Source organism: Novipirellula herctigrandis (assembly GCA_007859835.1).
GTDB lineage: Bacteria > Planctomycetota > Planctomycetia > Pirellulales > Pirellulaceae > Novipirellula_A > Novipirellula_A herctigrandis.
The window spans coordinates 3,856,451-3,906,072 of sequence record SJPJ01000001.1 but is presented as its reverse complement, the minus strand read 5'-3'; the positions used below and the strand labels follow the sequence as shown (position 1 = coordinate 3,906,072).

General features: G+C 53.2%; 31 protein-coding genes and 1 riboswitch (1 of these 32 cut by a window edge). Of the genes, 15 read left to right on the top strand and 16 right to left on the bottom strand.

All coding sequences use genetic code 11. The features are described 5' to 3' along the window. Positions 1-199: 199 nt before the first annotated feature. The gene (locus CA13_RS14250; protein ID WP_146397691.1) at positions 200-487 is read left to right on the top strand and encodes a hypothetical protein; all 288 of its coding nucleotides are present in this window, start codon (positions 200-202) and stop codon (positions 485-487) included. A gap of 234 nt (positions 488-721) precedes the next feature. Here CA13_RS14250 and CA13_RS14245 read toward each other — a convergent pair whose 3' ends face one another. The 3 genes from CA13_RS14245 to CA13_RS14235 all read right to left on the bottom strand — a co-directional run bounded on the left by CA13_RS14245 (position 722) and on the right by CA13_RS14235 (position 8,446). Then, entirely contained in the window at positions 722-2,077 is a 1,356-nt protein-coding gene (locus tag CA13_RS14245) for a tyrosine-type recombinase/integrase (protein ID WP_419194348.1), read from the bottom strand. 171 nt (positions 2,078-2,248) lie between these two features. Further along, positions 2,249-6,235 (bottom strand): ATP-dependent RNA helicase HrpA, encoded by a 3,987-nt coding sequence (gene hrpA / locus CA13_RS14240; RefSeq protein WP_146403657.1) that lies wholly within the window; start codon positions 6,233-6,235, stop codon positions 2,249-2,251. 270 nt (positions 6,236-6,505) lie between these two features. Beyond that, entirely contained in the window at positions 6,506-8,446 is a 1,941-nt protein-coding gene (locus tag CA13_RS14235; RefSeq protein WP_146397687.1) for an AAA domain-containing protein, read from the bottom strand. Between the two features lie 56 nt (positions 8,447-8,502). On the opposite strand from CA13_RS14235, the gene CA13_RS14230 reads away from it, so the two are divergent. After that, complete coding sequence (locus tag CA13_RS14230) at positions 8,503-8,799, top strand: DUF1294 domain-containing protein (RefSeq protein WP_146397685.1); 297 nt, start codon at positions 8,503-8,505, stop codon at positions 8,797-8,799. A 149-nt stretch (positions 8,800-8,948) separates the two neighbouring features. Here the strand turns inward: CA13_RS14230 and CA13_RS14225 are convergent, their stop codons facing one another. Beyond that, on the bottom strand, positions 8,949-10,988 hold the full coding sequence (locus CA13_RS14225; RefSeq protein ID WP_146397683.1) for a sigma-54-dependent Fis family transcriptional regulator: 2,040 nt from the start codon (positions 10,986-10,988) through the stop codon (positions 8,949-8,951). Positions 10,989-11,216: 228 nt separating this feature from the next. Here CA13_RS14225 and CA13_RS14220 point away from each other — a divergent pair, with 228 nt between their 5' ends. The 3 genes from CA13_RS14220 to CA13_RS14210 all read left to right on the top strand — a co-directional run bounded on the left by CA13_RS14220 (position 11,217) and on the right by CA13_RS14210 (position 13,366). Then, positions 11,217-12,029, top strand: coding sequence for an enoyl-ACP reductase FabI (locus tag CA13_RS14220; protein WP_146397681.1), 813 nt, complete (start codon positions 11,217-11,219; stop codon positions 12,027-12,029). A gap of 65 nt (positions 12,030-12,094) precedes the next feature. Then, positions 12,095-12,688, top strand: coding sequence for a thioredoxin family protein (locus tag CA13_RS14215; RefSeq protein ID WP_146397679.1), 594 nt, complete (start codon positions 12,095-12,097; stop codon positions 12,686-12,688). Then, complete coding sequence (locus CA13_RS14210; protein ID WP_146397677.1) at positions 12,689-13,366, top strand: ABC transporter ATP-binding protein; 678 nt, start codon at positions 12,689-12,691, stop codon at positions 13,364-13,366. It begins immediately after the preceding gene. 88 nt (positions 13,367-13,454) lie between these two features. Here the strand turns inward: CA13_RS14210 and CA13_RS14205 are convergent, their stop codons facing one another. The 5 genes from CA13_RS14205 to CA13_RS14185 form a co-directional block, all read right to left on the bottom strand. Then, positions 13,455-14,681 (bottom strand): nucleotide-binding protein, encoded by a 1,227-nt coding sequence (locus CA13_RS14205; protein ID WP_146397675.1) that lies wholly within the window; start codon positions 14,679-14,681, stop codon positions 13,455-13,457. A 98-nt stretch (positions 14,682-14,779) separates the two neighbouring features. Next, positions 14,780-16,405 (bottom strand): type II and III secretion system protein family protein, encoded by a 1,626-nt coding sequence (locus CA13_RS14200; RefSeq protein ID WP_146397673.1) that lies wholly within the window; start codon positions 16,403-16,405, stop codon positions 14,780-14,782. Positions 16,406-16,537: 132 nt separating this feature from the next. Further along, a complete protein-coding gene (gene cpaB, locus CA13_RS14195; protein WP_146397671.1) occupies positions 16,538-17,605 on the bottom strand; it encodes a Flp pilus assembly protein CpaB in 1,068 nt (355 codons plus the stop codon). A 305-nt stretch (positions 17,606-17,910) separates the two neighbouring features. Continuing rightward, on the bottom strand, positions 17,911-18,468 hold the full coding sequence (locus tag CA13_RS14190; protein WP_146397669.1) for an A24 family peptidase: 558 nt from the start codon (positions 18,466-18,468) through the stop codon (positions 17,911-17,913). Positions 18,469-18,823: 355 nt separating this feature from the next. Next, on the bottom strand, positions 18,824-19,006 hold the full coding sequence (locus tag CA13_RS14185) for a Flp family type IVb pilin (protein WP_146397668.1): 183 nt from the start codon (positions 19,004-19,006) through the stop codon (positions 18,824-18,826). Between the two features lie 184 nt (positions 19,007-19,190). Next, positions 19,191-19,321, bottom strand: a riboswitch (cyclic di-GMP riboswitch). Positions 19,322-19,668: 347 nt separating this feature from the next. On the opposite strand from CA13_RS14185, the gene CA13_RS14180 reads away from it, so the two are divergent. Then, positions 19,669-20,019 carry an Hpt domain-containing protein gene (locus tag CA13_RS14180; protein WP_146397666.1) on the top strand — a complete coding sequence of 117 codons (351 nt, stop codon included), beginning with the start codon at positions 19,669-19,671 and terminating at the stop codon, positions 20,017-20,019. An 86-nt stretch (positions 20,020-20,105) separates the two neighbouring features. Here CA13_RS14180 and CA13_RS14175 read toward each other — a convergent pair whose 3' ends face one another. Further along, the gene (locus tag CA13_RS14175) at positions 20,106-27,665 is read right to left on the bottom strand and encodes an isopeptide-forming domain-containing fimbrial protein (RefSeq protein ID WP_146397664.1); all 7,560 of its coding nucleotides are present in this window, start codon (positions 27,663-27,665) and stop codon (positions 20,106-20,108) included. Positions 27,666-27,709: 44 nt separating this feature from the next. Continuing rightward, a complete protein-coding gene (locus CA13_RS14170; RefSeq protein WP_419194347.1) occupies positions 27,710-28,960 on the bottom strand; it encodes a BBP7 family outer membrane beta-barrel protein in 1,251 nt (416 codons plus the stop codon). Positions 28,961-29,385: 425 nt separating this feature from the next. On the opposite strand from CA13_RS14170, the gene CA13_RS35160 reads away from it, so the two are divergent. Together CA13_RS35160 and CA13_RS14165 are read left to right on the top strand one after the other, a co-directional pair. Beyond that, complete coding sequence (locus CA13_RS35160) at positions 29,386-29,544, top strand: hypothetical protein (RefSeq protein ID WP_419194346.1); 159 nt, start codon at positions 29,386-29,388, stop codon at positions 29,542-29,544. 40 nt (positions 29,545-29,584) lie between these two features. Next, positions 29,585-32,476 (top strand): FG-GAP-like repeat-containing protein, encoded by a 2,892-nt coding sequence (locus tag CA13_RS14165; protein WP_419194345.1) that lies wholly within the window; start codon positions 29,585-29,587, stop codon positions 32,474-32,476. Here the strand turns inward: CA13_RS14165 and CA13_RS14160 are convergent. After that, on the bottom strand, positions 32,419-35,385 hold the full coding sequence (locus CA13_RS14160; protein ID WP_419194344.1) for a CRTAC1 family protein: 2,967 nt from the start codon (positions 35,383-35,385) through the stop codon (positions 32,419-32,421). The genes CA13_RS14165 and CA13_RS14160 overlap by 58 nt on opposite strands. Before the next feature lie 708 nt (positions 35,386-36,093). On the opposite strand from CA13_RS14160, the gene CA13_RS14155 reads away from it, so the two are divergent. From CA13_RS14155 to CA13_RS14140, 4 genes are all read left to right on the top strand, one after another. After that, a complete protein-coding gene (locus tag CA13_RS14155) occupies positions 36,094-39,165 on the top strand; it encodes an FG-GAP-like repeat-containing protein (RefSeq protein WP_419194343.1) in 3,072 nt (1,023 codons plus the stop codon). Positions 39,166-39,277: 112 nt separating this feature from the next. Beyond that, positions 39,278-40,447, top strand: a complete 1,170-nt coding sequence (locus tag CA13_RS14150; protein WP_146397653.1) for a DUF1559 domain-containing protein — start codon at positions 39,278-39,280, stop codon at positions 40,445-40,447. A gap of 306 nt (positions 40,448-40,753) precedes the next feature. Further along, positions 40,754-41,908: a YcjF family protein gene (locus CA13_RS14145; RefSeq protein ID WP_146397651.1), complete on the top strand. Its 1,155-nt coding sequence runs from the start codon at positions 40,754-40,756 to the stop codon at positions 41,906-41,908. Next, positions 41,905-43,458 (top strand): GTPase family protein, encoded by a 1,554-nt coding sequence (locus tag CA13_RS14140; protein ID WP_419194342.1) that lies wholly within the window; start codon positions 41,905-41,907, stop codon positions 43,456-43,458. Before CA13_RS14145 ends, CA13_RS14140 begins: the two co-directional genes overlap by 4 nt. 4 nt (positions 43,459-43,462) lie before the next feature. On the opposite strand, the gene CA13_RS14135 is transcribed toward CA13_RS14140, so the two are convergent. The 3 genes from CA13_RS14135 to CA13_RS14125 form a co-directional block, all read right to left on the bottom strand. Next, a complete protein-coding gene (locus CA13_RS14135; protein WP_419194341.1) occupies positions 43,463-44,944 on the bottom strand; it encodes a GumC domain-containing protein in 1,482 nt (493 codons plus the stop codon). A 174-nt stretch (positions 44,945-45,118) separates the two neighbouring features. Then, a complete protein-coding gene (locus tag CA13_RS14130; protein ID WP_419194340.1) occupies positions 45,119-45,361 on the bottom strand; it encodes a hypothetical protein in 243 nt (80 codons plus the stop codon). An 81-nt stretch (positions 45,362-45,442) separates the two neighbouring features. Further along, the gene (locus CA13_RS14125; RefSeq protein ID WP_146397647.1) at positions 45,443-45,850 is read right to left on the bottom strand and encodes an HU family DNA-binding protein; all 408 of its coding nucleotides are present in this window, start codon (positions 45,848-45,850) and stop codon (positions 45,443-45,445) included. 439 nt (positions 45,851-46,289) lie between these two features. On the opposite strand from CA13_RS14125, the gene CA13_RS35155 reads away from it, so the two are divergent. The 3 genes from CA13_RS35155 (at position 46,290) to CA13_RS14110 (ending at position 49,030) form a co-directional block, all read left to right on the top strand. Further along, on the top strand, positions 46,290-47,774 hold the full coding sequence (locus CA13_RS35155; RefSeq protein ID WP_419194339.1) for a TlpA disulfide reductase family protein: 1,485 nt from the start codon (positions 46,290-46,292) through the stop codon (positions 47,772-47,774). Positions 47,775-47,887: 113 nt separating this feature from the next. Beyond that, positions 47,888-48,496, top strand: coding sequence for a hypothetical protein (locus tag CA13_RS35150; RefSeq protein ID WP_419194338.1), 609 nt, complete (start codon positions 47,888-47,890; stop codon positions 48,494-48,496). A gap of 3 nt (positions 48,497-48,499) precedes the next feature. Beyond that, entirely contained in the window at positions 48,500-49,030 is a 531-nt protein-coding gene (locus CA13_RS14110) for a hypothetical protein (protein WP_146397645.1), read from the top strand. Between the two features lie 82 nt (positions 49,031-49,112). Here the strand turns inward: CA13_RS14110 and pheA are convergent, their stop codons facing one another. Beyond that, positions 49,113-49,622, bottom strand: the final stretch of a protein-coding gene (gene pheA / locus CA13_RS14105) for a prephenate dehydratase (RefSeq protein WP_146397643.1). 567 nt of this gene lie beyond the right edge of the window; 510 of the gene's 1,077 nt are visible here — the last part of the coding sequence; the start codon falls outside the window, past its right edge; the stop codon is at positions 49,113-49,115.

Below are 49,622 nucleotides of genomic sequence, written 5' to 3'. Positions count from 1 at the left end.
CCGGGTGATTGCGTTCGTGGCAGCGGGAAGTTGAGAACGTCTTCACTGGAGTTGGACTAGGTCGCCTAACGGAAGGTTTTGCCGACGCCGGTGATGACCGAAGCGAGCGACGTTGAATTACGAGCAGCTAATGATACGCCGCCGCCCGTGAATTACCAACGTAGGCGTGCCCGAAGGGCCCTTGCGGCAAAACCATGTTATGCGGCAACGTCAAAATGCCAACTCGACGCTCCAACGCCAAGCCAATACTGCAGCGGCCGTAACCGCGACGCCGGTGGACTACCGCCAAGTCGACACGCTCGAAACCGGAACCGACGAGACGCGCAACATCGACTTGACGATCGCAGCAAAACCGATCCAAAACCAAATAGCATCAAACGTGAGTAAGCCTCGACACAGCATCCCAGCAACCGCCCCGCTCACCAAATTCCAGCACGCGTTCACCCGACGTGGCACCCGTCCAACAAAGAGTTCTCAAGCCGCATAACATGTTTTTGGACGACAACCCCTGTTAGATTGGGGGGCTGTCGAAGTTTGTTAATCGCTTGATGGTATTGGATCTCGATGCTTCGCTCAACTGTTTTTGCGATAATTCTACCTATTAATCTTACTGGATAATCTGATTTGCCGTTCTAGAACCGTTGCGGCGCAATGACGCATTCCTGGGCCAAACCGGCCAAGTTCTTGCACTGGTAAGAAACTCACTTCGGGTTGTAGCGAACTAATCGGGTGAATCGCTGAGCACCTTTTGAGTGAGGTGGTATTGCAACGTCTCGTAAAATACCGGGTCACGAATCCGGGCTGCTTGCTGTGCGGGCAGCTTTTTCAGGATGGGTTGCCATGATTCGAGTGGCGGCAACTCGATGGTTAAGAATCCTGGACGTGCGACTCGGCAGCGGATGCCGGTTAGAAACTGGCGACCACTGGGGTTATTGATCTCAAGCGTGACCTGAATGTCAGCTGACCTTTCATCTGGGGCCGGCCGCGTGTGAATGCGTAACGAACCTACTGGATGTACGGTTTTCGGGTCGCCAATGATTTTTTGTTGGGCGTCTCGATCGACCATGTCTTGGTTGGCCGATGTCGGCAGCCGGTCCAGCGGACTGGGCATTTCCGTGCGACCTTTTGCAACTTTGACATAGATCGTGGTCGTTTCCAAGCGAACATGGCCCAGTACGGTTTGGATGCGGCGTATATCGCAACCGTCTTCGAAAGAGTGGGTTGCGAACGCATGTCGCAAGGAATGAGGCGTCGCCTTCTTTTTAATCCCTGCGACTTCACAAGCATTCTTCATTACGCGCTGGACCGTTCGCGGGCTGAGGTGTCGGCCGCTACGCCGGTCGCTCAGCGATTCACTGGGGAATAGAAATTCGTCACCCTGACGATCGTTTCCCAGTTCACCAAGCAGTTTTCGATAGCACTGCGGCAATCGCACATGACGATCCGCTCGGCCTTTTCCTTGACGGATGAAAATTTGGTTACGATCAAAATCGATGTCCTGCCAACGGACCTTCACCACTTCACTCACACGCATGCCTGTAGCGTACATCAGTCCGATTAGCAGGGTATCTCGCATCGAAGGCGCAGCTTCGAGCAATCTGCGGATCTCGTCCCGGCTCAGCACCACGACTCGCTGCTTCGGTTTTCGCGGTGTCGCAAGTCCAAGGGTGATGTCTCGAAAACAGAATTTGTCGAAAATAGTTCGGATCGCTGTCAACTGAACAGCGACATCCGACATGCTGTGTTCGCCATCGACAAGGTATTCCAAATAATCACGAACATACTCGCGGTCCATATCGCCTGGTCTGCCGCCGAACCATCGCAATAAGGATTTGATTGCACTGAGATAATTGCGAATCGTGCTACGAGTATATCCGCGAATCTTAAGCTCTCGATGGATCGATCGTACGAAACTTGATGGCGAGGGGTCAAGTAAATCGAGGTCCACCACCGCGATCGACGTAGCTAAATGGTCGATAACTCGATCACGGTCAATAAACCTCGGCGAGGGATGGCGATAAGGTTGGCCGTCGATATAGCGATGGATGGGCGACGTGGTGGTTTCGGAAAATGACATCGGCACTCGTTCCTCAATACGCACGTTGGAGGTGCGGGATTGAACATGGTTTCGCATCATCGTTGTGACGTGACAAGAACCAATGTCAAGAAACTTTTGCATATAGTGATGTTGTTCCCCTAATGCACTACCCACAGTGCTAGCATCCAACGCAGCGAGATTGAGGTAGGCCTAGCGTTTCGCGTCCGCTGTGATCCTCTTTTCACATCGCTGGGGGGATACTTTAATGGACGTGCCGAGCGGTTGTGCGAATATGCTGACACGTAGTTCTTCGAGCATCCAACGTACTTCGGACGTCATTTGCATATCTGCCTGTTGCTCGTTTTCAGGGAGCGAAGCGAGCCATTGTTTGGAAAGCGACTGTATCGTTTCGCTTCCTTCGCGATCACGGGCCGCGGCACCGCTTCGTACTTTATCGAGTCGGTAGGCGATTGCCGAGAAGTAACGTGGATAATGCCGCAGCCACGTCCATGGCGTTCGCGACAGAAATCCATCGATGGTGAGCCATTTGATCTGTTCGGCCACATCGCTGAGGATTCCTCCGAAACGGTTGCCTTTCATCGACTCGATTTCACGACGCGCCGAAAAGTAAGCGTCGGCCATCGCGGGTAGAACTTGGGCGACGCCCACGGCCGCTTCGGCGATCCGGCGTGCTCGTTCGCTTCGTCGCTTCTCGAACTCGGCTTTCGTTCGAACACTCGGTTGATTCTCGATGAACGCGATCCGAGCCAGCAGGTCCACCAACTGAGTTTCGATCGTACTGGCGGAAACGATTGGGCTGAGCTTGATTTTTGCCTGCTCCAACGACGGCAACCACCGAACTTGGCTTCGCAGTTCCTTTTTCTCCGCAATGGCGAATAGCCGCATCATTCCTTGTTCGTTGGCGGCTGCGGCGGAAACTTGATCGGCCATTAAACGCGTCGCCGCAACATTGCCGAGATCGACAATTGCAGGGTACTGAGCCACTTTCACTCCGCCACGATTGCGAATGACTTCCTTAGGCAATTGATCGATATCAAACGTCACCATCGATTCTCGCGACCATGACTCGTCGATCGGTTCGGGCTCCACTTGATCCATCGGTATGGCGGCTTGCCCAAGTTTTTCTTTTAGCGGTTGGACTTCGCGTCCGCTCGCGACGGGTTTGCCACTATCATCGACCACGGTGATCAAGAATTGCAGATGGTCGCCGAGTTTTTCGGATTGGAAATCGCTTCGTGTGATCGGCATTTCAGCGTGACGGGACAGGGCCTCGCACACGGCTTGCATGAACGGTACTTGGCCATAGAGATGACCTAGTTCGCGGCTAACCGCCCCAGCCACGTCTGCGGCCGGTACGAGGTTTCGCCGAATTCGTTTTGGCAGCGATTTGATCATCGCGATGAGTTTCGTTTCAAGGAGTCCCGGAACGAGCCATCCAAGCCGCTCGTCACTGATTTGAGGCAACGCCGCTTGGTGGATCTTCAACTCGATTCCATCGTGCTCGGATCCTGGTTCAAAGCGATAATCAAGCGGCAATCGAGAACGACCCACTTCCAATTCATCGGGGAAATCTTCCTTGGTGATCGCTTCACTGGTTGCTTCAATCAAATCCTCAGGACGCATGTAGCAGGTCGGAACGTCGCTTTGTTGTTGCGGTTCGATCGGTGGTGGAGATTGAAGCCATGTCGAAACGTCCGCAGCATCGCGGAGCTTCTTTGACCACGCAGGGACTTTGGTTTCACGATCGTATTTTTCCAGACTTGCCCGATCACAAACATGTTGAGGCAAATTTGATTGGTAGAATCGCTCGATCGAATACGGATCGACCACTAAGTCACGTCGGCGTGTTTTAGCCGCTAGTGACTCGATCGATTGTTGTAGGTTGCGATTGTGTCGAACCAATCGAGCGGTCGTTCGCAGTTGTTGCTCGACCAAGCCGTGCTCAATCAGTAAATCGCGAGCGGTTGTTGGATCAATCGGTGTGAGCGGAACACGGCGACCGACCACGACGGGCAATCCGAACAGTGATACCCGCTGGTAACAAAACGCGCCACTGGTTTTTGCACTCCAATGAGGGTCACTGTGAGATTTTTTAACCAGATGGCTACCGATTTTCTCGATCCATTCCGGCTGAATCCTGGCGACGGTGCGAGCATACTGTTTGGCGGTTTCGACAAATTCCGCCGCCACGATCCACTTGGGTTTACTGGCGATGACGCCACTGCCCGGCCATAGATAGAGACTTAATCCGCCCGCGCCGGTGTACTCGTTCTTGTCCTTCAGCATCGCCACGCTGGAAAGAAGTCCCGATAGCAACGCTTGATGGACTAGGTCGCCAATGTTTTCTTCGACGACTAACGACGGGTCATCGGCATAGCGAATCGCACCGATTTTTGTGCGTTTTCCTTTTCGGCTGCGGAGCGATGTCGCGGCCATCTCTTTGAGTTGGCGGTAAACGTCGGACCACTCTCGCATCCGGTTGGGCGATAGGAACTGTTGGCGCAAAACGCGGGTTAGTTTGCTGCGCGAATGATCCGAGCGAGCTTGGTCGTAATATCGCCACAGTTTCAAGTAGGATAGGAAATCACTTTGCAGATCCTTGAAAGCGGCGTGAGCTTCATCGGCGGCTTGTTGTTTTTCTTGTGGCCGATCACGCGGGTCTTGGATTTCTAGTGCTGCGGCGATCGGAAGCACTTCGGCCAACACGCCGAATTGGTCCGCAGCCAAGATCATGCGTCCCACTCGCGGATCGACCGGTAATCGGCCGAGCGTTTTCCCAAGCTCCGTTAGCTCATGTCGATCGTCGATAGCACTCAATTCGGTCAAGGTTCGCAAACCTTCGCGAATCGCTTCTGGGCGTGGCGGATCGAGTAGAGGAAATTGTTCGATCCGGCCCAAATTCAGCGTCTTGGTTTTCAAAATCACCGATGCCAAATTGGTGCGACGAATTTCGGGAGTCGTAAACGCGTCCCGGGAATCGTAATCATCCGCAGCATAGAGTCGGACACAAATACCGGGACCGATTCGACCACATCGGCCAGCGCGTTGATCGGCACTGGCGCGACTAATCGACTCGATTGGCAACCGTTGCACCTTGCTCCGCGGACTGTACCGACTAATCCGCGCGGTCCCCGAATCGATGACCGAGTGAATTCCGGGAACGGTCAATGAACTTTCGGCCACATTGGTGGCGAAGATAATTCGTCGTTTGCCCGCATCGGGATGGAAAATGCGTTGTTGTTCTTTGGTCGGCAAACGGGCATACAGTGGCAGTAAGTCGACTCGCCCGCTCATTCCCAAACGTTTGTAATGGCCGGCGACTCGGTGAGCCACCTCGCGAATGTCGCGTTCGGTCGGTAAGAAGACCAGCGTGTCACCTGCATGGCTTCGTGCGAGCGATTCGATTCCTGCGATCACGTGCTCGGCGAGATCATAGCTCCGGGTTTCGTCTTCGGTAATCTCTTCCCACGGCAAATACCGCATCTCGACCGGATACCCACGACCTTCAACGTTCACGATCGGTGCGGGGGACGTTTCGCTGCCAAAGTGCTCGGCAAATCGTTCGGCGTCGATCGTCGCCGAGGTGATGATGATTTTTAGGTCAGGACGTTTAGTTTGCAATCGTCGCAAGTAGCCCAACAGGAAATCGATATTCAATGATCGCTCATGGGCCTCATCAATGATGATGGCGTCATAGGCATCGAGAAAACGATCCGATTGCGTTTCAGCGAGTAAAATGCCGTCGGTCATCAGTTTGACGAGTGTATCGGGGCCGGTTTGATCGCCAAAACGAATTTGAAAACCAACTGCTCCGCCAACGGCACAGCCGAGTTCTTCGCCTAATCGAGTCGCGATACTGCGCGCGGCAAGGCGTCGTGGTTGAGTGTGCCCGATCATCCCAGAGCGACCTAGTCCGGCATCGAGAAGCATCTTCGGCAATTGTGTACTCTTGCCGCTGCCGGTTTCACCACAAACGATAATGACTTGGTGGTTGCGAACCAGATCCAGGATCGAGTCGCGATGAGCACTGATAGGCAGTTCGAGGGGATATTCAATCCTCACGCTCATCGCTTTACGCGATTGGTGCCGCTGGATCGACTCCGCCAACTGTTTTTCGAATTCCGCGTTTGGACGGTGCTTTTTCAAACGGCGCAGCCGAAACCGATCGACACGCATCGCATCATCGATCGACTTTTTTTCGGTCAGTAGCTCGCCGGACGGCGTCTTTGACGGCACCGTTGGTGGCTCGTTTGGCGAAGTCGATTGGGACGTGGGAGCGGGAGCGGGCGATAACGCGGGGCTGCTCGGTTTGGGGTGATTCGAACTCGAAATGGGAAGGCCTCGAACGACGCGGACTTGAAAAAGGTCATTCTAACGAAGTGAAAGATTTTTGTAGGTGGTGAGTCTGGCGCCTTGCACGACGAAAGGTTGGGCACTCACTTTTGCTTAGACGTCACCAAATTGCCATACCGATTTGTAGGCTTGGTGGTCTTCGAAGTACTTCAGCATGGACGCGTAAAAGTCGTTCGTTGCCAATGTTGCACTGTCGCCAATCATCACCAATTTCCGGCGTGCTCGGGTCATTGCTACGTTGGTTCGCCGCGTGTCGGCCAAGAAACCAATCTCGCCGATTTCGTTACTGCGGACCATCGTCAGTAGCACCACTTCTTTTTCTCGTCCTTGAAAACCGTCGACTGTATCAATTTCAAGATCGGGGAATTCGAGACGTGATCGTAGTAATCGGACCTGCGCGGCGTAGGGTGCGATGATAGCGATTTGATCAGGCTCGACTCCCACGTCCATCAGTTCGCGGACGATTTTGACGATGAAATTCGCTTCCTTTGGATTCAACTTGCTCGCACCATCGGGCTCTAGCTGCTCATCGAATTCGGCTCCGGCCGTATCGATATACTCGATCGGCTCGCTCGTGCTGTCACATCTCACCACATTTGGCAAGTCACAAAGACGATGCGACTTGACCGACGCGTCCGCCACCAAGCTGCCGTCATAAAACGTGTCGGATGAAAAGTCCATGATCGCTTCGTTCATCCGGTATTGAACGGTGAGTCGCCGAAAGATCGATTCGCCTTCACGTTGGATCAAATGCTGCATGAGCGAGTCGCGCATGCCGGCTTTGGCTGCTTCGTCGCTGAGCACCGTTGGTGGCAATTGGCAATGGTCGCCGGCAAAGATGATTCGATCGGCTCGCAAGACTGCTTGCCAAACGCTTGGCTGAGTGCATTGGCAGGCTTCGTCGACAACGACCAAATCAAAGTTACGGTCCCCAAGCAAATCGTCGTCGATCGTGGTGGTTGTGCAAACCACGTCCGCGGAATCAAGCACGCTTTGAATGATGGACCGTTCGAGCGAACGAATTTGGCCTCTCAATTTCCCCGCTTCGGAATAGACCTCTCGTTTTCGTCGATAGTCATCACGGCCACGAGGTTTCTTGGACGCTTCGCGCATTAGTTGTTCGAGTTCTCGCCGCATGTCGCGGATCACTCCGGTTGACGGATCCGCATCCACCAATTCATCAAGCGTGTGGCCTCGTAATGATTCGAAGACTCTCGCCGGATGGCCAACTCGCACAACGTTGGGCATGATCGCGACGAGTCGCTCGAGAAGGTTGTCGACGGCGGTGTTGCTCGGGGCGCAAGCTAGCACGCGATCCCCAGCGGCGACGGCTTGGTAGATCACCTCGGCAATGGTCGTCGTCTTGCCTGTTCCGGGTGGGCCGTGCAAGACGGCGGCGTCTTGGGCCGACAAGGCAAACCGAACCGCGTCCTGTTGCGGCGGGTTGAGGGCAGTAAAAAAATCGACTTTCGTAGGTTCGCGAAAACGTAGCGGTCGGAAACCAAGAAGTGCGTCGCGAAGACGACCGGTTCGTTTTTTGGACGATTCGGCTTTTTTCATCGCAGCCAATTGGCGACGACGAGTTGTTTCGTCGGGTGAAAGATCGATACGGAACAACGAACCACTCGGCCACTGCTCGGTAGCGACTTGGATAGTGTTGTGTTTCCGTCGACTGACCACGCCGGGCACGCCTTCATCGGACGGGTCACCCCAATCGGACACGACCACGGGCGAACCAACCTTTAGCCGATTCATGGGCAGCGGTTCGTGACTTGGTTTGACAAAATCAAGTAGCAAACGGCCCGCTAGACCCGTTTGATGGTCAGCCATTCGCAGCGAGACGATCGTTTCGCCAGATTTTTCGACATCACGTTGCGAACGAATTTGGCGGCGCAGCGCTAAGCGAGCACGTTCGGCTTCCCCTTCGAGGCTGAGCCAATGGGCGAGCACGGCAAAGTAGTCTTCTGGTGAGATACAATCTTGCAGTACCCTAATTCCGCCACCGAAACTAGCTGAACGAGAACGTGGCGACATGAACTGGCTCGAATGGGAAAGTCGGAAAAGGGAAAAGTCGAAAAAGGATCTTATTGATGACAGCAGTCAACATAGCAATCGTTTTCGCGATTTGGACAGGCCTTGCTAGTGCGATCACGGCGGTTTTGTATGCGTTTGACAAAAACGCGGCCAAGAAAGAGGTTCGTAGGGTGCCCGAGCGAACGTTGTTGGCGTGGTCCGCCGTCGGTGGTTGGCCAGGCGGATGGATCGCCGGTCGAATGCTTCGCCACAAAACACAGAAGCTTTCCTATCGCATAAAGTTCGCGATCTGTGTGTTATTCAACGTGGCGGTGGTATTCGCAGCGTGGCGGTGGTATTCGGAGCGTGGATGAAGAGGGGGGAGTCGTTGGCCGCAACCAGTGTGGTTGTCCTGTCCGAAGACGATTTGGGCGTTGGGCTGTTTGTGTTTCAGCGAAGGCGAAGTCCAACGCCGTCACGTCACCAGGGTTGGGATAAAGCATCACTCGGAGCGAGTGACACGTTAGTCCGAGCTGGCGGATCGGCGTGTGGTGGCGTTTTCTTCGCCTGAAGTGGGCATTCCCAGTTGACGCATTTTGCGATACAGATTCGATCGATGCAGTCCAAGTCGGCTCGCGGCTTCGGTCATGTTGCCACTACACGATTCGATCGCCCGGTTAATCTGCAGCACCTGGAACACTCGCGTTGCATCACATAGCGTTGGAGGGAGGTCGTTTAAGAATGCCGCGTCGTTCGCTTCACTGATTCGGCTTTCGGGTGATCGATTGAGCATCAAATCCGCGGCCGTAATAATGTTTTCCGTCGTCAAGTAGCTGACGCGTTCGATCGTATTACGAAGTTCGCGAATGTTGCCTGGCCACGGATGGGCCATCAGTGCTTGGCGAGCTGACGGGTGCAGTTCCGGCACCGGTCGCCCGATTTGGTGAGAAAAGTGGATCAAAAAATGCTCGGCCAATAGAAGAACGTCTTCTCCACGATTCGAAAGTGGCGGCAGTGTCAACGACACCACATTTAAACGGAAGTACAAATCTTCACGAAATCGCTTTTCTCTGATACGAGTTTCGAGCGGCTGATTGGTCGCTGCGATCACGCGAACGTCCACGGGAATCGTGTGTGATCCTCCGACGCGGACGACGACTTTGTCTTCCAAGACTCGCAGCAATTTCGCTTGCCCACCGGCGCTTAGGTCGCCGACTTCATCAAGAAATAGCGTTCCACCTTTGGCGAGTTCGAATTTGCCTGAACGAGTCTGTGAGGCGTCGGTGAACGAACCTTTTTCGTGGCCAAATAATTCGCTTTCGAGCAGCGATTCCACCAACGCGGCGCAGTTCACGGCGATGAATGGGCCATGACGCCGAGTGCTTTGGTAATGGATCTGTCGGGCGAGAACTTCTTTACCCGTACCATTGCTGCCTAAAATCAAAACGGTCAAATCGGTCGAGGCCACCTTCTTGGCACTTTGGCGAACGAGTTCCACGGATCGATGTTCACCCAAAAGCGGTGTGGCGGACGCCGCGTCGTTGACCAATCGATCTCGTGATTCGGTCAGCGATTGACGCGTTCGTTGGCTTTCGATGGCGACAGCGGCGTGGAGGGCCAAGTCAGACAAAACGGCCATGTCCAAATGGTCAAAACCTTTGCCGTGATGATTGATCGCTTCGAATACACCGATGGTTTCTTCGCGTTGTTGGTCGCCCCGCCGACTGATCATTGGGACGGCGACCAGTGAGCGAGTTTGGAAATCAAGCGATTGGTCGACGGTGCGATTGACTCGTCCCTCATCATCACTGCTGCTGGCATTCCATATTTTGGAATCGCCACTGCGGAGTACTTCACCGACGACTCCGACCGAATCGTCGACTTCCAGTGGCCGCCCTTCGACGCCCAGTGCGGGCCGACCAATCAGTTTTTTTCGCCGACGATCCCAAAGAAAGATACTGGCCCGTTCGCATCCCAATAGCTGAGTTGCGGTGCTAGCAATCCGTTCAAGCAGCGTCTCGTCGTCGGCGATTCGTTGCCATTGGGCTGCCGCGTGCAAAACCGATGTGAGTTGTTCGATTCGCCGCACGCTTCGGTCGTGGCTGTCAATGCGGTCAAGCGCCGCTGCCAACAATGCGACGGCCGAACGAACTTGATTGGCTGCTTGTGCGGACTTTTGGTTACTCGAATGAGAATCCAGCTTGAAAACCAACGCGGATGACGACGAGGTGATTGTCGAGCTGTCCGACTGCAATAGCTGGCTATCGAGCGGAGCGGCGAACCACCCTTCACTGCGTTTGGGGGAGCCATGGTCGACCGCTTCGCTAACCAAATCATCGGGGAAAGCCGTTTTTTCCCCGATCCAGCATTCGCGATCCCATTTCCCCAATCTTTGACTTACCAAGCCCCCGGTCTCGCTGCCGATGGAATGCAGGACGCCAGGAAGGGTGGAAATTAAAAATTCACTTCGGGAAAAATTCGATTGGAGCGTCTTGAGGATTTCTAGCGACAGATCATCAGAGTCAGCACGAGAAGATTCGGGTGGCTGAGCAGCAGGTGTCATGAAGGAAGCTCCTGAAAAACAATAGATATACAGTGTAACACCTGTTACGGTCGCACACCAATGAATGCCATTTGAAAACAGGCAAAGATTGAGGGTAAGGACGTCTCGAAAGGTGGTTGACCAGCTGAATTAAGGGAAATAGACGAACAGGGTGCTTTGGCGTTATCCTGTAGCCTGCGATCCCTCACCGGGTAGGGTGGACGCCAAGCTTTTAAGGAAAACGAAACGATGCAATTTGCAGGCAAAAAAGGTCTGATTCTCGGCGTAGCCAACGATCATTCGATCGCGTGGGCAATCGCCAAACAAATAATGGAGGCCGGTGGTGAATGCGGTTTTACGCATTTGCCAGACCGGCCCGGTGACGATCGTCAACGCAGTCGCCGACGTGTCGCACGATTAACGGATAAGTATGAGAATGCAAAATTTCTGATACCGATGGATGCGCAGAAGGATGAAGATATCCGCAGTGTTTTTGAATACACTGCATCCGAATTCGGGAAAATCGACTTTCTGCTCCATTCCATCGCGTTCGCCGATCGCGATGATTTGTCGCGTGATACGGTCGAAACGAGCCGCGCTGGTTTCAAATTGGCGATGGACATCAGTGTCTACACGTTGCTGGCATGCACAAATGCCGCTCGGCCGCTGCTAAATCCCGGTGCCGCGGTTGCTGCGATGACCTTCTTCGGTGGCGAAAAGTGTGTGCCTGGTTACAACGTCATGGGAGTCTGCAAAGCGGCGCTTGAGGCAGCCGTCCGCTATCTGGCCTTCGAACTCGGACCGCAAGACGTTCGGGTCAACGCCTTGTCCGCTGGCCCCATTCGAACTCTCGCGGGCCGAGCTGCGGGGGTCGACGGAATGTTAGAACTGTACCAACAAATGGCACCTTTGGGGAAAAATGTCACCCATGATGAAGTGGGCCGCACAGGGGCTTTCCTGCTTAGTGAGATGAGTAGCGGTATTACTGGCGAAATCCTGCACGTTGACGGTGGTTACCATTCGATGGGAAGCCCAGGCAGGTTGCTTGACCGTTTGAAATAGTCTCGTGAAAGAACGTTTCGCGGGCATTCCGCTGTTCCAAACTCTAACCGTTAGAACACTTAATCATGGTACGAACTGCAAGCACGATGTTGCCGCTGGGGACGTTGGCACCCGATTTTCGACTTCCTGATTGCGATGGCCACATCGTTTCCCTGTCGGATTTTTCGGATGCGAAGGCGCTGTTGGTGGTGTTTATGTGCAACCATTGCCCGTACGTCAAACACGTTGCCGAGCAACTGAAAACGCTTAGCGACCAGTACATCTCGAAGGGGGTGGAGGTGGTTGGGATCAGCAGCAACGATGCCGAAAATTATCCCGATGATTCGCCCGCTGCGATGCAGCAAGAAAAATTGCTCCGCGGTTACGCATTTCCCTATCTTGTGGATGCCGATCAATCCGTGGCCATCGCTTATCATGCCGCCTGTACGCCCGATTTCTTCGTGTTTGATAGCGATCGAAAACTTGCGTACCGAGGACAACTGGACGGTAGCCGTCCGGGAAACGATTCCCCAGTGACCGGTAGCGACTTGCGAGCGGCACTCGACGCGGTGCTCGCTGGCCAAACGCCAAGCGCAGAGCAAATTCCGTCGATTGGCTGTAATATCAAGTGGAAGGTCGGGAATGAACCAAGCTACTTTAATCCGCAAGGGATGGCGTGAATGAACGCGGCACACTCGTTGAAAGTGGATCACCTCTCGAAGTCTTTCCCCACGGCGACGGATCCTCTGAGAGTTCTGCTGGACGTTTCGCTCGATCTCACCGGAGGTGATTCGTTAGCGATTGTGGGGCCGAGCGGCAGCGGAAAGAGCACTTTACTGCATATTCTCGGTACGCTCGATCATCCCGACGGCGGCAGCGTGATGATTGACGGTCGCGATCCGTTTTCGTTGAGTGAAAACGAATTGGCCGTATTTCGCAACGAGCATATCGGTTTCGTCTTCCAAGATCACCACTTGTTGCCACAGTTGACGGTGATCGAAAACGTTCTTGTTCCTGCCTTGGCTCAAGGCAAACCGAGATCAGAAGTGTTTGGTCGAGCCGAACAATTGCTCGAATCGGTTGGTTTGGCTGCGCGTATCGGGCATGTGCCAGGCGAATTGTCGGGTGGTGAACGAGAGCGTGTTGCGATCGCTCGCGCCCTGTTGATGCAGCCGTCTCTAATACTCGCGGATGAGCCGACCGGTAATCTTGACCGCCGCACGGCTGACGCGGTCACCGAATTGCTGCTGTCACTACAATCCGATTTTGGAGTGATTCTCATCGCAGTGACGCACAGTGATTCACTGGCTGCAGCAATGTCATCACGACGCGAGTTGCAGGATGGAAAACTCGTTTAGGAGACCCGTTCGACCTGTTCGACCCGTCCGACCTGTTCGACCTGTCCGACCTGTCCGACCTGTTCGATGCATCGGCCAGCGTCCTTGGCTACTGCTTTGCCTTGGCCATCCCTGGCCAAAATTTCTTCCATTTGCTTGTCGCTGTATTGGTTTCCGCCTGCTCATGATCGCTGTGGGCTTCGTGTCTGTCTTCGAGCTTATTTGCCAAATCGTGAATCGCATGCGTGATCGCAGCTTTGGGAGCCTGCGTAATTAGCGGAACGCCGTTGTTGCGAACTTCGACCATTGTGCGATAGTCGTTTGGCAATAGTGCAAACACGTCTCGCCCTAGCGTCTCTTTTGCCTTCTTCAAGCTGATTTGTCCCGAATCCAAACCAGCACGGTTTACAACGATTTCAACTCTTTCGTGCAAGTTGTCAAGTTCTTCAAAACTCATCATCAACCGGACAACATTGCGCAAGCAGGGTAAATCCAATTGAGTCACCAAGAGAATTCGCGTTGCATTGTCCATCGCCGCCAAGTCAACTTGGCTGTACGTTTTGGAGAGGTCAATGATCAGGTGCGTGAATGACGCCTTCATTAAACCGATCACTTTGCGAATGCTCTCGGCGTTGATTGATTCGGTGTCATGCAGTTCGACCGGGCGAGGCAGCAAGTACAGGCCGCTGTTGTGTTTGGTCAGCGATCGTTTTAGCAGTTGAATGTCCAATCTCGCAACATTCTGAACCACATCGGCGAGGGTGTAGTCGGGAATCGAATCGAGGAACACATCGGCATCGCCGAGGGCCAAGTCGAGGTCCAGCAATGCGACGCTATTTTGTGATTCCGCAGCCAACACGCAGCCGAGATTTACCGCGGTGCTTGTCGTGCCGACACCACCGGTGGCTCCGGCGACTGCGATCACTTCACACGGTCGCGATCCTCCTTCGCTGGTACCGTACTTTTGTTGGCTGATGCGATCTAACGTGCTGGCCAGTTCTTCCCTGGTTAGCGGCAGGGTCAAGAATTCTTTGGCGCCAGCCCTAATGGTGCGAAGGATTTGATGGCCATCGGTGCTCTCGCTGACGGCGAGAAGCGACGTGTCGGGTGAAGCCCCCGACAAACGTTGGATCAATTCAATCGCTTTGTCCGGATTCGTGTCGAGCGCAACGACCCCCACATCGGGCGAAGTTTGTTCGATGATATCCGGATAGAACTCATATCGAGAGCAGTCCGCTTCGAGCCATACCGTGTCGAGTCCCACAAGCATCCCCTTGAGTGACTCTCGGGTTGCGTCGTTGGGGTCGACAAGTGCGATTCTCAGTACGTTACTCATAAGGGATCTTCTACCGAAGTAGAATCTTTGTAAAAGGTTTCAGTCTTGCCAAATTCATCACCGATCTTCGACGCCAATGACGCCATCAACATGGGTGCTTAGTTTTGAGGTGTCATCACGGTTACGCCATCACCCACTACCATGGGATCCGTTCCCGGTACGATCGCACCGGGTGGGTACATTCCGCCTTGGTTGAACGCAGGGCCTTGGTCGTACATCGTTGCTTGGTGTTGGAGCCCGCCCATTGCTTGAGGACCAAATGGCATGCCGTTCGGATTTTGCGGTTGGCAGTTTTTATCCATGGGACTAGGGCCATAGTTCATTGGCTCGGGGCTGCCGCAATCCATGCCGTTCAAGTTGGGCACTTCAATGAACCCTCGCCCAAACAATTCACAGTCGGTTGGCGATGCCGAGTTCAATCCGGGGCCACCACAAGGTGTCTCGAATGGATCCATGGCGGCCACCACTTCCGGTGTTACCGTCACAAGTAATTCAATGTCGTTGCGTTTCTCTTCCATATGTCGGAACAGAGCTCCGATGTAAGGAAGCTCACCGAAGAACGGAGTTGCGACACGTTTTGACTCCGTTCGACTTTGAAGTAAACCGGCAATCGCGAAGGTTTGGCCAGCTTGCATTTCGACAGCAGTTTCGACATAGCGATGAGTAAATGCATACACCTGTGTACTGCCTTGAATGATGGATCGAGCCGTGTCGACCTCGCTCACTTCGGGACGAACTTCCAGACGAATGCGACCTGGGCCTACTACGAATGGCAAAAAGTCGACTGCCGTACCATATTCTTCATAGTTCACCGATATCGATCCATTTCCCGTCGGCACGATGTACGGGACTTTCCCGCCGACGATGAACCGTGCGGGACGACCATGGGTCGCGACAACGGTCGGCTCAGCGAGCAATTTCAACAGGTTGTCTTGGCGGAGCGCACGAATCAAGGCGTCAAAATTACCGGTGAAGATGCGAACATTCGCTGTGTCGCCTGCGGTCAGGTTAAACGGCGGGGATGTGGCAACGCCGGAAGCAGACAGATTCCCAAAGCCTCCCGGTGTATTGATAAAGAGGTTTCCGTTACTGAGTACCGAAATGTCGACACCAAGTTCGCGAAGTTTTGTACGCGACACTTCCATGATCTTGGTGTGTAGCAACACTTGTTGAACCCCAACCACTTTGATGTTGTTGACCACGGTGGGGTAAAATTGTTCGACGATTGCTACCGCACGGTCGACATCATCAACGCTGGTGACGGTTCCAGAGATAATCGCACTGGTGTTAACCGGCATCACCTTCAAGGATGCATACGGCAGCTGAGAAGCCAGGATTCCTTCGGCCTCGCGTGCATCCGCGGTGACAGTGACATCGACGGTGTAGAGTTTGTTGTTCGTATCCCAAAGGTTCAATTGAGTCGAGCCGGGAAGTTTGGCAAAAATCTGAATTTGATTTTGCGATACCGGCGTCGCTCCAATGACTTCTTCATTGTGAACTTGGAATTTTGGAATGCGTTCTTCGAGCGTCAAGATGCGGCTACTCTTGACCAGCATTTCTAATCGCTCGACCGACTGAGAAATGCTGTGGCTTGCGGTTGATTCGGTTGACGTTAACCTAATTGGTTCTTCACCCTTAGCGGATGTGCCGAGGCCATTGATGGCGAAGCCAAGTACAAGCATCATTGATGCAACAGACTTAGCTGTTAGTCGATTCGTATCCATCGCGAAAGCATCCTTGCGCGGCCTATTGGTTTTTCGATGTTTGCAAAAGCAGCCGTGCTTTCACGCCCATCCATCAGGCCGTTGCGGGTAACAAGTACAGGGGCAATTTAATAGGTTAATGGGTCGGTTAGACTAGTAACCGTGTGGCGGAACAGCACGTTCGGTTGGTGGTTGAAAGAACGGACTGTTTTCGCCATTGAGATAACTATAGTCAGGTTCCTCAGCGGGAGTCCCCGACACAGGAGTGATTTGGGGGCTATCGGTCGCGTTGGACGGATCCTCGTTGGTGGGTTCCTTCGTTCCTGTGCGATTCAGGATCACAGGCAACTCATTATCGACGATCCAATATTCGATCATCTCGCCCTCGACCATCTTCAGCATTTTGAAACCTTCTTTCTTAGGCTTCGGTGGCAAAACCGGAGTTTGCTTGACAACCGTTGGTGCCGGTTGCAATAACGCTTTCCGTTTTGCCTCTTGCGCGGCTTGGTAATCCGCCAACCACTTTATGAATTCTTTGCCCGCTTCACTTGGGCCCTCTTGCTCGACCGCTTCGTCGTAGTCGCCGGGGTTGCCAAGACTGAGTCGGATCTTGCCAAGTTCGTTTGCGTACGTCCAAGCATCGACGTCACCACTGTGAATCAACAACTGAACCGTCCGAGCCATTTTCGGGCGGTCCTCTTGATCGGCGATGCGGTCTGTGTTGCCGTCCATCGCAAAAATGCGGACGCCGTTGAGGACCGTTTTGGTCATCGTTTGGGGAATCAATTCGCTCTTCTGAAAGTAAGCCATCACGTTAACGCGGTCGCCCGGTTGAATGAGGTTTGAGATGCTGTTCTCAGCATCTGCTTTCATCGACACAACGCTGAATCCCTTCGGAATGGTTGCGGCATTGGTGTCCATCAATTTGACGGGCATAACGGGTTCGCCAGCGTAAAATTTCTGTTTTGCGTATTTGCCTTCCAGCTGTTTTAGGTCACCGACGGAACCTTCGGGTATGCGGTCTGCTGGCCAAGGTTCTAAGCGGATTTTGTCCGGAGTGACTTGTTCGCCAAGATCGATCGCTTTCGCTGCGACAAAGATTTCAGCTGTCGCAGTCGCACCGCCACCGGTGTTCCGAGCCTGCATCCATTGGCTAATGCCGATGGCTGCGACGGTCCCGCAAACGATCGCGAGAAGCAAGATAAGTGATTTATTTCGCATGGCTATTTCGAAGTTCCGGTTGTTTGGAACAGTTTGTCCCGGCAGAACGTGTGAACCGTATCGGATTCGGTACTGTCGGACCGTTCCGATTCATAGGGGTTTTCGGTGTATGCAGAGGCATCGCTGCAACCCGCATGATTGGCAAGCTACGGACACCGCAATCGTTGAACATGACGTAGTTACTCAAATCCCCCCAGTCGCTATCGTTTACCATCGTCGAAAATGGGGGTGCGTTTTACATCCCCGCTTTCTGCTAGGAAGCTCGTCAAGAGTTCCCTTCTTTGTTCTGAATTGCTAGCAGTCGCTTAGAGCAGCATGCCAGCAATTGCAAAGTATGCGATCGAGCCAATGGCCATCGGAATTCCATAAGGCAGTAGCGTCATGGTCGGCTTTCGCTCACGAGCAATCGTGGCAAGTTTCGAAGGATTTCGAACCGTTTTCCACTCGTGCAGAATTTGGTGAGCCATCGCAAAATGCTTGTGCCATTGTCCGCTTGCCAAAATCATGATCACTGCCATCACGCCCCCCACGATGGCGGTTGCTGCGAAAGCCCATAGAGTTACCACGGTCCCGAGCCAAGCACCGACACCAGCGAGCAGTTTCACGTCGCCAGCTCCCATGCCGCCAACGTTGCGAAGGACCAACAGCAACATCATGCCGACAACGGTTCCAAGCAGACTCCATCCGAGTCCGCTAACGCCATCTTGCATTGTCCAGTGAACCCAACCACAAAGAATGAACGGAAAAGTAAGCCAGTTGGGGACTTTCAGGATCGCGCCATCAATCACTGCGGCAACAATCAGCACGGCTGTTACGAACCAAACGGTCCAATTTTCAGTCATCCCTTGAAGTAAAGTTTCCATTTGTTCGATCCCCGTAGCGGTAGGTTAAGTGAGTGGCCACCGCTCGTGTGCAGTGATGGTGGCAATGTGTGTTTTGTATGGTTTTGGGTTTCTAGGCAGCCGCGTTTTTTCTATCGCGGTCCGACCATCCAGCTGAACATTGCGAAAAACAACGTCACCAAACAGCAGGAAAGTTGCCAGGCGTAGGCGGCTGCGTCGGTTGGAATCAGCGGGTAGTTCATGGTTTGATTTGCAACATGCGGATGACACGTAACGGAACAGAATCGTGCAGCCGGCACAGACCGCCGAAGCGATCTGTGCCGGTGATTGCAGCGAATTCAAAAATAGTGGCCACTACCGAAGTAGCGGCGATCGATTAGGATCCACCGCCGATGGTGTCAGCAACGGTTTGGAACTTGGTCGATGCGTTGGTTCCGATGGCGCCAACAGCACCAATGCAAACAACAACGATCAAAGCAAGCATGACGGCGTACTCAACTGCAGTTGGGCCATCTTCTTCCTTCAGGAAGTTAACAATACCTTCAGCAAAATTCTTCATGTCTCTCTCCTCGCGAGTGAGATGCGGATCGTCTAGGTGAAAGACCCACGACGATAGACTAAGTAGGAAAGATCGGTCCAACATGAACCGACCTCAACGAATAGCAGCTTCGTCTCCGACGTTTGTCCAACGCTCCTTGGTCAACCTCGTTCGATGAACCATTGGCTCTTCGCACAAGATTTTCCTCGGCAGCCCGGCTTTCCTGAAGCTTGGCCTGTTCATCACAAGTAAACTCGTTACTCATAACTCACACGGTTCACTCACGGACCCGTAGCTTTGCGTCCCGTCCTCTCGAACGGTTTGCCTTTGTCGAAGGAGCAAAACTGACCAGCAATTCCACCGAGCACACACATGCTCGCCTTGCTACTGGCAGCGGACCGGACTCCGATCCACTCACTCTTTCTACATTGAAGGTACGACACCTTTGGCAACAGTCAAAAAACGCCGGCTAGCGAACCCTTAACGATTGGGAAAAATGCCCGATCGTAACAGTTGTCACGATTGTCCGGCCCTTTTCAGGCGAATGCTGGACTAGCATGGATTCGCCTTGATTAACGATGCCCTTTCGTCCGACTTCCGCAGTCGCTTGCATGCAACTTCAATACGGCACACAATGCATTCAAACCTTAATGCAATGCCGCTAACAGACGTGGAAAACTCAGATGAACGGACCCTCGTGGCGAGAGCAATTTAGCCGAACCGCTGGAAACCAACCGGCGACGCTGATCGCCATTTGTGACGCGTTCCTCCAAGAAGTGCCGATGCTTGTCGGCCAGATCAAACAAGCGGTCAAGTCCAACGACGCAAATTCACTGCGTATCGCTGCTCATACGCTCAAGTCCTGCTTGCGCTACGTTGCGCCGGCGGACGATGTGAATGTGGCATGGGAAATCGAAAAGAATGCGAATTCTCCCGACGCCATAACGGAAGCTCAAGTCGATGACATCGAGCGGATCGCGACCCATTGGTGCCAGTGCGTTAAAACGCTCCAGCAGGAGACGGAACAGTTGTAATGCTAGGCATCCGTTAGTAGCTGGATTTTGTTGGGTGCGACGATTTTTTCGTCGAGCAAAAAATCGGTATTAACGGTTGTGCCGTTTTATGGGAATACGCTGCCCAGTCGATCTTGGAATAACAGGAAGTCGTCGTTGTCGACATCACTATCGCTATCCAAATCGGCATTACCACTTGGGCCGAGTAGTGAGAAGAAATCATCGAAGTTCAATCCCGGCCCTTGGCGTAGACGCGAATTGAGCAGACCCCGTTTGCTGATCACGCCGGGGCGGAGTCCGAGTTCCGTGAAGAAGTAGTCTTCCGCTTCCACGCCAACTGGTAAAACGACTTCCAACGAATCATTCACGATTTCGGTTCCACCACTCGTGCCGATGTACTCGTCATTGTCGAGAAACAGTGACGGCTGCGTTTGGGTGACTTGATACGTTCCGGCCCGAAGCAACTCGAATAGATAGTTTCCGGATGCGTCGGTGGTGGTCGTCAGTAGAACGGGGTTGCTCAGGTCGTCAATGCCAGTCAGTGTGATCGTGACGCCTGGCAGCAGAATCTCGCCCGCTTCGGCGATCCCATTGCTATTGGTATCGACCCACGAAGTTCCGGCGATACTTGACCTAGCCAAAATCAACGTCGGTTCGGTGACTGAGTCATTGGACGTATCGGTATCCGTTTCGGTCGCAGTCACGTTTGCAGAATTGGTGATGGACCCCTCCGTTGCGGGGGCTGTCAAATCAATTACGATCGTTGCACTCTGGCCCGGCAGCAGCGTTCCAATGTTTCCGGTTACGACCAAACCTGAGACGGTCGCGGTCCCAGCGTCCGAGGATGCCGTGATGCCGGAGACACCCGCTGGCAAATTGTCGGTCATCGTCACGCCCGTCGCTGTTGATGGGCCATCGTTAGTGACAACGATAGTGTAGGACAACGGAAGTCCAATCACGCCCGGGTCTCGGCTGTCCGCTTTCGTGATGCTCAGGTCAATTTCAGGAGCGGTTGTCGTGAACGTCGCCGGATCATTATCGGTATCGTTTCGGCCGCCTGGACCAAGCCGATTGTCGTATTGAAGGTTCGAAGTATTCGTCACAACCGCGCTACCACCCGCCGATGGATGAATGATCGCGTTAAACGTAATCGTTACCGTATCGGTTTGTGATAGCGAATCGATCGAGATAGCAATCGTCGTATCAGCCGGATCATTCCCCGTGCCCACGGTGCCGCGATTGGTGACGACCGAACCAGGAACAAGACTCAAATTCGAGTCTGCTATCAAGTCTGAAATTGAGATGTCATAGGCATCTGCGGTCGAGCCAGCAGTGTGGGCGATTGTTAGTGAGTAAGGTACCACTGTGCCAGCAGGTCCCGTTGTTATCCCCGCCACTTTCGAGATCGACAACTCTGGTTCCACCACTTCCACGTCACGGGTGGATACCGAAGTCGCCCCGCTGACATTGATGGTTGCCGAGTTGGTCAACACGTCGCCATTGACGTTGGCTGGGTCGTCGACCACGCGAGCGACCAAGATGATTTCGACCTCGTCGTCTGTGTTCGTCAAACCGTCCGGTGTATTGACGACGGTTCCAAAGTCGACCACCACGCGGTCATCGATCGTATCAATGTCCGAATCGCTAACCACAATTGTTGGTGCGCTGAAACTCAGGTTGGCACCTTGGGCACCAAGCGAAGCAGAAACAAGCTCAAGTCGATCCGCACCGGTTTCAAGTTGATCGGTGATCACAAGCGTGTTCGTCCCTTCGGGTAATGTCGCGATGATCGAATAGGTGATTTCTTCTCCAATCGCGACATCATTGGTCGCCGGATTGTATTCACTCGATCCAGTGTCGGCCCGGTTCGTTGAAACGATGGTCTTCCTCGACTCGGGGGCATTGGTGGTCACGGATCCATTGTCGCTGCTCAAGTGGTCGTTCGTAGCAGCTCCGGGGTCACTGTTGTCGCCGGTTCGCTCGACGGAAAGCGAATGGGATGAAAGTGCAGTCGTCACATCGCCCGGTAAACTCGACCACGCAATGTCGGCGCTGTTGGCCAAGTTCGTTGATGCCGGAGCCGACGTTTGGACCACGGCATCGAACGTGATTTGCGCTGTCTCGCCGACTGGAATTGAACTCCATGCCGCAGATAGATCACCGCCCGTGTCCGATGAAGTGTCGAGAACCGCTCCGGCCGACGTCACGATATTGACCGAAGCTGGGTCATACTGCAAATGGTTGGCAACCGAATTGATCAAGTTTTGTAAGCTTACATTGAATGCATCGGCGTCACTGCCAATGGTGTGAGCGACATCGATTGTGAAGGTTACTGTGTCTCCCGCATCCGCTGTCGCCGGGACGCCGTTGGATACTGTGACGCTCAATTCCGGTTCCACGATCGTTAAATCAGGTCCGTCGAGTGAAATGGAACCGGTGTTCCAATCAACATCCGCTGTGTTGTCACGCACGTCGGAGCGATTGTTGAACGATTCATTCAGCACGATTGCTCGGTATCGGATGGTGATCGTTTCGGAGTCCGAGTCGGTCGCGGCGTTGGTGATATTGCCAAAATCGAATGTGACCGAAGATCCGTCAGCTGGAATCGTTCCGGTGGCGGTCGTTTGGATGGCGGCCATCGTACCAGCCGATGATGTGATTCCTGTTGACGGAGTGATGGAAACAATGTCCATGATCGCGAGTCCTGCATCAGGCGTGTCGACCACTTGGACGTTGTTGGTTGCACCTTGAGGAATCGTTAACTCCACTTCGTAAGTGACGATCTCACCGATGGCGACGTTGCTCGCCAAGGTATGCGATCGATCGGTTCCGAAAAGTGTCTTGGTCGCGGTAGGCTGAACAACGGTGACCGCATCGGATGCGTTTCCGCGATAGTCGTTCTCGGTTCCGCCGGGATCGCTGGTCAAGCCGGTTCGCTCGGTACTGTTGGTGTCGCTTGATTGAGCGCCCGTGACATCACCGGGCAGCGATGACCACGCGATTGTAACTGGGTTAGTAACCGTGGTGCCCGATTCGACACCCGGTGCAAGTCGAGCGAGGTAGGTGAATGTGTTTTCCTGGGTGAGCGTAAGCGAGGACCAAGTTGCGGTGACGACACCGCTGGATTCATTCAGGATCGGTGCGGTGCCCGAAGTGGATGACAAGCTACCGTCAAACACCAGTCCCGAAGGGAGTGTATTGCTAAGTGCAACTTCAAATGCATCCGTGTCGCTTGGTCCGGTATGGTCGACCGTTACCGTGACCGTAAAGACGTCGTTTGATTCGCCGCTTGTGGGTGAAATGGTCGTTGACACCGATAGTTCTGGTTCCACGATGGTGACGTCGGGTCCATCGACGGGGACACTGTTGGCTGTACCCCAAGTTAAGGCACCCTGGTTGTCGCGAGCAATGCCGCGATCGTTGCCGCTGCTATTGATAACCACCGCGGTATAGGTCATCGTGATCGTTTCGGTAACTGACGAATCAGCGTTGTTGTTGGTCAAATCTCCAAAATCGATCGTCACGCTCGTGCCATTTGCCGCAATCACCGCTCCTGCAGCCACATCGGGAAACGTGCCGATGGTAGTCACCAAGTCGGTTGAATTGGCGACCACCGATGTCACATTGGCGATCGAGAGTCCCGGGTCAGGCGTGTCCACGAACTGTGCGGAAGGCATTGTTCCGTTAGGCACTTCGAAGACCACTTCGTAGGTCACAATTTCGCCGATCGCGACGTTCGTTCCACTGGTATGTCCGGCGTTGGTCGCGATAATTGTCTTGGTTAACACAGGGGCGATCACTAACACCGAATCGCTATCGGTATCGTTGTAGTCGTTTTCCGTGGCACCGGGATCCGTGGATGCCCCGGTTCGTTCCACGCTCAGAGGGACGCCCGCAATGATGGTCGTTTGGTCGCCTGGCAGCGAGCTCCAAAGCAAATCGGCATCGTTGGTGATGGTAGCACCGGCGACCACCGAGGCATCGGCGATCACATCGAACGTGATCGTTGAAGTCGATCCGTCGTCAGGGAACGAATTCCAAACGGCCGTGATCGTCCCGCTCGATTCAGCTAATGAAGTCGGAGCCAGCCCCGAGGAGGAGAGCGAGCCGTTGTAACTCAAACCAGTTGGCAATACGTCGGTCAGAGACACGTCGAACGCGTCGGCGTTGGAAACCGCATCATGCGATACCAATAGGGTTACGGTAAAAACGTCCGCCGCTTGACCGGTGGCCGGCGCGATGGTTTTTGCAATGTTTAAATCGGATTCCACGATCGTCACATCGGGGCCATCGATATTAATGGAACCGGATGTCCATGTTACCGCCGCGGTATTATCGCGCGCCACACCACGATCATTCCCGCTCGCATTGAGCATGATCGCTCGGTAAGTGATCGTGATTGTATCGTCGACAGCGTTATCATGGTTGGCATTGGTTAGAGTTCCAAAATCGATTGAAACGTTGCTTCCGTTTGCGCCGATCGTTGGAGTCAGACTTGCAATGACGCCATTCGAAGACGTGATGTCGGGCACATTGGACGCTGCGATGCTGTCGACACCGATGATGGCAAGTCCGGGATCCGGCGTGTCGGTCCAAATCATATTCGGTGAAGTTCCTTCGGGAACCGTCACCGTGCTGGTGTAGGTCACGATTTCGCCAATTGCGACGTTGTTGCCCGTTGTGCTTGCTTCACTTGTGGTCGAAATGGCCTTCGCGACCATAAGGGTAGCGATGCGGGTCGACGCAGGATCGATCAAGTCTTCGGTTGTGAAATCAGGTCCCGCTTCGACTGATGCATAGTTGTAGAGGGTGGCGTCGGACGTTAGCAGCTGGTCGGGAACTGCGGTTGTCAAGACTTCCAAGTCATACGTGATGATCACGATGTTCCGGCCATCGGTCGGATCGTACTCGTCGAGCGAACCCGAATTGGTTCCGTCGCCGGCGTCTGCGGTTGCACCGGGATCGACAAGTTCAATCCCTCCGACGGGGTCAAATAGTCCAGTGCCAATCACGTTGGTCGGCATTGCCGCGCCGGTGCCGTCCGAGACATGCATGTTCAATCCGCCACCCGGGATTTGAAAACCGGCCGGTAATGCATCTCGTATGCGAACGTCAAACGCCCCTTTGCCACTCGACCCGGTGTTTTCAACCACGATCGCGAATGTTACTAAATCACCTGCATCGACGAGACTCAAATCGCTATCAATCGGTGTCGTGGCTAGCCCGTTGCTATTGATTGTTCCTGCCCACCGATTGCCGGCTGTCCCCGGAACCGTAAACGCGACCGGACCCGTTACGACGGGTAAGTAGACATCGTCGGTGTTTGTTGTGGCAACAATCCCTTTTTTGATATTTAACTCAGGTTCCGCAAGTTGGATTTGAATGATCTCATCATTGACGAACATGCCTTGGTTAGTCGAATCTTGGTTCCGACGAACTTGGTTGGTCAGGTACAATCCATCGGCGAACGGATCATTACTTGCCGTGACCGTAAACAGTAAGTCGACCACGCTCGATTGGCTCGGTTCGATATCAAAGTCACCGTAGTTGAATAGCAAGACATTGCTGGTTGCGTCGGAGGTGACTGTCGGGCGGTTGGTCGCATCGATCGAATTGACGTAGATGCTGTTGAACGTATCGCTTGGCCCGAATTTCCATTCTCCCGCCGGGGGTGTTGTCGCCCCGGTTGCGTCAAACGACGTCACTTCGGTAGCGTCCAAAACCGGAAGCGGCAAGTAATCTTCCAGCATGAAATCTTCGATGTCACTGTTGGGCAGCGCTGAATTGATTCGGTAAGTGATCGTATCGCCTGGTGTCAAAACCAAAGGCGTTGGCAAAGTCGTGTTGCCGTTGATTGCGTAAATCGCCTTGCTCAACGTTCCACCCGCGATCATGAAATTATCGTCGCTGATGTCGGCTTCTGTTTCCCCCGTTGCGGTTGTGTTGGTGTAGTGGAAAACATCGCCTGCGATCGTGACATCGTTTTCAAGCAAGTCACCTTCGTCAACTGACGGGTCGCCCGACGGAAATTGAATCGAGAAGTCATCTTGGACGATCGCGCGAAAGACGATCGTTCCTGTGGTTGCACCGAGGTTAGGCGAGGCACTCGGGTCAGCGCCGAGGGTCCCACCAATGGGTACTTGTCCGCCAAGGACTAAGGTGTCTGCGGGAACACCGCTGCGAAGCACTAGTTCATCACTGACACGAAGTCGGAATTCTTGCGTACCTACCGTCGTCAATGGAACGCTAAAGTTATCTGTGATCGTATAGTTCGCTGGCGAGACATTTCCCGAGGACGCCAGGCCATGCTCGGTTACTGACAAGGTAGGAGTGAACGTAGTGTCGAATCGTTGGCCATCGGACAAGACATCATCAATGACAATGTCGTCGAAACCAAAATAGTCCGAAATTTGGAATTGCAGCGTGTACTCGACCGTATCGCCACCGCTGTATCCACCGCCGCCAGCATCATTTTGCAGGGCGACTGTTTTCTGGATGGCAATCGATTTTGACTCAAAAGTCGACTCGGGGCCCGCTTCGTCAACCGAGACATTATCGGAACCTGACGGATCGCCTGGATCGAGCGGCGTCCAATCGCCTAGCAAGGATACGTTGTTGGGCGAGGTTCCATCGTCACCCGAGGTCGGGTCAAGGACGGTTGACCCATCCGCATCGCGAAACGGAACGTAGTAGTTGAACGTCACCGACGCATCCACAGCAGCGGTTGTGCCAGAGATCGAGGGCAAATTGAACGTCAAATTGTTGCTTGGCGCGTTTGCAGGTGTGGTTGGGGTGTTGGTGGTCGTGCCTGAAGGCGTGATCGTCACGCCAGGCAACAATTCAATGTTGTTTGGCAGTAGATCGGTCAAATCGACATCGGTGATGGTTTGACCGTCTGCGACGTTGATATTGATCGTAAATTGACGAGGAAAGTTTGGGCCCGTTGCCGTTTCGAATTCGGGGCCGACGTAGAGCTTTTCTAATTGGATCAGCGTTGGCGTGACTGCTGCCAAGGGAGTCCATGTTGTCGCAGTCGGGCCTTGACTCAGCAAGCTAGGGTCACCGGGCGAGCCGATCGGGTTGTCGAGTGCATCATTGCCAAATTGGAAGCCACTGCGAGCCCGTAAAGTTAAAGCCGTACCAACATCCGCATGCGAGGACAGCGTGGTTTGGAAGTCGATCGTTGCGCCAGGTTGGTCTGCGGTGAAAGAACCAAAAGGCAATTGAAAGACAAGAAGTTGATCACCTTGCGTTCCGGTGACTTGTAGCGGAGTACCGGTGTTGTCGACCGCATAGGGGTGGTCAATCAAGCCCGTTGCATCGAACGTAAAAACGGTGGTTGTTATCGGCGCACCGAGATAGTTTGCCGATCCATTTATATATTCAATGCCATCGACGTCGACACCGCTAACCCCATCGGCACCGTTACGAGGCAAGTAAACATCGATAAAAGGTCCAAAGCCAACGTCGCTCGCATCGGTGTTGTCGAACGTGACGCTGACCGGCACATTTTCACCAATGAAGACTTCTGCAGGCACATCCATCGTGACCGCCGGAATGGCAGCGAAGACAAGACGTTTTTCGAGTGGTTCCGCGATCAAATTTCGTAACGTATTCCGCGTGCGATTTTTTTTACGCGTCTGTTTTTGACGAGAAAACAACATCATCCGTTCAAATTCCTTTTTGAGCGTATTGTCGTAGCTGTGCTTGACTAGAAGTTGAACTGTAAGCCGATATTGAAACCATGAACCCAGAGCGGTTCGTCATTGAACGCGAAGACGGGATTCGGACCGGCGCCGGGCAATTCGGGAGGAAGGTTTCCTGGGTCAATTGCCGTCGGCAAATGATCAACCGCTTTCACTGCGTCATGCAAATAGATCACGGTGTAGCCAAACTGGGCTGACATCTTGTCAGTCAATCGCCGTTTCATTGAAGCGTTGATTTGTGGAACCCATGCGAAACGTGTTCGATCGTGTTTGCCACGGTTGGTTTGTAACGCCAAGAAGCCCGCGTTGTGGGTTTCCGCAGGGACGCCACCAGCGAATGCCTGCGTACTGCCTTCGATTTCGACTGTTTGTGAAACAAAGCCAAACCCAATGTCGCCGCGTACATTCCAAATCCACTTGTTGCGATTTCCGCTGTAACTAAGCCCCAACGGCATTAGGTGATAAGCGTTCGTTGCCGTGAACGTGTCATGGATGTTGTAATAAGTGTCGGGCGCGATCAGCCCACCCGCAGGGATATCTACGTGTTCGCGGATCGAGATTTTGTCGCGAAGCCAAAAAAATCGATACCCCGTGTAAAATTCCCACCAACGACATTGGCCACTCTTTAGACAGAAAAAGATTAATGGATCGATCCCGATCGCCTTCCGTTCATAATCCGAGTCAAAGCTTCCGTCGGCAATGCCGGGAAAGCTAATGATTTGTGCATCGTTCGCTCCGGTATCGGAGTTGTAAAACGGCCGAGCGAGAATCGGATCACCGCCGCTTGAGGAAGCGCCAAACGAATCGTCGTTCTCGAACAACTGTAGAAGGTCAATTTCCAAACGCGAGATTCCGGACTCGTTCACAAAACGCCCGAATCGCATACGGAATCCGACGTGGGCCCAATCGCCGACCGTATCGTTGCCATACAATACGCTCGTGCTTGTGCTGCCGATCAAGCCAGCGTCATCGATTGGTGTTCCGGATGGATTCGTCGTAAGAAGCGAGGGCAAACTCGAATCGCCTGCCCACCACAATAGAAGGTCAGCATCGAAGTAGCGGCGAGGGCGAGAGGGACGCCACGGGTTATAGTCAATGATTGGGGGTGGTTCGGCAGCGGCTGCTACAGCGGCCGCTGCGGCTGGCGAAACCACAGGTAGGGTGATTGCCGATGGGACTGGTGTCGCTGAAACTTCGATCAATTGCCCTTCGGCAACGTGCAGGTGGCCAAACGCTATTGCCACAGAAACGAGCATTGCGCACTTGAACGCAGCAGAACGCTCAAAAACGTGTCCGCAAAACCATCGCCACATAATATTTCCAAACTTTTTCATTTTTCATTAAAGTCCGCATGTGTACTAACAGTCCGTTCTTTTAGGTGTCAATCCGAATAGTGGTGTAAACCCCTATTCCAGATTTGCCAAATGAGTTTCACGGCACCTGAGGCGTTCTACCGATATTACGACGATCCGTTTAGAATCACGGAGTCTGAGAAATTGTCGGTCTGCGTACCGATCAGAAACGGGCGTCGTGGATCTTGCCAATGATTCTGAGCCCTGGGACGTGCTGCCACGCCCACTACTAAGATGTAGCCGTCAATGATCTTTTCATGTTGCCAACTGCGATCCCCCTCTTTGCTCGATAACCGACTTGGGACCATACACCTTAGGAATTGCCTGCCGTGGAACTCGGTAGCTCGGAACTCGGTAGCTCGGAACTCGGTAGCTCGGAAATCGGTAGCTCGGAAATCGGTAGCTCGGAAATCGGTAGCTCGGTATTGCTGCGCGGTGCTTCCGCGTTTGATGCTCCTTTGTTTTCTGGGTTTGCAATCGGGTTGTGATCGTGGTTCCGTTGAACCGATGGGCGACGAAGCGATTTTGATGAAGTTGGCTGCCGCCGCTGAGAAGAATCGGCAGGGAAATTTCGCGGCAAGTCTTCAGTTAGCGGAAGAAGTCTTGAAGGCGGCTCCGCAAGACCGCGAAGCGTTGGCGATTTGTTTGGATGCAAATCTCTCGCTCGGCCAAAGCCGCGTTGCGGCGGATTGTGCGAGGAAGCTTGCCGAGATCGATCCCGAGAATGCGGCGACGCTGCTCGTGCGCGCTTTCGATTGGCATCTCAAAGCAGGTTTTCCCGAGGCTGCTGAAACGGATCTTCGTCAGTGGATTGACTTGAAACCGGATAACCCGTCGCCCTATCGAATGCTGGCCCAACTACAGAGTGCTCAGGGGCGTCGCTTCGAAGCGAGTGAGCAAATGCTTGAGGCGATGCGTCGCGGCCCAATCAGTCGGCATGAACTGCTAAGTCTTATTGATCGGTCTGGCCCCTATCCGTTGGTCTCTTACGAAGGTGTTGTCGACATGTCGACTTTGTCCTTGTTCAACCTTGGTGAAGCGAGGACATTGTACATTGCGTCGGCCGCAGAAGTGGATGATGTATTGCCAATGGTAAGGCAAGTTCGGGCAGCGTTTCCCAATAACGCTGCCGCAGCTGCATTCGAGGGACGGTTGTTGGCCGAAGATGCACGGATGGATTCGTTTTCGAATTGGTTTGCAAGTTTGCCGTCTGGCATCGACGGTCATCCCGAATACTGGAACGCACTTGGCCGGTTTTTATCGTTAAAAGAAATGCACGAACAGGCGGTTCGCTGTTATGGCGAAGCGATTCGACTCGATCCGACCGATCGATCGTCGCTGCGACAGATGGTCCAATCGCTCGATGCCTTAAAACGCGAAAAACAAGCTGTTGCATTGCGTGATCGCTTGAAAGACTTGGATCAAATATTTCGGATCGCAAAAAATGCGGATTCCGAACAAGCTCGATGGATTGCAGAGCGGATGCAATCGATGATGCGGATGTGGGAATCGACTTCCTGGTCCGAGCTCGCCCGACTTGGCGATGCAGCGGAATTTGGTAGTCACAGTGATGCGCTTTCACTCCATCGCGAGCAGATCCGCGAATGGGAAAATTCGTCAACGATAGCCAAGATCGAAGAGCATCGACTCGGAAAATTGCTTGGATTCCAAATCGATACGTATCCTCTTCCTGCCATGGGCTCGCTCGCAACGCTTGATCCTGCGACCATTGCAAAGTTGGAATCCGAACCGGGAGAGTCCTCGTTGCGATTGGTCGATATCGCTTCGGAAGTGGGTATCGATCGCCGATTTCAGAATGATTTTCCTCTGCATGGTGAATTAGTTTCGCCATCGGATGTCAACGGTGGTGGCATCGCTGTATTGGACTTCGATCTCGATGGCTGGTGCGATCTCTATTTTGCTCAATCGGGTGGCAAACCAGTGATCCGCGACGGATCGGCGCCCAATGAACTATTTCGTCATCTTCGTTCAACATTCGCCAAGGAAAAACCAGCCGTTGCCGGAGGCCGTTTTGTCGACGTTACCGTTTCTTCGGGGACCGGTGATCGTGGGTTTGGGCAAGGCGTTTGTTCGGGCGACATCAACCAAGATGGCTTCCCCGATTTGATCGTTGGTAACTTTGGCCCCAACGTGATCTATCTCAATCAAGGCGATGGAACCTTTGTCGATGTCAGTGACCGTGTGTTTGACCGAGTAGACCGTTGGACATCGAGCGTCGCAGTTGCCGATCTTGACGGCGACCATTTACCCGAGATCATCGACGTCAACTATATCGATGATCCGCGAGTGCTTGAAGTGGAATGCGTCGGGGGCGATTTGCGTTGTCAACCGCAACAATTTACTGCGGCAACGGATCGAATCTATCAGAACCAAGGAAATGGGGAGTTCCGGGTTTGGTCCGGTGCGAACCGACTTTCCGAAACTCGCGGGCGTGGATTTGCAACGGTGATTGCCAATTTTGACCGCCAACATGGTAACGATGTTTTTGTTAGTAACGACATTGGTCAAAACCACTTTTGGTCGAGCATGCCCGATCGAAAATCGGACTCGGAAAACCAATCGCGGTTCCAAGTGGTTGAATCGGCCGCCATTCGGGGTTGCGGCATCGGTCCGACCGGCGACACCCAAGGATGCATGGGAGTGGCATCGGGCGATTTTGATCGCAATGGCATGTTAGATCTTCATGTGACCAATTTTCACCATGAAAGTGTGAATCTGTTTTTGCAGAACCGGCTAGGCTATTTTTCGGACGAGGCTTTAAGGTTTGGGTTGTCGAGGCCGTCCTACACGACCCTCGGCTTCGGCACCCAGGGAGTCGATTTAGACAATGATGGTTGGGTCGATTTGGCGGTTTTGAACGGACACGTTTTCGACGAACGGGGTAGCGACGTCCCCTTTCGCATGCCGCCCCAAATTTTCCGTGGCAGTCCGACCGGGATGACTTTGACGGCTGCCACGGATGTTGGACCATTTTTTCAAACACCGACGCTTGGTAGGACGCTGGCGATGCTCGACTGGAATCGAGATGGCAAAGTGGATCTCTTCGCCAACCACTTGGATGCGCCAGTGGCTTTGCTGCAAAATGAATCGGCCGAAGGTCATTGGGTCCAATTCGAATTGATCGGAACGACGAGCGAGCGAGATGCGATCGGAGCCGAGGTCGTTGTTCAGGCAGGCGATGTCAGCCTAACAGGTTGGCAAATTGGTGGTGACGGATACATGTGTACCAACGAGCCGATCGTTCATTTTGGGCTCGGCACAGTCAGCGCGATTGATGATGTCACGATTCATTGGCCTAGCGGCCAAGAAACATCGTTTGGTTCGATTGAAATGAATCGCCGTTATCGCGTGATCGAAGGAAGCTTGAATGATTCGCCGGAACCTTCAACAAGCAAATAAGATTCACTCGATTGCAGCTTCCCAAAGTGTTCTTCGGTTCCCGATGGCCATTGAACGACCACGTCGGCTGATTCGCCCAAGGTTCCTGTTCCGATCGTGATTTGTCGTTCATTGGTACACATATACCCGTCGCCGGCGGTCAATTGAGCGGCGAAGTTGCGATCGCCTAAATTGGCTTTGACGACCGCACCGATCGCATCGCGTTGGGTGGTTGTTGCTTTGAGTTCGATATGGATCGACTTGCCTGCGTCAGGAGTATCGTTGACTAACAAGGCAACCGGATCAAAGAGGTGCGTGATGGCGACATCGGTTCGTCCATCACGATCGGCGTCGAGCAGTGCCACGGCGCGTCCCAAGTGTTTTCCTTGGAAGTACTCACCAAGTTGCGCCGGTTCGGATTCTACCCACCGTCCACTTGGTTGTCTTTGCAGCAATTGTGGCGGCATGCGGAACGCGATCTCAGGATCGTCAACGATGTCAACATGACCGTTGGCGACAATCAAATCCAATGATCCATTGTTGTCAAAATCGCTCCATTGGGTCCCAAAGCCAAGTAGCTTCATCGAGGTTTGGGAAACGCCAACTTGATACGAACGATCGGCCCAAATTCCTGGAGCGACTTGCTCGTAAAAGGTGTTATGGTCTTTCGCAAAGTGGGTTAGGAAAAAATCGAGATCGCCATCGCCATCAGCATCACCACTTGCCATTCCCATCGATGCTTGGGATATCGAACGCGCGTCAAACCCGAGTCCGCGAACCGAACCGAGATCCGTCATGTGAAAATTCATCGCTTCTTTGCCTGACAATGGATCCCCCGACCACAAGTGATTGACCGACATGTCATTGGCGACGTAAGCATCGAGCCCTGGTCGCTCGTCAAGATTCCCCACGATGATTCCGAGTGCGCGGCCGGGCGTCGTTTGTTCGATCCATCGATTGCTTACGTCCTCAAACGTACCGTCACCACGACCTCGCCAAATTCGGTCCGCTTGGGCTTCGAAATTTAGCGGCGTGCATGTGACCGTCCGCTGATTGTCCTTGTCGCGACATTCGTATTCATAGGGTTTCGTGCCTGCGGCGTAGGCAACGGCCATTAAATCGGCGTATCCATCGCCATCGATATCTGCGATCGCCGACGATGTACTCCAATCATTGTCGGCTAAGCCCACGACGTTGGACACATCGGTGAACGTGCCATCGCCGTTGTTACGGTACAGACGATTGGATCCGATGTTCATATCCAATAAATCGGGGAAACCGTCGTCGTTGTAATCGCCTACCGATATCCCCTGGGAAAATCCGTTATCAAGGTATCCCGCTTCGGCGCCGACATTGGTAAACATTCCGTTATGGTTGCGGAACAGATGATTCGGCGAGGAATCTGTCTTTAGCGGTTGCCCATTGAGCATCGCGCATGACAAATCTGGGAATCCATCGAGGTCAAAATCAATCACCCCTACGCCACCCGCAACCGTCTGGTAGATCCAGTGGCCTTCGCTTTCGGCGCTGGGAGCTACCGCAGTGGTGTGAATCCAACCTCGCTCGGCTGCTTGTTCAGCAAACCGTATCTGGCCGATCGCTTTGTCATCGGCAAGTTTCGTAGTGGCATTGCCCGATCCCCATACCACCTCAGGCAATTCGCTCAGGTCAATTTTTGACGCGATATTGGAGCCTGGATTTTTCCATGGCGTTTCGACTGTTAGCTTCGCTCGAATCGCCATGTAACGTTGCTTCAAATCGCGAATCGGATCCTTGGGTAAAGTTGTCGACAAACGAGCCCAGCCTTCGGCTTCCCAAACACGTCCAAGGTCAAGCATCGCCTCACCGACTCGCATTGCGGCTTGCTGAGATTCGCTTTTGCGTTCGATATGCGTCTTAAGCGAATCTCGCATTTTGCTGTGTTTACGGATTTGATCGGCGACTTTTTGGGCATCCTCTTCACGTCCGAGTCGGTTCAAGCTAAGCAGCAGTGGCAGTAGCGTATCCGGGTAAGTCACATCGTCGATCTGAAGCGATTTCCAAAATGCGCGAGCGGCTTGGTTGTCATCACCGCGAGCTTGGGCCGCATGGCCCGCAACGATCCAGTATTCCGGATGCACCGACGCACCCGGGGGCAGCGCCAGGTGCCACTTTGCGATTTCGTCGAACCGGTTGGTCTCAACCAAGGAGACTCCCAGAAGCAAATGGGCGGGCAAGAAATCGGGATGCTTCTCGATGACACGCGCTAGTCGCTCGATCGCTTCTTCCCACTGCAGTTTGGATACATCAAGTACGGCTAGGCTGTATTGAAGCCGAATATCGCCTGGGTTTCGCTCAAGATACCGCTCGCACATATCGCCATCGGGCATCACCCGACCGGGTTCCGCGAGTACGACCAACTGTTCCGCATCCCCTTGGTTGTGTTGGTTAAGCCATTGCAGATCCTCGATAGTCATACGAGGCAACCCGATCATTGCCGCCAAGCCAATCAAATCAAATCTTGCTTGCACGTGCGTTGGGTACTGATCGATTGTTTGGCGAAGGGCATCGAGCGTTTCAAAGGGAAACGCAGCCCGCATCAGCGATTCCACCCATTTGTCCAGTAGTGTCACAGTCGGCTTGTCAGAGTTTTCAACGGCGGTCTCGTACCAATTGATCGCGGCGGCATTCTCTTGCATTTGAACGGCGATGTCGCCGGATAGTTCGAGTGCTGCAACATCATCGGGCATTTCGACTAGTCGTCCACGTACGGATGCTTTGGCAGAGTCCAAATCATTACGTTGGAACGCCTCGACCGCCATCGTCATTCGATCCACAGGTGTTGCGGACAATGCGGCGGAGTCGTTGGTGGTAGCCGTAGCCATTTGCGAGTGGCTTTCCAAATCGGCATCTCGCAACGATTCAGCATCTCGCACCGGGGAGTTACTCACAAGTCCGTTTTCACTTGAGTCGCAACCAACTTGCAGGATCCAAAGACAACACCATCCGATGGACAACAGTCGTGCCGCCCCCAATGTCCGTCGCTTTCGCAGACGCAATGTTGATTCCGATCTTAACTTTTGCCTTTTCATGACGGGGTGATAGCTGGGGTTATTTGATAATCGGATGGATCGTGTAACTAACATTGTTAACATATTCAAAAGACTTGACGGCCATCCGTCGTTCGCTCAGACTTTAGAAAACTTCACGGAAGTCTTACCGTGAATTCTAAACTCTGGTTCGGTTCATCGCACAGACTCGTTGAATGTCTTCGTTAGAGACGAAGTGTAAACGGTACCGATTCGAGTTCCTCCTTTTCAATATTCCCTTTCGTTCTAACCATTTTGGAGTTCCCATGCGTCATTTGTTACTTTGCTTCGCCTGTATTTCTTGCCTAAGTTTTTTCTCAGGATGCGGTGACACGAACCAACCTGCCGAGTTTGAGCCTGTGGCAGCGCAAACCGAAGAAGAAAAGCAAGAATCGGCGGATTATTCGGAAATGATGAACAATCAAAAGAGACCCGGCCAAAAGTAGTCGCATGATGAGATCGGGGCACGCGATTGTAGCTGCAATTCTCTGGTTCAACCTATTGGGTTGTCGGAATTCGAGTGCTCCTATCGCAAATCGACCTTCCGACGAAGAACAGGCTTCCCCTGCCGTGGCGGATTTGCCGGCTTCAGCGTCTGCGGCAGGTTCACAACGAACCGATTCGCAAGTTGCCCCGCAAATTACAGAGCAAATTTCAGAGCAAATTAGTCTCGCGAGCGAATTCTTTCGGCGTCGCGAGTATGAGGCGGCCCAGCAAGTGCTTCGCCCTTTGCTAGTCGCTCACTCCGATCACTTTCAAGCGATTTTCTTGCTTGCTCGATGCCAAGCCGAGCTAGGCCAGCTTGATTCGGCGATTGAAACGCTTGCTCAAATTCCATTCGATTCACCACAAGTCAAGTTCGCCGTACTTGGGCAATCCGCTGATTGGTTTATCCAATTAGAACGTTACGACGAGGCGCTTGACCGACTGCGTCAGATCGTCCATGCCAACCAAGATATCGCGATTGCCCATCGTCGTTTGGCACATATCTTGGACCATTTGGGCCGTCGATATGAAGCCGCACCGCACCTGCGATCTTTGGTTCGGCTAGGAGTCGCAACCGAAGATGAACTCGATGCGTTGGGCATGCTTAGCGAGCCTCATTTGCATCCTACCCTGGTTGATCACCCCGATGAAATGGTGGAAATACCACTAAACGCACTTTCGCTTGCCAAGCGAGCGTGGACTTGGGGGAACCATCGAGAATCGGAAGTTACGATGGAGCAGCTGGTCGTCGAGATGCCCGATTCCGTCGCGACGGTGGCATTTGCGATGCGCGTGTTTTCCCAATTGCACGGGCAGCAGCCGTTACTGGATCTGCTTAGTCTCCTTCCGAATGGTATCGAAGACTCTCCTGATTACTGGTACGCATTAGCCCATTTTTATCAAGATCGCGGCGAACACTCCGTCGCCATTCGTTGTTTTCTAGAAACGGTCTATCGCGACCAAACCGATCGTTATGCATATCTCGGACTAGCCCGTTCTCTCGAATTGAACGGGCAAGAAGCAGTCGCCGAAGGTGCCTTCAAACGCTACCGGACCCTAGATCATTTGGCTTTTTTGATGACCGAATTGAATCGGTCGGCCGAGATTTATCAGGGGATTGCGTCGACGCTCCGACAACTCAACCGTGACTGCGAAGCACTCGCTTGGGAACGAATCGCAGCGAAAGATGCGTCAAATGCTCCGGAATCACTCTGTGAATCACGCCCTACAAGCGATCTTGAAGCGACCGCTCTATGCGGCCTATCGCGTTCCGATTGGCCACTTCCCGATGCGCTGCTTGCTGGTTCGTCCAAGGCGATCACGTTGCAGCCATTCGTCGATTCCGACGCCGCCTCAAACACTGCGATCGCGCTGCATGATGTCGCAAAATCAACTGGATTGAACTTTCAATATCGTCCTGGCCCGACCAATGACATCGAATCGTTGGCGATGCACGAAACCAACGGTGGCGGAATCGCAGCGGTGGATTTTGACCTCGATGGTTGGCCGGATCTTGCGTTTGCCCAATCCGGTGGCGTGCCACCAGGGGCCGATGGAAAAACGTCAGTCGCTTCCCAGCCAAACGCGTTGTTTCGAAACCTGGAGGGCAAGACTTGGGTCGACGTTGCCGCACTCGCAAGTTGTGATGATCGTGGTTACGGCCAGGGGATGACAACGGCTGATTTGAACCAAGATGGTTTTCCGGAAATCCTGGTTGCTAACTTTGGGACAAACGCCATCTTTTTCAATAATGGCGACGGCACTTTTACTCGGAGTGATTTGATCATTGAACCAGCCGAGCTTTCCGAGGATGACCGAAGCAGCGATCGGCTTGAAAATTCGCTCCCAGAAAATGCACAGTGGACCACATCGATCGCGTGTGGGGATCTAAACGGCGATCATTTGCCAGATTTAGTCGAAGTGAATTACATCAACGACCTTCGTATGGTCGAGACACTTTGCAGTGGCACTACCGAGCGGCCCCAGTGCAATCCTCAGCAGTATCGTGCCGCAGAAGATCGGTTTCTGCAATTGACCGAAGATGGAACGTGGAAGCGATTGGAGCTCAAAAACAAGCCGCACACCAACGGCTATGGGTTCGCAGCGATGATTTCCAATTTCGACGAACGTGCAGGCAACGACGTTTTTATCACCAACGACACCAACCTAAACCACTATTGGCTTAGCGAGCGATCTCAACCACCTCTTCCGGCGAATCAGAGAGCAGTGCATCGTGCCTTGGGGGAAACGCCCAAATTGCCCGCGGAGCACGTCGCATCAGCCCCATTCCAACTGGCCGAGCGTGCCGAGTTGTACGGCTGTGCCTATGGTGTCCAAGGAATGGCGCAGAGCTGTATGGGGGTCACAGCAGGTGATTTTGATCGCAATGGACGACTCGATCTGCATGTCACCAACTACACCGACGAGTCATCGGATTTGTTTTTGCAGGGCGATTCCGGCGTATTTGCAAACCGTGCGGTCGCATCCGGGCTCGACCAAGAAACCCGTCGCGTTCTCGGATGGGGGACACAAGCAGTCGATCTCGACTGCGATGGATGGCTTGATCTTGTGATCCTCAATGGACACCTCTACAACCATACCGCGGATGGGGCTGGCTACCGAATGGCGCCCCACTGTTTTCGTGGTGGTCGAGGCCCTTTCGAACTTGTTTTGCCTGATCAACTTGGAGACGACTATTGGTCCAAGCGGACACTTGGGCGTGCCCTTGCTACGCTTGATTGGAATTGCGATGGCAAAACGGATTTGGTTGCAGGACACCTCGATGCACCCACGGCATTGCTTGAAAATCAATCAACGACTGGAAACTGGATCCGAATCACGCTTGCTGGGACGATTAGTGAGCGTGATGCAGTTGGGGCGAAGGTGATTGCTAACGTTTCGAAAGGAAAAAGGGGGCAACAACAAGCATTCTCGTCTATTGCGACCTACCAAATCGGCGGTAATGGTTATCTATCTAAAAACGAAAATTCTCTCACGATCGGGTTGGGGGCGAACGCCTCTCTGGTATCGCTGGAAATTCATTGGCCTAGCGGCACGATCTCTCGTTTTTCCGAGGTAGACGTAAATGGTTCTTATCTGGCTGTAGAGCAAGGCACTAGGAGAAAGGCAGACAATATATTTCAATTGACTCGCTAGCCTGCGTTTTTTTTGAAATCGTTGTTGAATCGCGCACTTCGGTCCCCTACAGTTTGAGGCATGCGACAATTTGTCCATTCTCCTTTTTCCTTCTCTTTAGCGAGTATTCAACATGAGAACTTCTTCAGTTCGACCGCGTGGTTTCACGCTTGTCGAGTTGCTGGTGGTGATTGCAATCATCGGCGTTTTGGTTGGCCTATTGTTGCCAGCGGTTCAAGCGGCACGTGAAGCAGCGCGTCGGATGCAATGCAGTAATAATGTAAAACAGCTCGGTCTTGGCCTTCATAACTATCATGCGACTTATGGCAAGTTAATGATGCAAATGGGGGGGACGTATGACGTCGGGCGTGGCGATGATTGGGACAACCGGCTCAGTTTGAGTTATCTCGTCGGAATGTTGCCGTTCATTGAGCAACAAGCTCTGTGGGAAAAGATTTCGAATCCGTTGGGTGTTGACCGAGGTGGTAATCCTCGAACCCCACCATATCCTGCGATGGGACCTCAGCCTTGGCGAGATGACTACCAACCTTGGATCACGCAAGTTCCAACTTACCGTTGCCCGAGCGACCCGGCGACCAAGGTTCCGACCAGAACGGGGATGACGAACTACGTTGCGTGCGTGGGCGATGCATTCTACGAACAACATCATGGTGGTGTTTGGCAAAATGGCGACCCGAGTACCGATGGTAATTGGGGTGACACTGCAGGCAGCCGTTGGGCTCGAGGCGTATTCCGTGCTCGTCACTTCACCCGTTTCCGCGATATCGCTGATGGATTGTCCAACACGATTGCAATCGGCGAAGTTAATATTGACCAGCAGAAACGAGAAATTACAACGTCGCCTCTTTACGATGGCAGTGCGGAATCTCGCCCTGCGAATTACTGGGACACACCCACGAACATTGATCCACTGCGACCGCAGTTTTGGACGCAAACCGCCAGTCTCGATTCGGACTACAACCATGGTCGTGGTCGACGTTGGGCGATGGGCGGTCCTCAATGGACCACCTTCACGACGATTCGCCCGCCCAATGGGTACAACGTAATTGTGGAACACAACAGCCGTGGTATTTTTAGTGCGTCGAGTCGTCACCAAGGCGGGGTACACGTTTTGATGGCCGACGGTGCGGTGAAGTTCATTACCGAATCGGTTGACGCTGGTGATCAGTCTGTCATCCCGTTTGGTCGTGATAACCAGCAGCCAGGAGCCGCCAGCCCGTTTGGTGTTTGGGGGGCAATGGGGACCAAGGATGCTCAAGAAACGGTCAGCTACGATTTCTAGCCGTTTTTCTGTCGCATAAAAGAAATTCGTGAACGGGAGCCTCCGAAAGAGGCTCCCGTTTTTCGTTGGCCCGTTTTTCGTTGGCCCGTTTTTCGTTGGCCCCTTTTTCCCGCGGCACGTTTTTCCCGTGGCACGCGTGTGGGTTCTTGGTGATTCTGCGATAATGCACACCTTGATTGAGTGAAATCACACGGCGAGTCGATCGGCGACTCGTAAAACTTGGCTTCTCGGAGAGATGCCGATACGTGTTTGGCCACAAGGCTTCCAGCAATCTGCTTAACACGACAGGGGCAAGTGAAAGAATCGATGGCATTTTCTTGGTGGAAACTCCGACACAGCGAACCAGCCAACGAGGACGATTATGCGAAACAAATTGACACGCTTCGCCAAACCGTTCCGGTCCCCTCTATTTGGCTTTTTGGCAAAACCGGTAGCGGCAAAAGCTCGATCGTTCGATTTCTGACGGCAGCCGAAGAGGCGATCGTGGGCGAAGGCTATCGGCCAGAAACGAAAACTTCGCGTCGGTTCGATTTTCCCGATTCGTTGGAACCGCTGCTATCGTTTATTGATACTCGCGGCATCGGCGAAGTAGCCTATGATCCCTGTGATGACATCGATCGGTTCTCGGGCTCGACCCAGTTGATGATCGTTACCGTTCGTGTTTCCGACCATGCACTTGATTCGATTATCACACCGTTACGTCAAATTCGCAAAGCAGAACCTGAGCGACCGGTCCTGTTGGCGTTAACCTGTTTGCACGAGGCCACAGGTTCGCTTGACTTGTCCGAGGGGCCGGATCCGTTTGAAGAGAATGGAGAAATTCCCGAGACGCTGCAACTACTGATTGACGAAAAGTCAAAGCAGTTCGCCGGGCTGTTTGACAATGTCATTCCGATTGATCTGACGCAAATCGAAGATGGGTTTGCAGAACCTAACTTTGGTGGCGGTCGATTGAAGCAAGCGATTCTCGACAAGCTGCCTCATGCCTATCGACAAGCCCTTTTGGCGCTTCACGATTCCACGGGCGAACCGATGTCGGCTCGTCAGCAAAAATCGTATCGGCAAATTTTGGCATCCAGTGCCATGGCGGGGACCGCAGGGGCAATTCCGGTACCGTGGGTTGATATTCCTGCTGTGGTCGCCATACAAGCTCACTTGGCCGTGAAGATCGCAGGTCTCTACGAACAAGAAATTACCCCCAAGCATTGGGCTATGCTAACAAGTGCCGCGGGAACACGGATCGCGATTCGTTTTGCAATTCGCGAGGCGTTGAAATTTATCCCGGTTGTCGGATTGGCGGTCGGGGCGGCTAGCTCGTTCGCATTCACCTATGCATTGGGCATGTCGTGGGATTGGTACTTTGCTGATTTGCGAAAAGGTAACGTCCCAACTACCGAACAGTTACAAGACGTTTTCGCAGAGCAACTCAAGCGAGGCCATACACTATGGAAAGCCCAATGAGTTTGTTTCGTGCCCTGCGTCCGCGAATGGTGGTGTTGTTTCTGCTTTGGGTGTTACCCCTATTGTGTTACCTCGCGATTGGTTTTGTCGCGATGTATCAAACCGGTTGGTTGGGCTGGGTCGTTTGGACATTGCCATTTCTATGGTTGTTGGCGTGGGGTGTGGGGCGACTTTGGCCGTCCCCCAAACTGAGCCAAGTCAACGAGGGCAAACCGCTAAAGGCTCCGGATTTTTGGACGCCGACCGATGCGGCAGCGATCGCCGTGGTCGAGCAGTACAGTACTGAAGTGAACGATGTTGATTCAAAAACGGTTGCCGATTTCAATCGTTTCATTGGCGATGCCCAAGTTCTAGCCGATCGATTGGCCAAGCATTACTACTCTGATGGGACTCTCAACGCGTTGCATCCACTGACGTTGGTTGAAATATTGGCTGTCGTGCATTTGGCGGTCGAAGATTTGGAAGCCTGGGTCCTCGAAAGTGTGCCCGGTAGCGACTTGGCAACGATTGGCCATTTTGGGAAGGTTCCAAGCGTTGTCGGTAAGATCGATACGGTTCAAAAGATTGTCTACTTTGCTTCCGCGGTTGCGAATCCGTCGAAATTATTGGCATATCCATTGTGGCGAAAATCAGGGCAAGTCGTGGGGGAGTTGCAAAACGAATTGGTTCGAAGTTTCTATCACAGATACCTTCGACAAGTGGGGTATTACCTGATCGAAATGTATAGCGGGCGATTGCGTGGTGGGTCGAAAGCGTATCGCATGAAGTTTGGGAAAATGGCTGCTGCAGTTCATGAAGTAGGTGGCGATACGACTCGGCTTGAATCGCTTGAGGATACTGAAACGACGATCGCCGTCATGGGGCAAGTCAAAGCGGGAAAATCAAGTTTGATCAATGCGTTAACGAATGATCAAGTTGCGGCGACGAGCGTGCTGCCCGAAACACGTCTTGTGAAGCGATACCAGTTTTCACTTCCGGGTTCAGTGAACAAGGTCACGTTGCTTGATACGCCCGGCTACGATGAAGCAGATGTTTCGCGTAGCCAACAAAAGGAAATTCAAAAGGCGATCGAGGCTGCGGATATTGTGTTGTTGGTGCTGGACGCACACTCACCGGCAAGGCAAGCCGATGTCGCGATGGTTCAAGCATTGGCGGAGCACTCGAAGGCCAATGCGAAACTGCGTCCGCCAGCGGTCATCGCGGTTTTGACTCACATCGATTTGCTTCGACCGGTTCGCGAATGGGAGCCGCCATACGATTGGCAAAATCCACATCAATTGAAAGAAGAATCGATTGCCGCGTCAGTTGCCTACGTCAAGGAATTGCTCGGGCCTTCCATTGACGGCTACGCGTGTGTTTACACCGGCGATGAACATCCGGATGGTACAAGCGTGATCGATGAAGTTGTGCCGCAGATTATTGCTCACCTTGATGCCGCAATGGCGGCAGCGATTTTAAAGGCGTTCTACAAGCAACTTGACCAGGAGCGTCTTGCCCAGCTTTCAAGCCAAGTGATCGGGTTGTTCAAGACGGTACTAGGTCGTCGTTGATGGTTCAACGGTTCTGGCGGCGATCGGCCCTGGGGGCTTGGGTGTGACCTTGTGGGACAGTTTCAGCAACGGCCGCAGCAGCGGCTTGGTCGGCTGCACGGCGGCCTCCTTTTTGTAGAAAGTCGGTCCAGCGTCGACCGCGTCGTGTCTCGTTTGGTCCAGGTGCGATCAAGAACACCGACCCGAGTCCAAAAAGTAATCCGGCGGTTGCCGATCCCATTGTGACCAAAAAGCCGCCTGGGCCGATTGGGTTTTCAGAAACTTGCGGTGGTCCAAGTTCAGCCACGAGGTTGGTCGACAGTGCAGCAGTACGGCTGGCGTGTGCTTCGGCCAGGGCTCGTTCGGCTTCTTCAAGTAGCGTCGTTCGGTGGTTCACTTCGGCGTCTACTTTTGCATAATCCGTGCGGGCAGCCGCAAGTGCTTCGAGTCGTTGGACGAGTCGGTTTTGCTTTTCGGTTAAGCGCTGCACGCGGGCCTGCTCAAGTTTTAGAACCGGCTGCATCGCTTGAACTACCGTGCTCGCTTCTTCTTGCATGCGTTTGCGAATTTGTTGTTCAGTTGATCGAGCATTGATGACCGATGGATGCTTGGCGGTACGGTTGGCCGCCAATTGACTGCTGGTGATTTGCGCATCGATCAAACCATCCTTGAGTCGCAACAGCGATGGTTGGAGGGTGAGCAGGTCGCTGCCGCTAACGAGTAAATGATCAGGATTTTTCGATCCTGCGATCAGAAGTTCGTGTAGGGAATGTAGTTTTTCGAGTTCTAGTTCGGCGATCTGCAACTCATTGGCCGTCTGTTCGAGCGTTCGTCGGTTGGTTCCATCACCCGCGATCGCGTCGTTGAGGTTTCTTAGTTCCCCAAGGTCAGCAGAAAATTGCACTTCAAATACTCGCATCCGGTCAGCGGCTTCATTGAGGTTCTCTTCGGCTTGGTCACGAGCATACGTCAGTTCGCGAATGACGCTGTCGGCACGAACTTGGCGAATGTTCCGTAAGTGTTCGGTCAGGTTATCAAACATCGCTTCACAAAAAACCAACGCTCGCTGTTGATCCGATGCTTTGACTTGTAGATAGACCACTTCGGTATTGCCAAACTCGGATCCGTGCGGTGCCAACAAGTTGACTTTGCCATTTGCGACCGAGTCGATGACTTCGGTGCTAGGCCAATTGGAGTCTGGTTTTCCAGAACGAGGACCGATTTGGCGAAGCGCACCCGCGACGACTTCGGGATTTTGTGTCATCTCGAGAATGGTTTCCTGAGCAGCCTTGAGTTCAGTTTGGCTGCTGAAACGTCCCATCCGGTCGACGCTGCTGGTCGCTTCGTTCCGCACCACAAGCGGTTGGCGGGCCGAGTAAACGTCACGTCTCAAAAGGCTATAGGAAACGCCAAAGAATGCAAACACGATCGTTGCACCAACCCAAAGGGGGGCAAAGACGACAAGGACATTGCGAACGTGTTTCCACGGAATCGGAGCGGTAGACATGGCAAAGCTGCAACGGCTAGGAGTTTGGGGAAGATACCCTCAAACCTAGGTTGCTCTTTTATGCACCCTTACCAAATTCATAAGGGGTAATCCTTTGAGCGCAGGGTCCCCCACGCAACCGGACGCATTGTGCCGGTTATGACAGTCACGCAGGCAACAGCACCACAAAGGTGCTTACATGATTCCACCGTGAGTACGGATAGGGGTCATGTGGCTAGGCGAATCGAGGAACCAGAAGCGTTCCCATTCAGCGACCATCGATCGCAAATCCTCGGACGTGTAGAGCAATTGTTGCACACGTCGTTCCGGACGAGCCGAGTAGATTGGGACAAAACAACCGACGCTGGTGGTGATTGCCGCGGCCAACACGGTCAGTTGTACGATTCGTTGCATCGTTTTACGAGTCGTTTTAAGCATCGAACGTTCCTCCATGAACGGTCTTGCTTCGTTTGATTCCGTAGAAAAATCAATCGAAGCAGTGGGATGGTTTCGCCGATCCTAACTCTCGCCCCACCGACCGCTTGGGGCGCTTGGTGGTAAAGAGTCCGTGTGATGGCTTGGTTTTTTCGTCGTTGGTGGCGGTTTTGAATCGCCGGGTTTGGAAGTTGAGGTGTCGATTCGAGATTCGTCTAAATCGCGAACCTTCGCTTCCATGTATTTTCCTGGTTTGAACGTCACGACATGCTTGCTAGGCACCTCGACCTGTTGTCCAGTCCGAGGGTTTCGAGCTTTCCGTGCCGCCCGCGGTTTGACTTCGAACACGCCGAAGTTCCGCAATTCGATCCGTCTTTCTCGTACCAAGCATTCGACGATCGCGTCAAATGTCTTTTGGACTATTTCCTTGGTCTGTTGTTGAGTCAGTCCAACCTCTTCCGAGATCGTTCGCACGATATCTTTTTTGGTCACTACTGACTCCCTGCTATGTCCCGCATGGTTTTTATCATGCTTGTATTGTGCTGTTACCGAGTTTGGTGATCGCTGTAAACCCTTTGCTGCTTTAAACTTAAACGCTCTAGGGAGTCTAAGCCGCCAGTGCCGGGCCGTCAAGATCGCCAACAAGAAAACAGGACAGGAACTCGCCATGGCAGTTCGTCCGAGAGGTTTCATCGGCCCAGAAAACCCGGATTCTTAAGCCAAACGGAATAATCGGCATAAAACCACCAAAAAGAATTTATCATTGCTAGCGTTTCCGAGTCTTTGCGTTGCTTCGGTTTCGCTCGCAGCACCCTGTCGTCTACCCAAGTCTATTTGGTCAGCAATCCGCTATACTCGGGGCTAGGTCGATTTTCGTCCCATCCAACCAGCTAAACGTCCCATCCAACTTGCTAAATTCGATTGAGTACCCATGAAACACGCTCTCCTATCTTCGTCAGTTATTCTGTCTTTCGTCCTGTTCTTGATCCTGTCGCAGCTTCAGTCTGCCCCGCTTCAAGCTCAGGTGGCGGCAGGCGACGAGACGACCGCGGAAGAAGCCGCCGACTTAGCAGCGACTGAATCCGAAGAATCGGCTGAAAAAGCGACCGCTGATGAAGAGGCCGCTGATGAAGAGGCCGTAGAAGCGGTAATCGAGACACTAACGATCGGCTCGGTGGCTCCGCCACTTGATATTGAGCATTGGATTCACGATGGAAACGGAGCCTTCGGACATGTCACCACGTTTGAGCCGAACAAGGTCTATATCGTTGAATTCTGGGCGACTTGGTGCGGCCCATGCATTTCGTCGATGCCCCATATCGTTCAGATTCAAAAAGACTACGCCGACCAAGGGGTCCAAGTTGTCAGCGTCAGCAATGAACCGGTAAAAACGATCGAACGTTTTCTCAAGCGAGACGTTCCCGGGATGCGGGTTCCCGCTGATGAAGACGACACTGATGAAGACGACACTGACGAAGACGACGCTGATGAAGACGACGCTGATGAAGACGACGCTGATGAAGAAGGCGACGAAGGCGAGGGCGACACTGATGAAGGAGGCGACGAAGGCGAGGGCAAGGGCGATGCTGATGAGGGTGACGAAGACGAAGAGAGTGACGACGATGGCATGCGTGCGGTCACCTACCGTGAACTGACTAGCCAGTATTGTTTGACATCCGATCCGGATCGATCCACATCTGCTGATTACATGCAAGCTGCGGGCCAAAACGGTATACCTTGTGCGTTTATCGTTGGTAAAGATGGGCATATCGAATGGATCGGACACCCGATGTCGATGGACGAGCCGCTCAAAAGCATTGTCACCGATCAATGGGATCGCGAAGCATTCGGCACCGAATTTGTCGAAGGGCAGGAAGCCGATGTGGTCTTTCGCAACTTCGTGATGGCGATGCGGAAAGGCGATTCCGAAGGTGCTTTGAAGATTATCGACGAGTACATTGCCACTGCGAAAAATGAGTCTCGTGTCAGCCAGATGCGAATGGCAAAATTGCAAGTTCTTTCGAGTGACGATTCGCTTGCGGGCGAGATGATTGCTTATGCGAAAAGTGTGATTGAGGACGAGGATTCAGATCCACAGTTAGTGAATCTCGTCGGTTGGACTTTGTATCGTAAAGCGGTCAGCGGAGACTTGGACGATAAGGACTTGCTGAGTGCTGTACTTGAAAAGGCTCAAGTGGCAGCTGAGACAATCGGGGAGATGAAGCCATTCGTATTGGACACGGTGGCTCATCTGCAACACCAGCTTGGCGACAAAGAGGCGGCCATCAAAACGCAACGCGAAGCCGTGGAATTGGCTGATGAGAGAGGGAAGGCCCGTCTACAACGGTTTCTCGACAATTTGACCGCCGAACCCGAAGAAGAACCAGAACCCGAAGAAGAACCAGAATCCGAATAGGAGCGTATTCGTTGGAGTGCAGCCATTTCGACTGCAAGAGCTTTGAGCTTCGTTGCATCAGTCGAATGAATGTCCACCACCTGTTTACTGCCGAATTACAAAAAGAGCCTGCAATGCGTTTACTTTCCACTGTCACGTTGGTCGTGGTATCCGGTTGTTACATGGCGTTCGTCGCCGGATGCAAACAAGAGGTACCTTCCCCGACGCCGGTTGCCGAACACGATCATGACGGGGCCGATCACGATGGGCATGATCATGATGAGCACGACCATGATGGGCACGATCATGATGGGCACGATCATGATGAGCACGATCACGCAATCCATATCGATGCCGCTGAGTTGGGCCTCAGTACCGATGACCTTGTTAGCCTTGACGAGTCAATACACCCTGACAATTTGAAGGATGCCGTCGCCGTCCTCCAAACCATGCATGAAACCATCCGTGATGGATTCGCAAACGATGACGTTGATGCGGCACACGGGCCACTGCATGAAGTCGGGCATCTGCTTGAAATGATCGAATCGACACTCGAGAGTGCGTCTTTGTCGGACACACAGCAAGCATCGGCAAAAGAAGCCGTTAAAAGTCTATTCGACGAATTCGGCAGCATTGATGGAAATCTTCACGACGACAAGCCAGCGGACTACGACGCGTACGCCGAGAAGATTGATGCCGCCATGAAGAAGCTGCTCGAAGTTTCAAGCGATACCAAGGACTAAATCATGAATCGCCAAAGTAATTGTCGAAAGCTATCGTTGTTTGCAATCTTCACCCTGGCCACTGCCACGTTTGTTGGCTGTGAGTCGCAAACCCAGTCGCCCGGCGAGGAAACCTCGTCGGAGTATTTGTTGTTGAGCGAACCAGCGGACGCAAAAACTCCGACTGAGTTAATGGAGTCGCTGGCCGAACCCACGATGGTGGTGGTAGCCGGAAGCATCGATGCGGGTGATTTGGAACCGTTCGAAAAGGGAAAGGCGACCTTTGTCCTCTCGCAATTGGCGGACGAAGAGCATGCCCAGGGTGATCCCGATCACGCCAATAAGTGTCCCTTCTGCAAGCGTAAATTGGAAAGTGCTCCGAAGGTGGTTGTTCAATTCGTGGACGATTCCGGTAATGTCCTCAGTCAAGACGCCCGTGATTTGCTGGGGGTCAAGAAAGGTAGCGCCGTGGTGGTCAAAGGGACGGGTGTCTACGAGGAACCGATCAATATGATCAATCTAACCGCCGACGGGATCTTTGTTCGTACCCCATAGTGGCGATTGCAGAGTTTATGGGCCCGAAATTCCCAGGGCCCTAAATTTCAGCCCTCGAAACGCTCTTCCGTTCTTACGGTCCTCAATCTTGTGCCCGTGGATACGAACCAAGCACTTCGAGGCGGTCCGCTTGCATCTCTAATCGCTTGATCGCTGACGTGACGCGAGGGTCTTCACGATGTCCATCGACTTCAACAAAAAAGAAATACTCGTTTCGCGTTTGAGGTGATGGGAACGATTCGATCCACGTCATGTTCAATTGTTGGTCCTTAAAAATCGTCATCGCATCCGCGAGCGCCCCGGGTTGATGACGTACTTCAAACAGGAGGGATGTTTTGTCGTTTCCTGTCGGGGCTGGTTGCTCGGTGCCTAGCACGGCGAATCGTGTAACATTATTCGAGTTGTCTTCGATGTTTTCAGCCAATACATCGAGGCCGTAATGCCTTCCTGCTTCGATGCTGGCGATTGCGGCAACGCCGTTCTGGTTTACGGCTAACTCGGCTGCCGCTGTGCTACTACCGCTTTCAACGATCCTGGCTGCTGGGAATTGCGAGGCTAACCATTTGCGGCACTGGGATAGCACCTGCGGCTT

What these genes read in the sequence shown, in the direction of transcription:
- CA13_RS14235 (WP_146397687.1), bottom strand. Translation starts at nt 8,446, where the DNA reads ATGTCGCCACGTTCTCGTTCAGCTAGTTTCGGTGGCGGAATTAGGGTA.
- CA13_RS14210 (WP_146397677.1), top strand. Translation starts at nt 12,689, where the DNA reads ATGAACGCGGCACACTCGTTGAAAGTGGATCACCTCTCGAAGTCTTTC.
- CA13_RS14200 (WP_146397673.1), bottom strand. Translation starts at nt 16,405, where the DNA reads ATGGATACGAATCGACTAACAGCTAAGTCTGTTGCATCAATGATGCTT.
- CA13_RS14220 (WP_146397681.1), top strand. Translation starts at nt 11,217, where the DNA reads ATGCAATTTGCAGGCAAAAAAGGTCTGATTCTCGGCGTAGCCAACGAT.
- CA13_RS14130 (WP_419194340.1), bottom strand. Translation starts at nt 45,361, where the DNA reads ATGCTTAAAACGACTCGTAAAACGATGCAACGAATCGTACAACTGACC.
- CA13_RS14150 (WP_146397653.1), top strand. Translation starts at nt 39,278, where the DNA reads ATGAGAACTTCTTCAGTTCGACCGCGTGGTTTCACGCTTGTCGAGTTG.
- CA13_RS14215 (WP_146397679.1), top strand. Translation starts at nt 12,095, where the DNA reads ATGGTACGAACTGCAAGCACGATGTTGCCGCTGGGGACGTTGGCACCC.
- CA13_RS35155 (WP_419194339.1), top strand. Translation starts at nt 46,290, where the DNA reads ATGAAACACGCTCTCCTATCTTCGTCAGTTATTCTGTCTTTCGTCCTG.
- CA13_RS14225 (WP_146397683.1), bottom strand. Translation starts at nt 10,988, where the DNA reads ATGACACCTGCTGCTCAGCCACCCGAATCTTCTCGTGCTGACTCTGAT.
- CA13_RS14245 (WP_419194348.1), bottom strand. Translation starts at nt 2,077, where the DNA reads ATGTCATTTTCCGAAACCACCACGTCGCCCATCCATCGCTATATCGAC.
- CA13_RS14135 (WP_419194341.1), bottom strand. Translation starts at nt 44,944, where the DNA reads ATGTCTACCGCTCCGATTCCGTGGAAACACGTTCGCAATGTCCTTGTC.
- CA13_RS14250 (WP_146397691.1), top strand. Translation starts at nt 200, where the DNA reads ATGCGGCAACGTCAAAATGCCAACTCGACGCTCCAACGCCAAGCCAAT.
- hrpA (WP_146403657.1), bottom strand. Translation starts at nt 6,235, where the DNA reads ATGCGTGTCGATCGGTTTCGGCTGCGCCGTTTGAAAAAGCACCGTCCA.
- cpaB (WP_146397671.1), bottom strand. Translation starts at nt 17,605, where the DNA reads ATGCGAAATAAATCACTTATCTTGCTTCTCGCGATCGTTTGCGGGACC.
- CA13_RS35150 (WP_419194338.1), top strand. Translation starts at nt 47,888, where the DNA reads ATGCGTTTACTTTCCACTGTCACGTTGGTCGTGGTATCCGGTTGTTAC.
- CA13_RS14185 (WP_146397668.1), bottom strand. Translation starts at nt 19,006, where the DNA reads ATGAAGAATTTTGCTGAAGGTATTGTTAACTTCCTGAAGGAAGAAGAT.
- CA13_RS14190 (WP_146397669.1), bottom strand. Translation starts at nt 18,468, where the DNA reads ATGGAAACTTTACTTCAAGGGATGACTGAAAATTGGACCGTTTGGTTC.
- CA13_RS14205 (WP_146397675.1), bottom strand. Translation starts at nt 14,681, where the DNA reads ATGAGTAACGTACTGAGAATCGCACTTGTCGACCCCAACGACGCAACC.
- CA13_RS14110 (WP_146397645.1), top strand. Translation starts at nt 48,500, where the DNA reads ATGAATCGCCAAAGTAATTGTCGAAAGCTATCGTTGTTTGCAATCTTC.
- CA13_RS14170 (WP_419194347.1), bottom strand. Translation starts at nt 28,960, where the DNA reads ATGCTCGTTTCTGTGGCAATAGCGTTTGGCCACCTGCACGTTGCCGAA.
- CA13_RS14230 (WP_146397685.1), top strand. Translation starts at nt 8,503, where the DNA reads ATGACAGCAGTCAACATAGCAATCGTTTTCGCGATTTGGACAGGCCTT.
- CA13_RS14145 (WP_146397651.1), top strand. Translation starts at nt 40,754, where the DNA reads ATGGCATTTTCTTGGTGGAAACTCCGACACAGCGAACCAGCCAACGAG.
- CA13_RS14175 (WP_146397664.1), bottom strand. Translation starts at nt 27,665, where the DNA reads ATGATGTTGTTTTCTCGTCAAAAACAGACGCGTAAAAAAAATCGCACG.
- CA13_RS14165 (WP_419194345.1), top strand. Translation starts at nt 29,585, where the DNA reads ATGAAGTTGGCTGCCGCCGCTGAGAAGAATCGGCAGGGAAATTTCGCG.
- CA13_RS14140 (WP_419194342.1), top strand. Translation starts at nt 41,905, where the DNA reads ATGAGTTTGTTTCGTGCCCTGCGTCCGCGAATGGTGGTGTTGTTTCTG.
- CA13_RS14180 (WP_146397666.1), top strand. Translation starts at nt 19,669, where the DNA reads ATGAACGGACCCTCGTGGCGAGAGCAATTTAGCCGAACCGCTGGAAAC.